This is a genomic window from Streptomyces sp. BJ20 (assembly GCF_022869105.1).
Lineage (GTDB): Bacteria > Actinomycetota > Actinomycetes > Streptomycetales > Streptomycetaceae > Streptomyces > Streptomyces griseoincarnatus.
This window is the reverse complement of sequence record NZ_CP094918.1, coordinates 5,343,911-5,401,281: the sequence shown is the minus strand read 5'-3', so window position 1 is coordinate 5,401,281 and position 57,371 is coordinate 5,343,911. Positions and strand designations below refer to the sequence as shown.

50 protein-coding genes, 1 pseudogene and 1 riboswitch (1 of these 52 cut by a window edge) are annotated in these 57,371 nt (G+C 73.1%); of the genes and pseudogenes, 25 read left to right on the top strand and 26 right to left on the bottom strand.

Translation table 11 applies throughout. The features are described from left to right. Positions 1–493: 493 nt before the first annotated feature. The 14 genes and pseudogenes from MTR79_RS24430 to MTR79_RS24365 all read left to right on the top strand — a co-directional run bounded on the left by MTR79_RS24430 (position 494) and on the right by MTR79_RS24365 (position 16,290). The gene (locus tag MTR79_RS24430; protein WP_086700872.1) at positions 494–1,183 is read left to right on the top strand and encodes a GntR family transcriptional regulator; all 690 of its coding nucleotides are present in this window, start codon (positions 494–496) and stop codon (positions 1,181–1,183) included. Continuing rightward, entirely contained in the window at positions 1,180–2,133 is a 954-nt protein-coding gene (locus MTR79_RS24425; RefSeq protein WP_189366353.1) for a dihydrodipicolinate synthase family protein, read from the top strand. The genes MTR79_RS24430 and MTR79_RS24425 overlap by 4 nt, the downstream gene beginning before the upstream one ends. Continuing rightward, positions 2,121–3,851 carry an L-arabinonate dehydratase gene (gene araD / locus MTR79_RS24420; protein WP_086700869.1) on the top strand — a complete coding sequence of 577 codons (1,731 nt, stop codon included), beginning with the start codon at positions 2,121–2,123 and terminating at the stop codon, positions 3,849–3,851. Before MTR79_RS24425 ends, araD begins: the two co-directional genes overlap by 13 nt. A gap of 131 nt (positions 3,852–3,982) precedes the next feature. Next, the gene (locus MTR79_RS24415) at positions 3,983–4,915 is read left to right on the top strand and encodes a sugar ABC transporter permease (RefSeq protein WP_048458455.1); all 933 of its coding nucleotides are present in this window, start codon (positions 3,983–3,985) and stop codon (positions 4,913–4,915) included. Then, positions 4,912–5,808: a carbohydrate ABC transporter permease gene (locus tag MTR79_RS24410; RefSeq protein WP_037638944.1), complete on the top strand. Its 897-nt coding sequence runs from the start codon at positions 4,912–4,914 to the stop codon at positions 5,806–5,808. Before MTR79_RS24415 ends, MTR79_RS24410 begins: the two co-directional genes overlap by 4 nt. Next, entirely contained in the window at positions 5,805–6,989 is a 1,185-nt protein-coding gene (locus MTR79_RS24405; RefSeq protein ID WP_244791969.1) for a Gfo/Idh/MocA family oxidoreductase, read from the top strand. Before MTR79_RS24410 ends, MTR79_RS24405 begins: the two co-directional genes overlap by 4 nt. Next, entirely contained in the window at positions 6,986–7,831 is an 846-nt protein-coding gene (locus MTR79_RS24400; protein ID WP_189366356.1) for a PmoA family protein, read from the top strand. Before MTR79_RS24405 ends, MTR79_RS24400 begins: the two co-directional genes overlap by 4 nt. Next, entirely contained in the window at positions 7,828–9,426 is a 1,599-nt protein-coding gene (locus tag MTR79_RS24395) for a glycoside hydrolase 43 family protein (RefSeq protein ID WP_244791968.1), read from the top strand. Before MTR79_RS24400 ends, MTR79_RS24395 begins: the two co-directional genes overlap by 4 nt. Next, complete coding sequence (locus MTR79_RS24390) at positions 9,423–10,784, top strand: sugar ABC transporter substrate-binding protein (RefSeq protein ID WP_244791967.1); 1,362 nt, start codon at positions 9,423–9,425, stop codon at positions 10,782–10,784. The genes MTR79_RS24395 and MTR79_RS24390 overlap by 4 nt, the downstream gene beginning before the upstream one ends. Before the next feature lie 80 nt (positions 10,785–10,864). Further along, positions 10,865–11,068 (top strand): annotated as a pseudogene (locus MTR79_RS24385) (rhamnogalacturonan acetylesterase); the annotation flags it as partial. 30 nt (positions 11,069–11,098) lie between these two features. Continuing rightward, positions 11,099–12,430, top strand: coding sequence for a polysaccharide lyase family 1 protein (locus MTR79_RS24380; RefSeq protein WP_244791966.1), 1,332 nt, complete (start codon positions 11,099–11,101; stop codon positions 12,428–12,430). Positions 12,431–12,519: 89 nt separating this feature from the next. Next, positions 12,520–13,629: a pectinesterase family protein gene (locus MTR79_RS24375; protein ID WP_244791965.1), complete on the top strand. Its 1,110-nt coding sequence runs from the start codon at positions 12,520–12,522 to the stop codon at positions 13,627–13,629. After that, a complete protein-coding gene (locus MTR79_RS24370) occupies positions 13,626–14,696 on the top strand; it encodes a dienelactone hydrolase family protein (protein WP_244791964.1) in 1,071 nt (356 codons plus the stop codon). Before MTR79_RS24375 ends, MTR79_RS24370 begins: the two co-directional genes overlap by 4 nt. Before the next feature lie 145 nt (positions 14,697–14,841). After that, a complete protein-coding gene (locus MTR79_RS24365; protein WP_086701406.1) occupies positions 14,842–16,290 on the top strand; it encodes an NCS2 family permease in 1,449 nt (482 codons plus the stop codon). A gap of 69 nt (positions 16,291–16,359) precedes the next feature. Here the strand turns inward: MTR79_RS24365 and MTR79_RS24360 are convergent, their stop codons facing one another. From MTR79_RS24360 to MTR79_RS24350, 3 genes are all read right to left on the bottom strand, one after another. Beyond that, entirely contained in the window at positions 16,360–17,817 is a 1,458-nt protein-coding gene (locus tag MTR79_RS24360) for a penicillin-binding transpeptidase domain-containing protein (RefSeq protein ID WP_086701404.1), read from the bottom strand. A 144-nt stretch (positions 17,818–17,961) separates the two neighbouring features. Next, entirely contained in the window at positions 17,962–18,435 is a 474-nt protein-coding gene (locus MTR79_RS24355; protein ID WP_048458466.1) for a GNAT family N-acetyltransferase, read from the bottom strand. A gap of 3 nt (positions 18,436–18,438) precedes the next feature. Next, entirely contained in the window at positions 18,439–19,212 is a 774-nt protein-coding gene (locus MTR79_RS24350; RefSeq protein WP_004989734.1) for an IclR family transcriptional regulator, read from the bottom strand. A 142-nt stretch (positions 19,213–19,354) separates the two neighbouring features. Here MTR79_RS24350 and MTR79_RS24345 point away from each other — a divergent pair, with 142 nt between their 5' ends. After that, the gene (locus MTR79_RS24345; RefSeq protein ID WP_189366360.1) at positions 19,355–20,884 is read left to right on the top strand and encodes an aldehyde dehydrogenase (NADP(+)); all 1,530 of its coding nucleotides are present in this window, start codon (positions 19,355–19,357) and stop codon (positions 20,882–20,884) included. A 7-nt stretch (positions 20,885–20,891) separates the two neighbouring features. Here the strand turns inward: MTR79_RS24345 and MTR79_RS24340 are convergent, their stop codons facing one another. Together MTR79_RS24340 and MTR79_RS24335 are read right to left on the bottom strand one after the other, a co-directional pair. Next, positions 20,892–21,554, bottom strand: coding sequence for a response regulator transcription factor (locus MTR79_RS24340; RefSeq protein ID WP_048458469.1), 663 nt, complete (start codon positions 21,552–21,554; stop codon positions 20,892–20,894). Between the two features lie 90 nt (positions 21,555–21,644). Then, the gene (locus tag MTR79_RS24335; protein WP_086701401.1) at positions 21,645–23,378 is read right to left on the bottom strand and encodes a histidine kinase; all 1,734 of its coding nucleotides are present in this window, start codon (positions 23,376–23,378) and stop codon (positions 21,645–21,647) included. Between the two features lie 384 nt (positions 23,379–23,762). Here MTR79_RS24335 and MTR79_RS24330 point away from each other — a divergent pair, with 384 nt between their 5' ends. The 3 genes from MTR79_RS24330 to MTR79_RS24320 all read left to right on the top strand — a co-directional run bounded on the left by MTR79_RS24330 (position 23,763) and on the right by MTR79_RS24320 (position 26,400). Then, positions 23,763–24,371, top strand: a complete 609-nt coding sequence (locus MTR79_RS24330; protein WP_048458472.1) for a DUF1349 domain-containing protein — start codon at positions 23,763–23,765, stop codon at positions 24,369–24,371. Between the two features lie 122 nt (positions 24,372–24,493). Further along, the gene (locus MTR79_RS24325; RefSeq protein ID WP_086701400.1) at positions 24,494–25,234 is read left to right on the top strand and encodes a DsbA family oxidoreductase; all 741 of its coding nucleotides are present in this window, start codon (positions 24,494–24,496) and stop codon (positions 25,232–25,234) included. 113 nt (positions 25,235–25,347) lie between these two features. Continuing rightward, positions 25,348–26,400, top strand: a complete 1,053-nt coding sequence (locus MTR79_RS24320) for an aminotransferase class V-fold PLP-dependent enzyme (protein ID WP_086701398.1) — start codon at positions 25,348–25,350, stop codon at positions 26,398–26,400. Between the two features lie 96 nt (positions 26,401–26,496). On the opposite strand, the gene thpD is transcribed toward MTR79_RS24320, so the two are convergent. From thpD to MTR79_RS24290, 6 genes are all read right to left on the bottom strand, one after another. After that, positions 26,497–27,393 carry an ectoine hydroxylase gene (gene thpD, locus MTR79_RS24315; protein ID WP_048458475.1) on the bottom strand — a complete coding sequence of 299 codons (897 nt, stop codon included), beginning with the start codon at positions 27,391–27,393 and terminating at the stop codon, positions 26,497–26,499. A gap of 6 nt (positions 27,394–27,399) precedes the next feature. Then, positions 27,400–27,798, bottom strand: coding sequence for an ectoine synthase (locus MTR79_RS24310; RefSeq protein WP_004932953.1), 399 nt, complete (start codon positions 27,796–27,798; stop codon positions 27,400–27,402). Positions 27,799–27,830: 32 nt separating this feature from the next. Beyond that, on the bottom strand, positions 27,831–29,102 hold the full coding sequence (gene ectB / locus MTR79_RS24305; protein WP_048458477.1) for a diaminobutyrate--2-oxoglutarate transaminase: 1,272 nt from the start codon (positions 29,100–29,102) through the stop codon (positions 27,831–27,833). A gap of 68 nt (positions 29,103–29,170) precedes the next feature. Next, on the bottom strand, positions 29,171–29,677 hold the full coding sequence (ectA, locus tag MTR79_RS24300; protein ID WP_086701397.1) for a diaminobutyrate acetyltransferase: 507 nt from the start codon (positions 29,675–29,677) through the stop codon (positions 29,171–29,173). 353 nt (positions 29,678–30,030) lie between these two features. Then, complete coding sequence (locus tag MTR79_RS24295; protein ID WP_346089890.1) at positions 30,031–30,243, bottom strand: DUF664 domain-containing protein; 213 nt, start codon at positions 30,241–30,243, stop codon at positions 30,031–30,033. Between the two features lie 50 nt (positions 30,244–30,293). After that, positions 30,294–31,394, bottom strand: coding sequence for an aminotransferase class V-fold PLP-dependent enzyme (locus MTR79_RS24290; RefSeq protein WP_189366364.1), 1,101 nt, complete (start codon positions 31,392–31,394; stop codon positions 30,294–30,296). A 104-nt stretch (positions 31,395–31,498) separates the two neighbouring features. Here MTR79_RS24290 and MTR79_RS24285 point away from each other — a divergent pair, with 104 nt between their 5' ends. The 5 genes from MTR79_RS24285 to MTR79_RS24265 all read left to right on the top strand — a co-directional run bounded on the left by MTR79_RS24285 (position 31,499) and on the right by MTR79_RS24265 (position 36,220). Then, complete coding sequence (locus MTR79_RS24285; protein WP_086701392.1) at positions 31,499–32,347, top strand: transporter substrate-binding domain-containing protein; 849 nt, start codon at positions 31,499–31,501, stop codon at positions 32,345–32,347. Positions 32,348–32,350: 3 nt separating this feature from the next. After that, positions 32,351–33,187 carry an amino acid ABC transporter permease gene (locus MTR79_RS24280; RefSeq protein ID WP_244791963.1) on the top strand — a complete coding sequence of 279 codons (837 nt, stop codon included), beginning with the start codon at positions 32,351–32,353 and terminating at the stop codon, positions 33,185–33,187. Further along, entirely contained in the window at positions 33,184–33,975 is a 792-nt protein-coding gene (locus MTR79_RS24275) for an amino acid ABC transporter ATP-binding protein (protein WP_244791962.1), read from the top strand. Before MTR79_RS24280 ends, MTR79_RS24275 begins: the two co-directional genes overlap by 4 nt. A 21-nt stretch (positions 33,976–33,996) precedes the next feature. Continuing rightward, positions 33,997–35,088 (top strand): amidohydrolase family protein, encoded by a 1,092-nt coding sequence (locus MTR79_RS24270; RefSeq protein ID WP_086701390.1) that lies wholly within the window; start codon positions 33,997–33,999, stop codon positions 35,086–35,088. A 178-nt stretch (positions 35,089–35,266) separates the two neighbouring features. After that, positions 35,267–36,220 carry an SCO1860 family LAETG-anchored protein gene (locus MTR79_RS24265; protein WP_244791961.1) on the top strand — a complete coding sequence of 318 codons (954 nt, stop codon included), beginning with the start codon at positions 35,267–35,269 and terminating at the stop codon, positions 36,218–36,220. An 862-nt stretch (positions 36,221–37,082) separates the two neighbouring features. On the opposite strand, the gene cobC is transcribed toward MTR79_RS24265, so the two are convergent. Genes cobC through cobM form a run of 6 tightly spaced genes read right to left on the bottom strand, consistent with a single transcriptional unit; the run spans position 37,083 to position 43,355 of the window. Continuing rightward, positions 37,083–38,144, bottom strand: a complete 1,062-nt coding sequence (gene cobC, locus MTR79_RS24260; RefSeq protein WP_189366482.1) for an Rv2231c family pyridoxal phosphate-dependent protein CobC — start codon at positions 38,142–38,144, stop codon at positions 37,083–37,085. After that, positions 38,134–39,045 (bottom strand): sirohydrochlorin chelatase, encoded by a 912-nt coding sequence (locus MTR79_RS24255; protein ID WP_086705059.1) that lies wholly within the window; start codon positions 39,043–39,045, stop codon positions 38,134–38,136. Before MTR79_RS24255 ends, cobC begins: the two co-directional genes overlap by 11 nt. Beyond that, complete coding sequence (locus MTR79_RS24250; protein WP_244791960.1) at positions 39,042–39,629, bottom strand: precorrin-8X methylmutase; 588 nt, start codon at positions 39,627–39,629, stop codon at positions 39,042–39,044. Before MTR79_RS24250 ends, MTR79_RS24255 begins: the two co-directional genes overlap by 4 nt. Further along, positions 39,626–41,308: a precorrin-3B C(17)-methyltransferase gene (cobJ, locus tag MTR79_RS24245; RefSeq protein WP_244791959.1), complete on the bottom strand. Its 1,683-nt coding sequence runs from the start codon at positions 41,306–41,308 to the stop codon at positions 39,626–39,628. Before cobJ ends, MTR79_RS24250 begins: the two co-directional genes overlap by 4 nt. Continuing rightward, positions 41,305–42,540, bottom strand: a complete 1,236-nt coding sequence (gene cbiE / locus MTR79_RS24240) for a precorrin-6y C5,15-methyltransferase (decarboxylating) subunit CbiE (protein WP_244791958.1) — start codon at positions 42,538–42,540, stop codon at positions 41,305–41,307. Before cbiE ends, cobJ begins: the two co-directional genes overlap by 4 nt. Then, the gene (gene cobM / locus MTR79_RS24235) at positions 42,537–43,355 is read right to left on the bottom strand and encodes a precorrin-4 C(11)-methyltransferase (RefSeq protein WP_048458490.1); all 819 of its coding nucleotides are present in this window, start codon (positions 43,353–43,355) and stop codon (positions 42,537–42,539) included. Before cobM ends, cbiE begins: the two co-directional genes overlap by 4 nt. A gap of 95 nt (positions 43,356–43,450) precedes the next feature. Here cobM and MTR79_RS24230 point away from each other — a divergent pair, with 95 nt between their 5' ends. Continuing rightward, positions 43,451–44,218: a permease gene (locus MTR79_RS24230; RefSeq protein WP_086705063.1), complete on the top strand. Its 768-nt coding sequence runs from the start codon at positions 43,451–43,453 to the stop codon at positions 44,216–44,218. A gap of 17 nt (positions 44,219–44,235) precedes the next feature. Here the strand turns inward: MTR79_RS24230 and cobI are convergent, their stop codons facing one another. From cobI to MTR79_RS24185, 9 genes are all read right to left on the bottom strand, one after another. Then, entirely contained in the window at positions 44,236–44,967 is a 732-nt protein-coding gene (cobI, locus tag MTR79_RS24225) for a precorrin-2 C(20)-methyltransferase (protein ID WP_086705064.1), read from the bottom strand. Further along, a complete protein-coding gene (locus MTR79_RS24220; protein WP_244791957.1) occupies positions 44,964–46,463 on the bottom strand; it encodes a cobyrinate a,c-diamide synthase in 1,500 nt (499 codons plus the stop codon). The genes cobI and MTR79_RS24220 overlap by 4 nt, the downstream gene beginning before the upstream one ends. After that, positions 46,460–47,059 carry a cob(I)yrinic acid a,c-diamide adenosyltransferase gene (gene cobO / locus MTR79_RS24215; RefSeq protein ID WP_086705440.1) on the bottom strand — a complete coding sequence of 200 codons (600 nt, stop codon included), beginning with the start codon at positions 47,057–47,059 and terminating at the stop codon, positions 46,460–46,462. Before cobO ends, MTR79_RS24220 begins: the two co-directional genes overlap by 4 nt. Continuing rightward, a complete protein-coding gene (locus MTR79_RS24210) occupies positions 47,059–49,047 on the bottom strand; it encodes a putative cobaltochelatase (protein ID WP_244791956.1) in 1,989 nt (662 codons plus the stop codon). The genes cobO and MTR79_RS24210 overlap by 1 nt, the downstream gene beginning before the upstream one ends. Next, positions 49,044–52,709: a cobaltochelatase subunit CobN gene (cobN, locus tag MTR79_RS24205; RefSeq protein ID WP_244791955.1), complete on the bottom strand. Its 3,666-nt coding sequence runs from the start codon at positions 52,707–52,709 to the stop codon at positions 49,044–49,046. Before cobN ends, MTR79_RS24210 begins: the two co-directional genes overlap by 4 nt. After that, positions 52,706–54,241: a cobyric acid synthase gene (locus tag MTR79_RS24200; RefSeq protein ID WP_189366489.1), complete on the bottom strand. Its 1,536-nt coding sequence runs from the start codon at positions 54,239–54,241 to the stop codon at positions 52,706–52,708. Before MTR79_RS24200 ends, cobN begins: the two co-directional genes overlap by 4 nt. Next, entirely contained in the window at positions 54,238–55,179 is a 942-nt protein-coding gene (locus MTR79_RS24195) for a cobalamin biosynthesis protein (protein WP_189366490.1), read from the bottom strand. Before MTR79_RS24195 ends, MTR79_RS24200 begins: the two co-directional genes overlap by 4 nt. Positions 55,180–55,319: 140 nt before the next feature. Beyond that, a riboswitch (cobalamin riboswitch) is annotated at positions 55,320–55,390 on the bottom strand. Between the two features lie 228 nt (positions 55,391–55,618). Beyond that, positions 55,619–55,840 carry a hypothetical protein gene (locus tag MTR79_RS24190; RefSeq protein ID WP_189366491.1) on the bottom strand — a complete coding sequence of 74 codons (222 nt, stop codon included), beginning with the start codon at positions 55,838–55,840 and terminating at the stop codon, positions 55,619–55,621. Between the two features lie 28 nt (positions 55,841–55,868). Then, positions 55,869–57,119, bottom strand: coding sequence for an inorganic phosphate transporter (locus MTR79_RS24185; RefSeq protein ID WP_189366492.1), 1,251 nt, complete (start codon positions 57,117–57,119; stop codon positions 55,869–55,871). 155 nt (positions 57,120–57,274) lie between these two features. Between MTR79_RS24185 and MTR79_RS24180 the strand changes: the two genes are divergently transcribed. Further along, on the top strand, positions 57,275–57,371 hold the start of the coding sequence (locus MTR79_RS24180) for a class II aldolase/adducin family protein (protein ID WP_086705165.1). The gene runs 635 nt beyond the window's last position; the window shows 97 of its 732 coding nt (coding positions 1–97); it begins with the start codon at positions 57,275–57,277; its stop codon lies beyond the right edge, outside the window.

Here is a 57,371-nt window from a genome sequence, read left to right as displayed (position 1 = left end):
GGGCCGCGCGGAGGGGGAGCGCGGCCCGGGCCCGTGAGAGCCCCGCGGCCCCGGTGACGGGCGGGACGCGGAGCGTCCCCGCGCACGCCGCGCCGCTGGGGCACGCGGTCCGGCACCGCCCGGACCCGCCGTCCTCCCGCACGACCGGTCGGGCCTCACCAGGCCGGACAGGGCTCCTCCGCCCCCGGTGGCGAGCCGCGCGGACCGCTTCCGCCCGCCCAGCCCGCTGTTCGTGCGGGTGGCCGACCACCGCCGCCGCGGTGCCTGCGGCGAACGGACCACCCCGCACGTGGGCCCCCTTCGCCCGCTTTCGGCGGCTCCGCGACCGCGCCGCGACCGCACCGGGTGAAGCGACATCACCTTCCTTTGTCAGAAGCATTGACGAAACACCGGGCCACTCCTACGGTCATCCGCGTCGTACTTCGTACGTCATATATGAGACGCGATACGCGAGATCCGATACGCGATCCGACGCGAGATCCGAGAGGCGCGCATGACCTCTGTGCCCACGCCGATCCCCTCCCGCACGCAGTACGTGCTGGAGGAGATCAAACGCCGCATCCTCACCGGCCGGCTCACCCCCGGCCAGGCCCTGGTCGAGACCGACCTCGCCGCGCAGTTCGGGGTGTCCAAGACCCCGGTGCGGGAGGCGCTCAAGACCCTGGCCGGCACCGGACTGGTGGTGATGAGCCAGTACAAGGGCGTCACGGTGCGCATGGTCGACGCGGACATGGCGCGCGAGGTCTACGACGTGCGGCTGCTGCTCGAACCGGAGGCGCTGAAGCGCGCCGTGCGCCGCGGCGCCTCCCTGGACGACGCCCGTGAGGCGCTCACCCGCGCCGACGGGGCCACCGACACCGCCGAACGCTCCCTCGCCAACCGCGAGTTCCACCGCGCCCTCTACCTGCCCTGCGGGAACCCGCTGCTCGGCCGGATGCTCGACGAGGTGCGCGACCAGGCCGCCCTGGTCTCCGCGGTCGCCTGGGCCGCCGACCCCTCGTGGGAACGCGAGGCCGACGAGCACCGTGTGATCCTCGACCTGGCGCTCGCCGGGGACGCGGACGGCGCTGCCCGCGCCCTGCACGCGCACATCGTGTCCTTCGTGCGACGCGCCTTCCCCGAGGCGGAGTTCGAGACCGAGTTCGCGGCGGCGGAGAAGTCCAGGAAGGACGGTCAGGCATGATCCCGACGTCTCCCACCCGGGCGCGCGCACCCCGGGCGGCAGGGTCCCCGTCGTTCGAGGCGCAGCGCGCGGCCCTGGCCGGCGTGGTGGCGATCCCCGTCACCCCGTTCGCCGAGGACGGCTCGGTCGACCCGGACACCTACCGGGCGCTGCTGCGCCGCCTCCTCGACGGAGGCATCACCACCCTCACCCCCAACGGCAACACCGGCGAGTTCTACGCCCTCACCCCCTCCGAGCGGCGCCTCGTCACCGAGCTGACCGTCGAGGAGACCGGCGACCGCGCCGCGATCCTCGTCGGCGTCGGACACGACGTACCCACCGCGGTCGCCTCCGCGCGGCACGCCCGTGACCACGGCGCGCAGATGGTGATGGTGCACCAGCCGGTCCACCCGTACGTCTCGCAGAGCGGCTGGGTCGACTACCACCGGGCCATCGCCGAGGCCGTCCCCGAGCTGGGCGTCGTCCCCTACCTCCGCAACGCGCAGCTCACCGGCGCCCGGCTCGCCGAACTCGCCGACGCCTGTCCCAACGTGATCGGAGTGAAGTACGCGGTGCCGGACGCCGCCCGGTTCGCCGCGTTCGCGCGGGACGCGGGACTGGAACGCTTCGTGTGGGTGGCGGGGCTAGCCGAGCCGTACGCCCCCTCCTACTTCTCCGCCGGGGCGACCGGCTTCACCTCGGGCCTGGTCAACGTCGCCCCGTCGGTGTCGCTGACCATGCTGGAGGCGCTGCGCTCCGGCGACTACCCGACCGCCATGAAGGTCTGGGAGCAGATCCGCCGCTTCGAGGAACTGCGCGCCGCCAACGGCTCCGCCAACAACGTCACCGTCGTCAAGGAGGCCCTCGCCTCCCTCGGGCTGTGCCGCCGCGAGGTCCGCCCGCCCAGCAGGCCGCTGCCCGAGAGCGAGCGTGCCGAGGTCGCCGCCATCGCCGCCGGATGGTCGATATGAAGTCACCCGAAGAGCTCCGCAGCCACCAGTGGTACGGCACGGACGGACTGCGCTCCTTCAGCCACCGCGCCCGCACCCGCCAGCTCGGCTACCTGCCCGAGGAGCACCTGGGCAAGCCGGTCGTGGCGATCCTCAACACCTGGTCCGACATCAACCCCTGCCACGTCCATCTGCGCGACCGCGCGCAGGCGGTGAAGCGGGGCGTGTGGCAGGCGGGCGGCTTCCCGCTGGAGTTCCCGGTCTCCACCCTCAGCGAGACGTTCCAGAAGCCGACCCCCATGCTCTACCGCAACCTCCTCGCCCTGGAGACCGAGGAGCTGCTGCGCTCCTACCCGGTCGACGGGGCCGTGCTGATGGGCGGCTGCGACAAGTCCACGCCCGCCCTGCTGATGGGCGCCGCGAGCGCGGGGCTGCCCGCCGTGTTCGTGCCCGCCGGGCCGATGCTGCCCGGACACTGGCGCGGCGAGACCCTCGGCTCCGGCACCGACATGTGGAAGTACTGGGACGACAAGCGGGCCGGCGTCATCGGCGACTGCGAGATGCAGGAGCTGGAGAGCGGTCTGGCCCGCTCGCCCGGCCACTGCATGACCATGGGCACCGCGTCCACGCTGACGGCCGCCGCCGAGGCGCTCGGCGTCACCGTGCCGGGCGCGTCCAGCATCCCGGCCGTCGACTCCGGACACGACCGGATGGCCGCGAAGGCCGGCATGACGATCGTCGACCTGATCCACAAGGACCGCCGGATCGGCGACATCCTCACCGCGGACGCCTTCGAGGACGCCGTGACGACCGTCCTCGGGCTCGGCGGCTCCACCAACGCCGTCATCCATCTGATCGCCATGGCCGGACGCGCGGGCGTGAAGCTCACGCTCGACGACTTCGACCGCATCGCCCGCACCGTCCCGGTGCTCGCCAACGTGCGGCCGGGCGGACAGACGTATCTGATGGAGGACTTCCACTTCGCGGGCGGGCTGCCCGGGTTCCTCTCCCGGATCCCGGACCTGCTGCACCTGGACCGTCCCACCGTCTGCCACGACACCCTGCGGGACCAGCTCGCCGGGGCGCGGGTGCACGACGACGACGTCATCCGCACCCGCGGCAACCCGGTCGCCGCCGAGGGCGGGGTGGCCGTGCTGCGCGGCAACCTCTGCCCCGACGGCGCCGTCATCAAGCACATCGCCGCCGAGCCGCACCTGCTGAAGCACACCGGTCCCGCCGTCGTCTTCGACGACTACAAGGAGATGCAGCGGACCATCAACGACCCGGCGCTGGGCATCACCGCGGACAGCGTGCTGGTGCTGCGCAACGCAGGGCCCAAGGGCGGCCCGGGCATGCCCGAGTACGGCATGCTCCCGCTGCCCGACCACCTGCTCAAGCAGGGCGTGCGGGACATGGTCCGGATCTCCGACGCCCGCATGAGCGGCACGAGTTACGGCGCCTGCGTGCTGCACGTCGCCCCCGAGTCGTACGTCGGCGGGCCGCTCGCGCTGGTGCGCACCGGCGACCCGATCACCCTCGACGTCGAGAACCGCACCCTCACCCTCGACGTGGACGACGAGGAGCTGAGCCGCCGCCGCGCGGAGTGGACGCCGCCGCCCGCGCGCTACGAGCGCGGCTACGGCGCGCTCTACAACGACCAGATCACCCAGGCCGACACCGGCTGCGACTTCGAGTTCCTCGCCCGGCCGGGCACCGTCCAGGACCCGTACGCGGGCTGACCCGCCCGCCCGGGCGGGCCCGGCCCCCGCACACCCGTGCAGAAAGCGCTTCCTGTCCGACCTGTCCCGCACCGCCGGCCCAGCGCAGGCACCCCCGCACAGCACGACGTACCGAGAAACGGAGAACAGTCATGGCCCAAGCCGCAGCCGTGGCGAAACCGCCCGCGCCACCGAGGCGGCGCCGTGCCTCCGCCACACCCCGCCGACTGCCCTACCTGCTGATCGCGCCGGCCGCCCTGCTCATGCTGGGGTTCATCGCGTACCCGGTCCTCAGCGTCTTCTACTACAGCCTCCGGGACTACAACCCCACCAAGCCCTGGCGGAACGGCTTCGCGGGACTCGACAACTTCACCCGCATCTTCACCGAGGACCCCCTGTTCCGGGACACCCTCGTCTTCAGCGCCAAGTGGGTGTTCGTCGAGGTCGGCCTGCAGTTGATGTTCGGCCTTGCCCTCGCCCTCATCGTCAACCAGACCTTCGCCGGCCGGGCGCTGGGCCGCGCGCTGGTCTTCTCGCCGTGGGCCGTCTCCGGCGTGCTCACCTCCGCGATCTGGGTGCTGCTCTACAACTCCCAGACGGGCATCACCCGTTACCTCGCGGACATGGGCATCGGCGAGTACGGCGTGAGCTGGCTGTCGGACACCTCCACGGTGTTCCCCGCCGCGATCGTCGCCGACCTGTGGCGCGGGGTGCCCTTCTTCGCGATCCTCATCCTCGCCGACCTCCAGTCCGTCTCCAAGGACCTGTACGAGGCCGCCGAGGTGGACGGCGCCAGCCGCTTCAAGCAGTTCTGGCACATCACGCTGCCGCACCTGAAGGACGCCATCATCCTCTCCACGCTGCTGCGCGCCGTGTGGGAGTTCAACAACGTCGACCTGCTCTACACGCTGACCGGCGGCGGACCCGCCGGTTCGACCACCACGCTGCCGCTGTACATCGCCAACACCTCCGTCGACGCGCACGACTTCGGCTACGCGTCGGCCCTGACCACCGTGGCGTTCGTGATCCTGCTCTTCTGCTCGATGGTCTACCTGCGGCTGAGCAAGTTCGGAGGCGAGAAGTGATCACCAAGGAGGCCACCGCGGCCGCCCCCGCCCCCGCGCCGGCCGTCCCCGAGCCGCCCCGGCCCACGACGCGGCGCCGGGCCTGGGACGAGGCGCCCCGCTGGCAGATCTACCTGCCGCTCGGCATCTACCTCGTCTTCACCCTCATCCCCTTCTACTGGATCCTGCTGTTCGCGCTGCGTCCGGCCGGCTCCACCTCGCTCGTGCCCTGGCCGATGACCACCGCCCACTTCGAGAAGGTGTGGACGGACCGCGGCTTCGGCACCTTCTTCCAGAACAGCGTCCTCGTCGGCGTCGCCACCCTGTTCATGACCACCCTGGTGGCCCTGGCCGGCGGCTACGCGCTCGCCCGGTTCGACTTCCGGATCAAGCGCGGCTTCATGCTGGCGCTGCTCTGCTCGCAGTTCGTGCCCGGCGCGCTGCTGCTGGTCCCGCTGTTCGAGATCTTCGCCGAGCTTCGGATGATCAACTCGCTGGGCAGCGTCATCATCGCCGAGACGGTGTTCCAGCTGCCGCTGTCGATGATCCTGCTCAGCAACTTCATCAAGAACGTGCCCTACTCGCTGGAGGAGGCCGCCTGGGTCGACGGCTGCGACCGGTTCCGGGCGTTCCGGGTGGTCGTCCTGCCGCTGCTGCGGCCCGGCCTGATCGCCGTCGGCTCCTTCGCCTTCGTGCACTCCTGGAACCACTTCCTGTTCGCCCTGATGTTCCTCAACAACCAGGAGAAGCAGACCGTCCCGGTCGGTCTCAACACGCTGATGAGCGCGGACAGCGTCGACCTCGGGGCGCTCGCCGCGGGCGGCATCATCGCGGCCGTCCCCGTCGTGATCGTGTTCGCCTTCATCCAGAAGTGGCTGATCACCGGCTTCAGCGCGGGGGCGGTGAAGGGATGAGCGCCCCCCGGACGATGACCGGCACCCCGCTGCCCGTTGTCCTCGCCGGCGCCCGCGGTCACGGCCGCCGGCACGTGGACAACATCCGCCGCCTCGCAGCGAAGGGCCTGGTACGGCTCGCCGGCATCTGCGAGCTCACCCCGCTCACCGAGGACGAGTTCGGCGGCGAACTCCCCGAGCAGTCCGCCGACCTCGGCGCGCTCCTCGACTCCACCGGCGCCCGTGCCGCGGTGATCTCCACCCCCATCCCCACCCACACCGCCCTCGCGCTCACCGCCGCCGAACGGGGCGTGCACCTGCTCCTCGAGAAGCCCCCGGCGCCCTCGTACGCCGCGTTCCGGCGGATGGCGGACGGGGTCGCCGCGGCCGGGGTGGCCTGCCAGATCGGCTTCCAGTCGCTCGGCTCGCACGCCGTGCCCGCGATCCGCGACCTGATCGCCGAGGGCGCCGTCGGCCGGGTCACGGGCATCGGCGGGGCCGGCGCCTGGGTGCGCCCCGAGGCGTACTTCCGCCGCGCGCCCTGGGCGGGCCGCCGGCGCCTCGACGGCGTCGACGTGGTCGACGGGGCGCTCACCAACCCCCTCGCGCACGCCGTCGCCACCGCCCTCGCGCTCGCCGGGAGCATCCGCGCCGAGGACGTCGCCGGCATCGAGACCGAGCTGCTGCGCGCCAACGACATCGAGTCCGACGACACCTCCTGCGTCCGCGTCACCACCGCCCAGGGCGGCTCGGTCACCGTCGCCGCCACCCTGTGCGCGGAGCGGGCCGACGAGCCGTACGTGGTGGTGCACGGCACCAGCGGCCGCATCACCTTCTGGTACAAGCAGGACCGCGTCCTGCTCCAGCGCGCGGACCACGGCCCCGAGGAACTGCGCTTCGACCGCACCGACCTGCTGGAGAACCTCGTCGCCCACCTCCGTGACGGCACCGAGCTGCTGGTCACCCCCGACGACACCGGCGCCTTCATGCAGGTCGTCGAGGCGATCCGCACCGCCCCCGACCCGGAGCCGCTGCCCGACGACGCCTGGCGCCGCGTCCCCGGCGAGGACCGCCGGGTGGTGCCCGGCATCGACGCCCTGGTCGCGGCAGCGGCGGACCGCCTGTGCCTCTACTCCGAGCTGGGCGCCCCCTGGGCCCGGTCCGCCCACCACCATCTGCCGGAAGAGGTGAGCACCCGATGACCGGCAACGACTCCGTGGTGCTGCGCGTCGCCGGCCGGCCCGTCGGCCGGTACGTCACCCGGCCGGAACTGCCGGCCCGGCTCTCCCCGCGGCCCTACCTGCACCCCGTCACCACCCTGGCCGGCACGGCGGTCACCGAGCTGAGCCCCGCCGACCACGCACACCACCTCGGCGTCGGTGTCGCCGTTCCCGACGTCGAGGGGTTCAACTTCTGGGGCGGACGCACCTACGTCCGCGACCGCGGTCCCACCGAGCTGGACAACCACGGCGCCCAGCGGCACACCGTCTACCACCGGCGCGAGACCGACGGCTTCACCGAGGAACTGCGCTGGACGGCCGCGCCCGGCGAACTGCTGCGCGAGCGGCGCACGGTGATCGCGACCGCCCTCACCGACGGCGCCTGGGCCCTGGACCTGACCTTCGCCCTCACCAACGTCAGCGGTCGCCCGCTGTCCGTCGGCAGCCCCGCCACCAACGGCCGCCCCGGCGCCGCCTACGGGGGCTTCTTCTGGCGGGCCCGCAAGGAGGACACGGAGCCCGAGGTGTTCACCGCGGCGGCCGACGGCACCGACGCCGTGCACGGACGGACCGCCGACTGGGTCGCCCTGGCCGGCTCCATGTGGACCCTCGTCTTCGCCGCGGCCACGGAGGCGACCCGCCGAGACCCCTGGTTCGTGCGCACCGAGGAGTACCCGGGCGTCGGCTCCTCCCTCGCGCACGACGCGCGGCTGCCCGTCCCGCCCGGGGAGACGGTGGAGCGCCGGATCGTCACCGTCGTCGCCGACGGCCGGCTCGGCCGTGAGGATGCCGGCGCCCTGGTCACGAAGGCGGTGACCGCATGAGCGCAGCCCCCGACGACTCCGTCTACCGCAACCCCGTCCTCGACGCCGACTGGTCCGACCCCGACGTGACCCGCGTCGGCGACGACTTCTACCTCACCGCGTCCAGCTTCGGCCGCGTCCCCGGACTGCCCCTGCTGCACTCCCGCGACCTGGTCAACTGGACCCTGGTCGGCCACGCCCTGCACCGCCTCGAACCCGAGGGCGAGTTCGCGGTGCCCCGGCACGACTGCGGGGTGTGGGCGCCGTCCCTGCGCCACCACGACGGCCGCTTCTGGATCTTCTGGGGCGACCCCGACCAGGGGATCTTCCAGGTCAACGCCCCCGAGATCCGAGGCCCCTGGACCCGCCCGCACCTGGTCAAGGCAGGCAAAGGGCTGATCGACCCCTGCCCGCTGTGGGACGACGAGACCGGCGAGGCGTACCTCGTGCACGCCTGGGCCAGGTCCCGCTCCGGCGTCAAGAACCGCCTCACCGGCCACCGGATGCGCCCGCACGGCACCGAACTCCTCGACGAGGGCAAGGTGATCGTCGACGGCGACCGCATCCCCGGCTGGTTCACCCTCGAAGGGCCCAAGCTCTACCGGCACGACGGCTGGTTCTGGATCCTCGCCCCCGCCGGGGGAGTGGAGACCGGCTGGCAGGGCGCCTTCCGCTCCCGCTCCTTCTTCGGCCCGTACGAGGAGAAGGTGGTCCTGGAGCAGAAGGACACCGACGTCAACGGCCCGCACCAGGGCGGCTGGGTACGCACCCCGTCCGGCGAGGACTGGTTCCTGCACTTCCAGCAGCGCGGCGCCTACGGCCGGATCGTCCACCTCCAGCCGATGCGGTGGGACGGTGGGGGAGGCTGGCCGGTGATCGGGGACCACGGCGCGCCCGTCGCCGAGCACCGCCGTCCGGACCTGCCGGCGCAGCCGTCCGCCGCACCCGCCACCGACGACGACTTCCCCGGCGGACGCCCCGGCCGCCAGTGGCAGTGGACCGCCAACCCCCGGGACGGCTGGGCCACCCACCACTCCGCCGACGGGCTGCGCCTCACCTGCGTCCGCACCCCCGACGCGCACGACCTGCGCGCCCTGCCCAACGTCCTCACCCAGCGGCTGCCCGCCACCCCGTGCACCGTCGAGGTGGACCTGCGGCTCGACGACGGCGAACCCGGGGCGCGCGCCGGACTCGCGGTCCTCGGTGACGCCTACAGCTGGATCGGACTCGAGCGCGGCCAGGACGGCGCCGTGCGGCTCGTGCACCGGTTCGCCGAGACGGCCGCCATGGGGGCGCCTCCCACGCCTTCGGGGCAGTGGGGGAGGGAACGGGACGCCGCACCCCCGCGCCCCGCCCCGGGCGGCCGGGCCCGGCTGCGCGTCGACATCGGCGCCGGCGCGCGCTGCCGCTTCTCGTACGACACGGGGGACGACGCCGGAGACGGCGCCGGGGAGGGCCTCCGCCCCTCCGGCCAGGTCTTCGCCGCGACTCCCTGGCGCTGGGTCGGTGCTCTGCTCGGCCTGGTCGCCCTGGCGCCCACCGGTCAGGGACACGCCGGTACCGCCACGTTCACGCAGTTCAGGATCCGTATCCAGGAGAAGAGAGCCGACCGATGAAGATCAGCATTCTCGGAAGAAGCACGGGCAGAGGGCGTCGCGGCAGGTCGTCGGCGGCCGTCGCGCTGGGAGCGGTCCTCGCGCTGACCGCCACCGCCTGCGGGGACGACGGCAGCGGCGGCGCGGGCGCCGAGGGCGACGGCAAGGGGAAGATCGTCTTCTGGGACAACAACGGCGGTGTCCGCACCGACATCTGGAAGGAGATCATCGCCGACTTCGAGAAGGCCAACCCGGACATCGAGGTCCAGTACGTCGGCATCGCCTCCACCGAGTACCAGTCCAAGGTGGACACCGCCATCCAGGGCGGCGGCATGCCGGACGTGGGCGGCATCAGCGCCTCGATGCTCGCGGGCTTCGCCGCCCAGGGCGCGCTCGAGCCGCTGGACGAGCGGCTGGAGGGCTCGTCGCTCAATGGCAAGCTCAACAAGGACATGATCGAGTCGCTGCGCGCGGCCGGCGGCGGGGACGACCAGCTGTACTCCGTGCCGACCTCCGCCAACAACGGCGTCCTCTACTACCGCACCGACATGTTCGAGAAGGCGGGACTGGAGGAGCCGGCCACCTGGGACCGCTTCTTCGAGGCCGCGGAGAAGCTCACCGACAAGGGCAGCAACCGCTTCGGTTACACCATCCGCGGCGGCGCCGGCTCCATAGCCCAGGCCCTCGACGCGATGTACGGGCAGTCCGGCATCACCTCGTTCTGGGACTCCACCGGCAAGAAGACCACGGTCAACGACCCGAAGAACGTGCAGGCCCTGGAGAAGTACGCGGCCCTGTTCAAGACGGTGACGCCCGCCGCCGACCTCAACAACGACTTCACCAAGATGGTCGCGCAGTGGGACTCGGGCGAGATCGGGATGCTCAACCACAACCTGGGTTCCTACCAGGACCACGTGAAGGCGCTGGGCGTGGAGAAGTTCCGGGGCATCCCGCAGCCGGTCGGCCCCGGCGGCAAGCGGGTGCAGGTCTCCAACCCGGTCGACGGCATCGGCCTGTTCAAGAGCTCCAAGAACAAGGACGCCGCCTGGAAGTTCATCGAGTTCGCCGCGTCGGCGGAGTCCAACTCGAAGTTCAACGAGTCGGCGGGACAGGTGCCGGCGCACGCGGACGCGGCGAAGGACGCGTGGATCGCGAAGGCGGAGCCCACGAAGCTGGCGGCCGACGCGCTGAGCGACGGGTCCACGACCATCGTGCAGCTGCCGTACTACCTGCCGGACTGGAACACCGTCTCGAAGGCGGACAACGAACCGAACTTCCAGAAGGTGCTGCTGGGGGACATGAGCGCGAAGGCCTTCCTGGACGGGCTCGCCGAGCAGCTGAACGAGGCGCAGGCCGAGTGGGACGAGCAGATGGGGTGATTCCGGCGTCGGGGGCGGTCAGCTGTTCTTCCGCTGCGGACCGTCCCCGGCCGGGCGCGCAGTTCCCCGTGTCCCTGAGGGGGCCCGAGGTGACGCAGGGGTACTTCAACTGGACCGACACCAAGCAGGACACCACGCATTTCTCACCGACGGGCGCGATCGCCGTGGCACGGCTGGCCGCCCGGGAGCTGCCGCGCACCCCGGTGCTCGCGCCGCACGACGTGCGGCGGCCGGCCGAGGAGATCCCGTCGTCGTGGATCACCTGGCCGGAGGCCGCCGCGTAACCCCCGGACCACGAACAGGAGAGCCGCACCATGAACGTTCACGTATGGCATGGGCATGCCATAAGAGTCGGCGTGCCGGCCGGCTGCACGGCCCTCGTGCTGGCCCTGACCGGTACCGCCGCCCAGGCCCACACCCCCGCGCACGCGCACCGCGACCCCGCCCGCCAGACCCTCCCCGCGGGCGACGGCTGGGCGTCCTACGGCTCGGGCACCACCGGAGGCGCCGCCGCCGAGGCCGCGCACGTCCGTACCGTGACCGACTGGGCCCAGCTCACCGCCGCCCTCGCGGAGGGCGGGGACGCCCCGAGGATCATCAAGGTGAAGGGCACCATCGACGCCGTCGCCGACGGCTGCGACGCGCTCGCCGTCCCCGGCTACGACTTCGACGCCTACCTGGAGACGTACGCCCCCGAGACCTGGGGCCTGGAGCGTGACCTCACCGACGAGCCCGACGACAGCCCCGAGGGGCTGCGCCGCGCCTCCGCCGCCCACCAGGACGCGGTCATCAAGGTGAACGTCCCCTCCGACACCACGATCATCGGTGTGGGACGCGACGCCGCGATCAAGGGCGCCAGCCTCCAGATCAAGGACGTCGACAACGTCATCGTCCGCAACCTCACCCTGGAGAGCCCCGTCGACTGCTTCCCGCAGTGGGACCCCACCGACGGCGACCGGGGCAACTGGAACAGCGAGTACGACACCGTCGTCGTGCACGGGGCCACCCATGTGTGGCTGGACCACAACACGTTCACCGACGGCGCGCATCCCGACAGCGCCGCCCCCACCCACTTCGGCATGCTCTACCAGCAGCACGACGGCGAGCTGGACATCGTCAAGGGCGCCAACCACGTCACCGCCTCCTGGAACGTCTTCACCGAGCACGACAAGACGATCCTCATCGGCAACAGCGACAGCGAGTCCACCGCCGTGGGCGACCGGGGCAAACTGAAGGCGACCTTCCACCACAACCTGTTCGAGGACCTCACCGAGCGCACCCCCCGCGTCCGGTTCGGGCAGGTCGACGTCTACAACAACCACTTCGTGGCCGGCTCCGGGTACGGCTACAGCTTCGGCGTCGGCAAGGAGTCCCAGCTCGTCGCCGAGCACAACGCGTTCACCCTGCCCCAGGGGATCAGCCCGGCGAAGGTCCTCAAGCGCTGGAACGACTCGCCCCTCACCGCCCGGCACAACCTGGTCAACGGCCGGCCGGTCGACCTGATCGCCGTGCACAACGCGGAGATCCCCGAGGAGACCCTGCGCTCCGGCGCCGGCTGGACGCCCGCCCTGCGCAAGGCCGTGCACCCCGCCTGGGCCGTGCCCGCCCTGGTCGGCCTCGGCGCGGGCGCGGGCCGCCTCCGCTGACCCGCACGCCGTCCGAAGCCGCCGGTGCGGTCCGCCCCCACTGCGGACCGCACCGGCTCACCCCCCAAGTCCCCCCAAGGAGCACCCGCATGCCCTCGCACCTGTCCCGGAGGAACGTCCTGCTGGCCGGCGCCGCGGCCGGCTCCGGCCTGGCCCTGTCCGCCGCACCCGCCCACGCCCACCGCCGTCCGCACCGCCCCTTCGGCCGCCACGGCTCGCCCTCCGCGCGGCTCACCGCCACCACCCTGTACGTCCACCCGCGCGGCGCGGGCGACTTCACCGGCCTCCAGGCCGCCGTCGACGCCGCCACCGGCACCGGACGCACCCTCGTCATCGCCCCCGGCGTCTACCGCGAGACCGTCTCCGTCCCCGCCGACCGCACCGGCATGACCTGGATCGGCGCTTCCGGCGACCCCCGTGACGTGGTCGTCGTGTACGACAACGCGGCCGGCACCCCCAAGCCCGGCGGCGGCAGCTACGGCACCTCGGGCTCGGCCACCACCACCCTGCGCCCCGACGGCTTCACCGCCCGCCGCATCACCTTCGCCAACGACTGGCTGCGCGCCGACCACCCCGGCGTCAGCGGCCCCCAGGCCGTCGCCGTCAAGGTCGTGGGCGACCGCAGCGCCTTCTTCGACTGCCGGTTCCTCGGTCACCAGGACACCCTCTACGCCGACTCGGCGTCCCTGGACACCGTGGCCCGCCAGTACTTCGCGCGCTGCTACGCCGAGGGCGACGTCGACTTCGTCTTCGGCCGGGCCACGGCGGTGTTCGAGGACTGCCACTTCCGCACCCTGGTCCGCCCCGACCTGACGTCCGCCCCGTCCGGCTTCGTCTTCGCGCCCTCCACCGCCGTCGCCAACCCGCACGGCTTCCTGGTGACCGGCAGCCGCGTCAGCAGCGAGGCGCCGGACGGTTACTACAAGCTGGCCCGCCCTTGGGTGCCCAGCTCCGACCCGACCGCCCGGCCCATGCTCACCGTCCGCGACACCCGCCTCGGCGCCGGCATCGACGCGGTCGCGCCTTATACGAACATGGCGAGCGGGTACCCCTGGCAGGACCAGCGGTTCGCCGAGTACCGCAACACCGGCCCCGGCGCGGTGATCGCCGTTCCCGCCAACCGTCCCCAGCTCACGTCGGCCCAGGCCGCCACGCACACCCGCCAGGCCTGGCTCGGCGACTGGCGGCCCCGGGCATGACCTCCCTGCCCGGGCCGCCCGGCCTGCTCGACGCGCTCAAGGACGACCTGACGTTCCCGCTCGCCTGGGGGACCTCACCCGTCCGCGACCCCGCACGCTGGCACCGGACGGCGCGGGCCGTGGTGGAGGACGCGCTCCTCGTCCCCGCCGAACCCGCCCTGCCCTACGACCCCGAGCACATCCCCGGACCCGACGGGGACGCCTACGCACGGGAGTTGGTGACCGTCACGCTCACCCGCCGCACCCGGGCCCGCGGCGTCCTGCTCACCCCGCACGGCACCGGCCCCTTCCCGGCCGTCCTGCTGCTCCACGACCACGGCTCCCGCTTCGACATCGGCAAGGAGAAGTGCGTCCGCCCCTGGTACGACGACACCCGGCTCGTCTCCGCCGGGGAGTGGGCCGCACGCCACTTCGACGGCCGCTTCCCCGGCGACGAACTCGCCCGCCGTGGGTACGCCGTGCTGTGTTTCGACGCGCTCGGCTGGGGCGAACGCGGCCCGCTCGTGTACGAGGAGCAGCAGGCGCTCGCGAGCACCCTCTACCAGCTGGGCTCCTCCCTCGCCGGACTGCACGCCCGCGAGGACCAGCGCGCCGCCGCCTTCCTCGCCGGCCTCGACCGGGTCGACGCCCGCCGGGTCGCCGCCGCCGGCTGGTCCATGGGCGGCTACCGCGCCTGGCAGGCCGCGGCGCTGTGCGACCACGTCACCGCCGCCGCGAGCGTCTGCTGGATGTCCGGGCTCAAGCAGCTGCTTGTGCCGGGCAACAACACACTGCGCGGCCAGTCCGCGTTCCACATGCTGCACCCCGGACTCGCCCGCCACCTCGACCTTCCCGACGTGGCGGGCATCGCCGCGCCCAAGCCGATGCTGTTCCTCCACGGCGGACGCGACCCCCACTTCCCCGCCGACGGCGTACGGGCCGCGTACGACAGGCTGCGCACGGTGTGGCGGTCCTGGGACGCCGAGGAACGGCTGCGGCTGCGGGTCAGGCCCGACCACGGTCACACCTTCGACTCCCCGATGCAGGACGAGACGTACGCGTGGCTGGACTCCGTGCTGCGCCCGTGACGCCCCGTGCGAGGGGCCCGGACGGTGTCCGGCCCGCCGGTATGCCAATCCGTCACACGAAGCACACCGGAACGACGTACGGCACGGGCACAATCCAGCCAGCGTTCAGCAGATCATCATCTCCCGCTCATCGAGGAGCAGTTGCATGTCCGAGGCACAGAAGACGGCCGAACGGCAGGACGCCGGGCCGTCCACGGTGACGGGTGTCGACCGGTTCTTCCGGATCACCGAACGAGGCTCGACGTTCGGCCGGGAGATACGCGGCGGCTTCGCCACCTTCTTCACGATGGCCTACATCCTCGTGCTCAACCCGCTCATCCTGGGCAGCGCGAAGGACAAGTTCGGTGAGCAGCTCGACCCCGTGCAGCTCACCACCGCCACCGCCCTGGTGGCCGCAGTGATGACGATCGTCATGGGCGTCGGCGGCAACCTGCCGCTCGCCCTGGCCGCCGGACTGGGCCTCAACGCGGTCGTGGCCTTCCAGCTCGCCCCGCTGATGAGCTGGGACGACGCGATGGGCCTGATCGTGCTGGAGGGCCTGCTCATCTGCGTCCTGGTGGTGACAGGGCTGCGCGAGGCCGTCATGCACGCCATCCCGCAGCAGCTCAAGCAGGCCATCAGCGTCGGCATCGGCCTGTTCATCGCCCTGATCGGCTTCGTCGACGCCGGCTTCGTCACCCGCATCCCGGACGCCGCGAACACCACCGTGCCGGTCCAGCTCGGCAGCACCGGCACCCTCGCCGGCTGGCCGATGCTGGTGTTCTGCGTCGGCGTGCTCCTCACCGTCGGCCTGCTCGCCCGCAAGGTGCGCGGCGCGATCCTCGTCAGCATCGTCACCATGACCGTCGTCGCGCTGGTCATCAACGCGGTCGCCGACGTCGAGACGTGGGGCCTCACCACGCCCGAGTGGCCCGACAGGATCGTGGACGCCCCCGACTTCGGACTGCTCGGCCAGTTCAGCCTGTTCGGCGCGTTCGGCCAGGTCGGCGTGGTCACCGTCGTGCTGCTGGTGTTCACCCTGGTCCTGTCCGACTTCTTCGACACCATGGGCACCGTCGTCGGCGTCAGCGCCGAGGCCGGTCTGCTGGACGAGGACGGCAAGGTGCCCGGCCTCGGCAAGGTGCTGCTGATCGACGGAGCCGCGGCCGTCGCGGGCGGCGCCGCCTCCGCCTCCTCGGCGACCTCCTACATCGAGTCGGCGGCCGGCGTCGGAGAGGGCGCCCGCACCGGCTTCGCCAACCTGGTCACCGGCTCGCTGTTCGGGCTCGCGCTGTTCCTCACCCCGCTGCTCACCATCGTCCCGCTCCAGGCCGCCGCCCCCGCCCTGGTCGCCGTCGGCTTCCTGATGATGACCCAGGTCAAGCACATCGAGTGGGACCGCTACGAGATCGCCGTCCCGGCGTTCCTCACCATCGCCGTGATGCCGTTCACCTACTCCATCACCAACGGCATCGGCGCCGGCTTCCTCGCCTACGTCCTCGTCAAGACGGTGCTGGGCCGCGCCAAGGAGGTCCACTGGCTGCTGTGGGGCGCCTCCGCGCTGTTCCTGGTGTACTTCGCGATCGATCCGATCGAGCAGCTGCTCGGCGTCTGACCGTCGGGCGTGGAAGCGGGCCGCCCCCTTCGAGCACCGGGGCGGCCCGCACGTGTGTGTCCCGCCAGGTCAGTCCTGGAGCGCGGCCCTCATCGTCTCCCGCGCGATCGGGGCGGCCAGCCCGTTGCCGCTGACCTCCGAGCGGGCCGCGTCCGACTGCTCCACCAGCACCGCCACGGCGACCTTCTTGCCGTTCGCGTCGGACTCGGCGTACGAGGTGAACCAGGCGTACGGCGTCTTGCTGTTGTTCTCGCCGTGCTGTGCCGTGCCGGTCTTGCCGCCCACCGTGGCGCCGGACAGCTGCGCGTTGGTGCCCGTGCCCTCGTTCACCACCGTCTGCATCGCCGACCGCAGCTGCTCGGCGGTCGAGGAGCTGACGATCCGCCGCGTCGAGGCGTCCTCGTCGTGGTCCTCCAGCACGTCGCCGCCGCTGTCGGTCACCCGGGACACCATGTGCGGCGACACCAGCTCGCCGTCGTTCGCGAGCGCCGCCGACACCATCGCGATCTGCAGCGGCGTCGCCGTCACGTCGAACTGCCCGATACCGCTCAGCGCGGTCTGGGGCCGGTCCATGTCCGAGGGGTACACGCTGGTGTAGGCGCGTACCGGGACGTCCTGCTTCTCGTCGTTGAAGCCGAACTTCTCCGCCATGTCCCGCACCTTGTCCTGCCCGAGGTCGACGGCCATCTTGCCGAAGACGTTGTTGCAGGAGTACTGCAGCGCCACCCGGATCGACGCGTTCTCGCAGGGCGCGGACGGGTTCTCGTTGGTGAGGTCCTTCGACGAGTCCGGCAGCGGGTACGGGTCGGGGCTGTCGGTCCGCTCGTCCACCGAGGAGTACAGCCCGTCCTCCAGCGCGGCGGCCGCCACCACCAGCTTGAACGTCGAGCCGGGTGGCAGCGGCTGGCGCAGCGCCCGGTTGGTCAGCGGCTTGTCCGGGTCCTCGTTCAGCCGCGTCCACGCCTCGCCGGCGGTGTTGGCGTCGGTCAGCGAGGCCGGGTCGTACGACGGGGTCGACACGGCGGCGAGGATCCGGCCGGTCTCCGGGTCGATGGCGACCGCGGCGCCCTTCTTGTCGCCGAGCGCCTCGTACGCCGCCTTCTGCACGGCCGGGTCGACGGTCGTCACCACGTCCCCCGGGGCGGACCGCCCGTTGGTGACCATGTCCGTCACCGTCCTCAGACGGGGGTCCGTGCCGTTGAGGACGTCCGCGTAGATGCCCTCGAGCTGGGTCGGCGCGTAGGCCTGCGAGGCGTAGCCGGTCACCGCCGCGTACAGCGGGCCGTTCGTGTAGGTGCGCTTGTACGCGAGGTCGCTCCCCTTCGTCCGCGCCGAGCCGGTGATGTGCTCACCGCCCACGACGATGTTCCCCAGCGGCTCCGCGTACGTCTCGATCGCGTTGCGCCGGTTGTCGTTGTCGTCCGCCAGTGCCCGGCCCTCGTAGAACTGCACCCAGGTCGCCCGCACCAGCAGGGCGAACACCAGGAGCAGCGTGAAGACGGAGGCACGCCTGATCGTCCTGTTCATCGCGTGGGGACAGACGAGCGGGAGAGGGCAGGACGTTCCCGTCCGGCCGGATTCTCATCGGTTGTTCATACGGTCGCCCGGTGGGCGTGAGACGGCTCACCCTGCCGCACGTGCGGGCCGGTGGGGGCGTGGCGCGGGGCCGGCTCAGCCCTCCAGGGCCAGCACCAGCTCGTCCGTCTCCTCACCGCGGCCCGGCGCGTACGCCGTGGCCCTGCCGGTGACCTCGAAGCCGCACGTGCGCAGCACCCGCAGCGAGCCCGCGTTGTCGGCGGCCACGCGCGCGTACAGCGGCCGGTCGGTGACCTCCGCCAGCAGGAGGCGCAGCGCGGCCGTGGCGATGCCCTTGCCCCAGTAGGCGCGGTCGATCCAGTACGTCACCTCGCGCTCGCCCGCCTCGCCGAAGACGGAGGCGGAGCCCACCACGTCGCCGTCCACGAGCACCGTGCGCGCCACGATCTCCGGGGAGCTGCGGATGTGCGCCCACTTCGCCTCGAAGCGGTCGCGGTCGGCCGGGTCCTCAGGGGTGAAGGCGGCCATCCGCACCGATTCCGGGTCGTTCGTCTGCCGGAAGAAGACGGGCAGGTCGCTGTCGTGCACCGGGCGCAGGGCGATGTCCACGGGTCAGAGCCTCCGGGTGGCCAGGGTCAGCCGGTCGCGGGCGTCGAACAGGGCGTCCTTCACCATCTGTTCGTGGGCGGGGGTGAGCCGGGCCACCGGGACCGAGCAGCTGATGGCGTCCCGGGCGGGCGTGCGGTAGGGGATCGCCACGCCGAAGCAGCGCAGCCCCAGGGTGTTCTCCTCGCGGTCCACCGCGAAGCCCTGCTCCCGCACCTGGTGCAGCTCCTCGATGAGCTTCTCCCGGTCGGTGATGGTGTTCTCGGTGAGCGCGGGCAGCGTCTCGGGCAGCATCTTGCGGACCTGCTCGTCCGTGTACGTGCTCAGCAGCGCCTTGCCCAGCGAGGTCGAGTGCGCGGGCAGCCGGCGCCCGACGCGGGTGAAGGGGCGCAGGTAGTGCTGGGACTGGCGGGTGGCCAGGTAGACGACGTTGGTGCCGTCGAGACGCGCCAGGTGGATCGTCTCGGTGGTGTCGTCGGAGAGCCGGTCCAGCGTGGGCCGGGCCGCCGCGACGACCTCGTCGCCGTCGATGTACGAGGTGCCGACCAGCAGCGCCCGCACGCCGATGCCGTAGCGGGTGCCCGTCGCGTCCGTCTCCACCCAGCCGAGGTCGACGAGCGTGCGCAGCAGCATGTACAGGCTGGACTTGGGGTAGCCGACGGCCTCCTGGACCGCCGCCAGGGAGTGCATCCCGGGGCGTCCGGCGAAGTATTCGAGCAGTTCAACGGTCCGTACCGCGGACTTGACCTGCGCCCCGCCGCCCGTCTCGCCAGCCGACATCGCCCTTGACCCCTTCGTTCGCCGGGAAATAGTCTCCTAAGCGCATTCACCCACAGAGACAGTGTTCAGTATATCGAACACCTGCTGGGGGTGACGTACATACTGCGGCATTGCATGCGGCATTCAAGTGGAGGGACCCGCGGTGGCAGCAGCACCAGTCTGGAGTGTCGACCCCCGAACCGGGAAGCAGCGTGAACAGGTTGCGGTGGAGGCCACAGCCCAGGAGGTGGACGCCGCCGTCCGGGCCGCCGACGAGGCGCGCGAGGCGCTGACCGACCGCACCGTCCGCGCCGCCTTCCTGCGCTCCGCCGCCGACGAACTGGAAGCCGCCCGCGACCGGCTCGTCGAGGCCGCCGACGCCGAGACCGCGCTCGGCCCGGTCCGCCTCACCGGCGAACTCGCCCGCACCTGCTACCAGCTGCGCGCCTTCGCCGGCATCGTCGAGGAGGGCGCCTTCCTCGACGTCGTCGTCGACCATCCCGACGACACCGCCACCCCGCCGGTCCCGGACCTGCGCCGCTACAAGATCCCGCTGGGCGTCGTCGCCGTCTACTCGGCGTCCAACTTCCCGTTCGCCTTCTCCGTGGCCGGCGGCGACACCGCGAGCGCGCTCGCGGCCGGCTGCCCCGTCGTCGTCAAGGCGCACCCCGACCACCCCGCCCTGTCGGAGCTGGTCGCCAAGGTGATCCGCAGGGCCGCGGCCCGGCAGGGTGTGCCCGACGGCGTCCTCGGCCTGGTGCACGGCTTCGACGCCGGCATCGAGCTGATCCGGCACCCGATGGTCGCGGCCGCCGGCTTCACCGGCTCGGTCCGCGGCGGCCGCGCCCTCTTCGACGAGGCCGCCGCCCGTCCCGTGCCCATCCCGTTCCACGGCGAACTGGGCTCGCTCAACCCGGTCCTGGTCACCGAGGCCGCCGCCGCCGAGCGCGGCGAGGCGATCGGCGCGGGGCTGGCCGGATCGATGACGCTGGGCGTGGGCCAGTTCTGCGTGAAGCCGGGCCTCGTCCTGGCACCGGCCTCCGCGGCAGGCGACGCCCTGCTGAAGTCCCTCACGGACGCGGTCAGCGACACCGACCCCGGTGTCCTCCTCGACCACCGCATGCGCGACAACTTCCTCGCCGGGGTCACCGAGCGCGCCCAGCTCCCCGACGTGGCGACCCCGGTGACCGCGGGCGCGGGCGGCGAGCACACCGTCAGCGCCGGCTTCCTCACCGTCCCGGCGGAGCGGCTGACCCGCGAGGGCGCCTACGACCTGCTGCTGGAGGAGTGCTTCGGGCCCGTCACCGTGGTGGCCCGCTACACGGACGAGGCGGAGGTGCGGGCGGTGCTGTCCCGGCTCCCGGGCAACCTCACCGCGACCGTGCACCTGTCCTCCGAGGAGGCGGCCGGAGAGGGCCGCGGCGCAGAACTGCTGCGGGAGCTCACGCCGCTCGCGGGACGCGTCCTGGTGAACGGCTGGCCGACCGGCGTCGCCGTCGCCCCCGCCCAGCACCACGGAGGCCCCTACCCGGCGACCACCTCCACGTCCACCTCCGTGGGCGGCACGGCGATCGAACGCTGGCTGCGGCCCGTCGTCTACCAGGGCGCCCCCGAGGCGCTGCTGCCGCCGGAGCTGAAGGACGACAACCCGCTCGGGCTGCCCCGCCGCTTCAACGGCCGCCTGGAGCGCTGACCGCAGCTCATCCGCCGGCCGGCTCCAGGCCCGCGTCGCGGGCCAGGAGCGCGGCCTGCACCCGGTTGTCGCAGTCCAGTTTGGCCAGGATCCGGCTGACGTACGTCTTCACCGTGGCCTCACTCATGTGCAGCCGGGCCCCGGCGTCCGCGTTGGACAGCCCCTCCCCGAGGAGCGCCAGCACCTGGAGCTCCCGTTCGGTGAGCCCGGACAGCCGGCGGCGCGCCTCCTCGCCGCGTGCGGTCGCGGCGGGCGAGGCCAGGGTGTCCACCACGTGCCGGGTGGCGGCCGGGGAGAGGTAGGCGTTGCCGGCCGCCGCCGCGCGGACCGCGTGGATCAGCTCCTGCGGCGCGGAGTCCTTCAGCAGGAACCCGGCGCCGCCGTGACCCAGCGCCCGCAGCACGTTCTCCCGCTCCCCGAACGTCGTCAGGATCAGCACCCGCACCCGGGGCGCGACCCGGCCGATCTCGGCCAGCGCCGTCAGCCCGTCCAGCTCCGGCATCTGGATGTCCAGCAGCGCCACGTCGACGGCGGTGGAGCGGGCGGTCTCCACGGCCTCCCGGCCGTCCCGCGCCTCGGCCACGACGTCGATGTCGTCGGCCGAGGTGAGGATCATCCTGATGCCGGCCCGGATGAGCGGCTCGTCGTCGGCGACCAGGACCCGGATCACGCGGCCTCCTGCGCGGTGCGGTGGGACGGGCGGATGGCGGAGCCATGCCATCATGCCCGATCCCGCCGCCGGCCCGGAGTCGGCGGCCCGTCAGACCACGTGCGGATAGGACTCCTTGGCCACCAGCTTCCCGTCGCGGAAGCAGAACCGGTACACGACGTCCTTCTCGTCGTCCACGAAGTGCTCGCACACCGCGTCCTCGGGCAGCGGCGGGCCCTGCTCCTCGACGCCGTCGGTGAGCAGCGAGTCGCCCTCGGGGAAGTGCTCGCGCAGGTCCGCCTCGGCGTCGCCGACGCGCGCGTCCTCGTACACGTACGCCGGTATGATCCCCTTCTGCACCTCGTCGATCATCTTGTTCACCCCCCACGCCAGCAGGGCGACGGTGCCGGCGACGAGGACGACGGAGACGAGGGCGCAGCCCAGGGCGACGTTCTTCTTGCTGCTCATGATGGCGGCGTACTCCTTCGGGTCGGAGCGTTCGATGTCCGCTCCACCGTCGCCCGCGGCGCCCGCCCCGCTCTGCCCCCGAACGTCGTGTCCCGCGACGACGGACGTCGCGTCCTCGCGGCCGACCGGCGAGGCGCCGTCGCCGTACGGCAGCACACCGGCGAGCCGGAAGCCGCCGTCGGGGGAGGGGCCGCTGTGCACCATGCCGCCGACCAGCCGGGCCCGTTCACCGAGCCCCGCCAGCCCCTGGCCGCCGCTGATGGCGGGCGGCGCCGGGGGAGTCCCGTCCGGCACCGGCGCGTTGGCCACCTCCACCACCAGGCTGTCCGGCTCGTAGCGCAGCTCCACGGTGATCGGGGCGCCCGGCGCGTGCTTGTGCGCGTTGGTGAGGCCCTCCTGGACGATGCGGTACACCGCGTGGTCCGCGGCCGGGGCGAGCGGCCGCGCATCGCCCCGGCGGCGCAGCTCCACCGGCGCGCCCGCGCCCCGCGACGACGCGACCAGCGCGTCCACCCCGGCGGCGCCCCGGGCGGGCGTCGCCCCCGCCGCCTCCGGTTCGGGGCCGGGAGCGGGCGTGGTCGGCCCCTCGGTGTCCACCCGGAGGATGCCGACGGCCTCGCGCAGCTCCCGCATCGCCGACCTGGCGGCCTCCCGCAGGATGCCCACTCCCTCCCGCTGCCGGCCGCCGAGCTCCGGGTCCACCTCGAGCGCCCCCGCGTGCACCGCGATCAGGGCGAGCTGGTGGCCGAGGCTGTCGTGCATGTCCTGGGCGATCCGCTGCCGCTCCAGCAGCCGCGCCTGCCGTGCCACCATCGCCTGTTCGCGCACCAGTTGGGCGTTGTGCCGGCGCAGTGCCTCCAGCAGGTCACGGCGTTGCGCGCGGTACCGGGAGGCGAGCCCCGGAACGACCGCCAGCACCAGGTAGGGGCCCGTGCCCAGGGCCGCCGCCATCAGCAGCGACAGCTCCAGCGCGTCCTCGGCCCCGTCCCCGAGCAGACCGCCCGCGACGTACAGCACCAGCCCGGCGGCGTACGCGCCGACCGCGCGCCAGGGGCGCTTGATGCGACTGCCCGCCGACCAGCTCGCGTACATGAGCAGCGGGCCGGCGCCGAGAACCGAGCCGGCCAGGGCGGCCGAGACGACGAGCACGGTGGCGGGCAGCGACCGCCGGACCAGCGAGAGCAGACCGACGAGCAGGGCCACCGCCCAGCCCTTCGCGGTGGATCCGCTCTCCATGGCGTACATCGGGCCCGCGATGCCCGCCAGCACCAGGAGCAGCACGGTCTCCCCGGCGATCCGGCCCCGCGACCAGGGGGAGGCGGTGGCCGGCCGGGACAGCGAGCGGCGGGCGGGGCGAGAGGTCTGCGCTGTGTCCACCCGCCCGACCCTAGGGGCCCGCACCGGGGCGCCGGCATCCTCCCTCCGTAGCGGTCCCGAGCGACGAAAGTGAACGGCGTCCGTCAACGTCCGTATCATCACCGGCCGTTGTCTACCGCGACTTCCGAGGACTGCGCCCGCACGGCCCGCCCCGCGACGACGGCGGAGCCGGCGAGGACCTCCGCCGGCGGCACACCCCACCGACACCGGGAGCACAGCAGTGGACGCGACGGGCCCCTGGGCCGGCCGGCGCTTCACCGTCACACGGAAGGCCACCCCGAGGACCGACCGGTACCTCGTCACCGGGGCCGCCCTGGACACCTTCCGGGACCGCTGACCGGGATCCGCCACGCGCGGCGGGCCCGCTCCTGGGACAATCCCCCCATGGACCTGGACATACCCGAACTCCCCTTCCCGCTGCGGACCTACGGCCCCGACGGCTCCTGGTCCTACGAGGACGGAGTCCTCACCGGATGGGCGGGGCCCCGGCAGGACCGCTTCGTGCCGCCCACCGGCGAGTCCCTGGAGTCCGCCGCCGACGCGCCGCGGCTGCTCGGCGCGCCCGAGGGCGACTTCCAGCTGATCGCCCGGGTCACGGTCGGCTTCGCCGGCTCCTTCGACGCCGGGGTGCTCTACGTCCACGTCGGCGAGCGGGCGTGGGCCAAGCTGTGCCTGGAGTACTCCCCGGACGTGCCCACCGTCTGCACGGTCGTCACCCGGGGCCACTCCGACGACGCCAACTCCTTCACCGTGGACGGCAAGACGGTCTGGCTGCGGGTGAGCCGCACCGGGCGCGCCCTCGCCTTCCACGCCTCGCGCGACGGCAAGCAGTGGATCTTCGTCCGGCTGTTCACCCTCGGCGACGAGAAGGAGACGGGAGCGGCCCTGGTCGGGTTCGCGACCCAGTCGCCGATGGGGGAGGGGTGCGTGGTGACCTTCGACCACATCGAGTACCGGCTGCACTGGCCGCCGGACCTGCGCGACGGAAGCTGAGCGAGGTCAGGGGCCCGTCGGGGAATGCCGGCGGATGCTTGAACGTTCATCCGGTCGCGGAGGACGTCTCCGCACGCGGAGGACGTCTCCGCAGCCGTGCCGACCCTGGAGAGAGCCCGCCCATGCGCGTCGAGATCTGGAGCGACATCGCCTGCCCCTGGTGCTATGTCGGAAAAGCCCGCTTCGAGAAGGCGCTGGCCTCCTTCCCGCACCGCGACGGGGTCGAGGTGGTCCACCGCTCCTTCGAGCTCGACCCGGGCCGCGCCAAGGACGACGTCGAGCCCGTGCTCACGATGCTCACCAAGAAGTACGGCATGAGCCAGGAGCAGGCCGAGGCGGGCGAGGACAACCTGGGCGCCCAGGCCGCCGCCGAGGGGCTGCCCTACCGCACCCGGGGCCGCGACCACGGCGGCACCTTCGACATGCACCGCCTGCTGCACTTCGCCCGCGAGCACGGCGGCCAGGAGCGGCTGCTCGACCTGCTCTACCGGGCCAACTTCGCCGAGGAGCGCTCCCTGTTCGGCGACGACGAGCGGCTCGTCGAACTCGCCGGCGCCGCCGGCCTCGACCCCGAGGCCGCCCGCGCGGTGCTCGCCGACCCGGAGGCGTACGCCGCCGAGGTCCGCGCCGACGAGCAGGACGCCGCCCGGCTCGGCGCGCGCGGGGTGCCGTTCTTCGTGCTCGACCGGAAGTACGGCGTCTCCGGCGCCCAGCCCGTCGACGTCTTCACCCGGGCGCTCGCCCAGGCCTGGGGCGAGAGGTCCCCGCTGACCCTCGTCGACGGGGGCACGGACGCCGAGGCCTGCGGCCCGGACGGCTGCGCGGTGCCCGAGCGGGAGAACAAGCGGGGGCAGAACGCGTAAGGGTGGAATGCGCAGGCCGGCGGGTACGTACAGCGGACGTATAAGCATTCCTTAGCGGTACCCCGCAGACATATGTGATGGACGGGGGCCCGGAGGGGTCGCAGAGTGGTCCCATGGAGACCTTCGAGAGCCTCGTCCGTGCCGAGTTCACCCCGAAGAACACCTACCTGAACACCGCGAGCAACGCCCTGCTGCCCGCCCGGGCCGTGGCCGCGCTCGACGCGGCCGTCCGGCTGCGCGCGGAAGGGCGCCCGCTCGATCCGCTGTTCGCCGACGTCGAGGCGTGCCGTGCCGCGTACGCCCGGCTGGCGGACGTGCCCGCCGAGCGGGTGGCGGCCGGGGCGACCGTCGCCCTGTTCTCCTCGCTGGTCGCCGCGTCCCTGCCGCCGGGCGCCGACGTCCTCACCGCCGACGACGACTTCACCTCCGTGCTGAACCCCTTCCACGCGCGCGGCGACCTGAAGGTGCGGTCCGCGCCGCTGGAGGGCCTGGCCGACGCCGTGCGGCCGGGCACCGCGCTGGTCGCGGTCAGCGCCGCGCAGTCCGCCGACGGCCGGATCGCCGACCTGCCCGCGCTGCGCGAGGCGGCCCGCTCCCAGGGGGCGCGCACCTACGTCGACTTCTCCCAGGCGGCGGGCTGGCTGCCGGTGGAGGCCGACGCGTACGACTACACCGTCGCCATCACCTTCAAGTGGCTGCTGGGCGTGCACGGCGCGGCCTTCCTCACCGTCCCCGAGGACTTCGGCGACCTGGTCCCGGTGCAGGCCGGCTGGACGGCGGGGGAGGACCCGTGGGGCAGCTGCTACGGCCCCGTCGCCGAACTCGCCCACAGCGCACGGCGGTTCGACTCCACCCCCGCGCTGTTCAGCTACGCGGGCCTGCGGGCGTCCCTCACGCTCCTCGAGGAGCTCGGCGTGGACGCCGTCCGCGCCCACGACCTCGCCCTCGCCGACCGCTTCCGCGCCGGACTCGCCTCGCTGGGCCATGAGCCCCTGCCCGCGCCCGGCTCGCCCATCGTGTCCGTGCCGGGGCTGGGGCGGCTTCAGCCGGAGCTGTCGCGGGCGGGCATCGAGGTGTCGAACCGGGCCGGCAACCTGCGGGCGTCGTTCCACCTCTACAACACGGCCGCCGACGTGGACCGGCTGCTCGACGCGCTGTCCGGCTGAGCGCACGGCAGCGGGCCGGTGCCTCCTTGTCCCACACGAGGAGGCCCGGCCCGCAGTCGGTGAGGCGGTGCGCACACGTCACCGCCGTACGTGTCCCTACTTCACGGGGGTGAAGTCCCGCGCGCCGATGAACTCGGGGCGGCGGATCGGAGCCGCGAACGGCTCGACCGCCGTGTTCTCGACGCTGTTGAACACGATGAACACGTTGCTGCGCGGGTACGGCGTGATGTTGTCGCCGGAGCCGTGCATGCAGTTGCAGTCGAACCAGGTCGCCGAGCCGGCCTTGCCGGTGAACAGCTTGATGCCGTACTCCGACGCCATCTTGGTCAGCGCCTCGTCGGACGGCGTCCCCGCGTCCTGCATCTGCAGGGACTTCTTGTAGTTGTCCTTCGGGGTGGCGCCCGCGCAGCCGAGGAACGTCTTGTGCGACCCCGGCATGATCATCAGACCGCCGTTGGTGTCGTAGTTCTCGGTGAGCGCGATCGAGACCGATATGGTGCGCATGTTCGGCAGGCCGTCCTCGGCGTGCCAGGTCTCGAAGTCCGAGTGCCAGTAGAAGCCGCTCGCGCCGAAGCCGGGCTTGACGTTGATCCGCGACTGGTGGACGTACACGTCCGAGCCGAGGATCTGCCGGGCGCGCCCGACGACCCGCTCGTCGCGCACCAGGTTCGCGAAGACCTCGCTGATCTTGTGCACCTCGAAGACCGAGCGGATCTCCTGGGACTTCGGCTCGACGATCGAGCGCTCGTCCGCGCGGATCGCCGGGTCGTCCACCAGCCGGTCCAGCTCGCGCTTGTAGACCTCGACCTCGTCCGGGCCGATCAGCTGGTCGACGGCCAGGAAGCCGTCGCGGTCCAGCGCCTGGAGGTCACCCGCGGAGACGGGGCCAGGGGTGTCCGGGGAACCCCAGACGACCGGGTCCTGGCGCGGGGTGACCACCTCGGTGGCGCCGCGGGTCGGGTAGAGATCGGTGACGCGCGTGGTCGTGGTCACGGTGGATCACACCTCCTCGGTGAGCAGCGGATAGACGCCGTTCTCGTCGTGGTCCTCCCGTCCGGTCACGGGCGGGTTGAAGACACAGATGCAGTGGAAGTCCTCCTTGACCTTGAGCGTGTGCCGCTCGTGGCCGTCGAGGAGGTACATGGTGCCGGGCGTGATGTGGTAGGTCTTCCCGGTCTCGCGGTCGGTCAGCTCGGCGTCGCCCTTGGTGCAGACGACGGCCTCGATGTGGTTCGCGTACCACATGTCCGTTTCCGTACCCGCGTACAGGATCGTCTCGTGCACGGAGAAGCCGACCTTCTCCTTGGCGAGGACGATGCGCTTGCTCTCCCACGTGCCGGACGCCGATTTCACGTGCCGGTCGGTGCCTTCGATCTCCTTGAACGAACGGACGATCACGGTGTTGCGATGCCTCCTCGGCTGGATGTGTTTCAGGCGGTTTCGCGGACGGCGCGGGCCAGGACCCTGAGGCCCTCGTCCAGCTCGTCCGGGGTGATGGTCAGGGCGGGGAGCAGCTTGACGACCTCGCTCTCCGGGCCGGACGTCTCGATCAGCAGACCGAGCTCGAAGGCGCGCTTGGCGACCCGGCCGGCGCGCTCCTTGTCGTGGAACTCCAGGCCCCACACGAGGCCGCGGCCGCGGTACTCCTTGACGTCGGCGAGGTTCTCCTCGGTGATGGCGATCATCGCCTGATCCACCTGCTCGCCACGCCCCCGGGTCTGCTTCTCCATCGCGGAGCCGTCCGCCCAGTACGCCTCAAGGGCGGCGGTGGCCGTCACGAACGCGGGGTTGTTGCCGCGGAACGTGCCGTTGTGCTCGCCCGGCTCCCAGACGTCCAGCTCCGGCTTGAACAGGGTCAGCGCCATGGGCAGGCCGTAGCCGCTGATCGACTTGGAGACGGTGACGATGTCCGGCGTGATGCCCGCCTCCTCGAAGGAGAAGAACGCGCCGGTGCGGCCGCAGCCCATCTGGATGTCGTCGACGATGAGCAGCATGTCCTGGCGCTCGCACAGCTCGGACAGGGCGCGCAGCCACTCGGGCCGGGCCACGTTGATGCCGCCCTCGCCCTGCACGGTCTCGACGATCACGGCGGCCGGCTTGTTGAGGCCCGAGCCCTGGTCCTCCAGGATGCGCTCGAACCACAGGAAGTCCGGGACCTGGCCGTCGAAGTAGTTGTCGAACGGCATGGGCGTGCCGTGCACCAGCGGGACACCGGCACCGGCCCGCTTGAAGGCGTTGCCGGTCACGGCGAGCGAGCCCAGTGACATGCCGTGGAAGGCGTTGGTGAACGACACGACGGACTCGCGGCCCTTCACCTTGCGCGCCAGCTTCAGCGCGGACTCCACGGCGTTGGTGCCCGTCGGGCCCGGGAACATGACCTTGTACGGCAGGTCACGCGGGCGCAGGATGTAGTTCTGGAAGGATTCCAGGAACGCGCGCTTGGCCGTCGTCGACATGTCGAGGCCGTGCGTGACGCCGTCCCGCTCCAGGTAGTCGATCAGGGCGCGTTTCAGGACGGGGTTGTTGTGGCCGTAGTTGAGTGAACCGGCTCCGGCGAAGAAGTCGAGGTACTCGTGGCCGTCCTCGTCGTACATGCGGCTGCCGTGCGCACGGTCGAAGACGGTGGGCCAGCCGCGGCAGTAGCTGCGCACCTCGGACTCGAGGGTCTCGAAGACGCTGAGGTCGGGCTGGGTGATGGTCACGACGAATCGCTCCTCGGTGGCGTGGGAAGTCGGAGGGAGTCGGAAGATCGGGGGGTCGGGCCCGCGCGTCAGAGCGCGAAGGGCCCGATGCGGTGCAGGACCTCGGGGTCGTGGGGTCCGTCGGGGAAGTCCGGGGTGTCGAAGAGCACCTCGCGCTCCAGCAGGGCGCCGTGGCGCTCCGCGAACGCGGTGAACAGGCGCTCGGAGGCGGTGTTGCCGGGTGCGACGGTGGTCTCCACGGTGTCCACGCCGTGCTCCCCGGCGGTCCGGGCGGCCAGCGCGTCGAGCATGGCGGCGGCCAGGCCGCGGCCGCGGTACGCCTCGTCGACGGCGACCTGCCAGACCAGCAGGGTGCGCGGGCTGTCCGGGCGGAGGTAGCCGGTGATGAAGCCGACCGCCTCTCCGCGCTCGTCGCGAGCGACGGCCGAGGTGGCGGCGAAGTCACGGCACCACAGCAGATAGCTGTACGACGAGTTCAGGTCGAGGACCTTCGAGTCCCTGGCTATCCGCCACAGCACGGCTCCGTCCGCCACGGTCGGGCGGTCGATTTGCAGGTCTGCTTGTGCGGCAGTCATGCGAATTGAACTTACCGAGGTAAATTCAAAATTGCATCGTCCTGCGGGGTTACGTACGAGCGCGTCATGTGTTATCGCGCGTACGGGTGTGTCCGCGCGAGACGCCGGTGAAATGTCCCGTTTCACACGGGAGGAAGTGGTACAAATGGGGCGCGCTGTGGATCCGGTCACATCTGTGTAACTCTCGTGACCACCCCTGGAAACGCCCGGTGGCCACTCCTTGGATTGGGGCGTTTAGGCTCCGGAAGACCGGGCAGAAGAAGACGGGAAGCTGTTCCGCAGAGTAATAGGGAAATAAGCCGGAGAATGTCGCGGGAGTATGTGTGCGAGGGATTTCGGTAATCCCTTTGAATTCACGCCCCGGTCACCCCTTCGATGCGCTCCCGGAGAAGGTCGGCGTGGCCGTTGTGGCGCGCATGCTCCTCGATCACATGGATCAGCACCCGGCGCGGGCTGACGTCCGTGCCGGCCGGCGGCCCGTCGGCGATGCGTCCGGTGCCGTACAGGGGGCGCCCGGCGCACAGGTGGTCCCGTCCCCGGGCCTGCGCGGCACCCCCGCCCCGCATCGGCACCGGCGCCCAAGAAGCTCGTCCAGGGCCGTGGGGCCCCGCCTCGCTCACACCCAGGCCCGCTCCGCCGCCGCCAGCCCCGCGGGCAGGTCGACCGACACCCCCGCGTCCGTCAGGGCCGTAGCCAGAGCCGCCAAGCACGCCCGGACCGTGCCACGGGTGGCCTCGGGCCCGTAGTGATTGACGCGGATCATCTCGCGGGCCAGGGCGCCGCCCCCCGCGGCGAGAGGCAGGCCGGGGTCGGCCGCCAACGCCCGCGCGACCAGATCCGACGCGGTCGTACCGTCCGGCGCCCGCAGCGTCGTGGCGACCGGCGCCGCGTCCGCCGCGTCGTGGACGTACGGCGCGATCCCCCCGCCGAGCGCCGTCGCACCCGCACGGGTCGCGGCGGCAGCCGAGGCGTGCCGCGCCATCACCGCCTCCGGTCCCTCCGCCTCGATCCGCTCCACGCACGCCTCGAGCGCGAGCATCTCGAGCTGCGCCGGAGCGTGCAGCAGCGTCTTGCGGCCACCGTCGATCCACCGCTCCTTCCAGTCCAGGAGGGAGAGGTAGGAGCGGCGCGGCGCGTTCGGGTTGGCCGCCATGCGGGCCCAGGCACGCTCGCTCACCGAGACCGCCGACACCCCGGCGGGTCCGCCCATCGCCTTCTGCGCCCCGATGACGCACAGGTCCACGCCCCACGCGTCCGGCAGCACCGGCTCCGCGCCCACCGAGGCGACCGCGTCCAGGTAGAACAGCGCCCCGTGCTCCCGCACGACCTCGCCGATCGCGGCGACCGGGTTGGTGTTGCCGGTGGCGGCCTCGGCGTGCACCAGCGACACGAAGTCGATCTCCGGGTGCTCGGCGAACGCGTCCCGCACCTGCTCGGCGGTCACCGCCGTGTGGAACGGCACGGTCAGGTCGATGACGGTGGCTCCGCAGTCCCGCAGCCAGTCGCCGAAGGTCTGCCCGTAGGGGCCGGTGATGACGTTCAGCGCGGTCGTCCCGGGCCCGGCCGCCGCACGGATCGCGCCCTCCAGCGGCAGCAGCGCCTCACCCTGGGTGATCAGCACGTCCTGCCCGGTGCCCAGCAGCCGCGCCACCCGGTCCTCGATCGAGGCGAAGCGCGCGGCGGTCAGCGGGGGCAGGTCCAGGAGGAGGTTCGTCACGGCTGTGCTCTCTTTGCTCATGCTTCACGGCAGCGCGGGTAGGTACGACGACGTCGAGGGTAAACCTTCGGCGGACGGTTCCGTTTCCCCCACAGGAGGCCTCCGTGAAGACGCATCCCGGCCGCAGGACCCGGGTCCTGGTTGCCACCACCGCGACGGCCGGGATGGTGCTCCTCGCCGCCTGCACGTCCACCGACGACGGAGGCGGAGGGTCCACGACCGCCGGCGGGGTCGAGCTCGTCAAGGCGGGGCAGCTCACCACCTGCACCCACCTGCCGTACCCGCCGTTCCAGTCGGAGATCGACGGCAAGGTGCAGGGCTTCGACGTCGCCCTGATCGACCTGGTCGCCGACGACCTCGGCGTGAAGCAGCAGATCCTCGACACGCCGTTCGAGAACTTCAAGACCGGCGCCTTCCTCAACTCCGGCGAGTGCGACCTGGCCGCGGCCGGCATGACCATCACCGACGAGCGGAAGAAGAACGTCGACTTCTCCGACCCGTACTTCAACGCCACCCAGGCCGTCCTCGTCGCCAAGGACAGCGGCGTCGGCTCCCTCGCCGACGTGAAGTCGGAGAACGTCGAGCTGGGCGCCCAGGCACAGACCACCGGCGAGGACTACGTCAAGGGCGAGGGCTTCGACCCGGTCTCCTTCGAGTCCTCCGACGCCGTCCTCAACGGCCTGCGCACCGGCCAGGTCAAGGCCGTCGTCATCGACTACCCCGTCGTCCAGGGCTGGCTGAAGGACGAGGCCAACGCGGACGCCTTCACCGTCGCCGAGCAGATCGACACCGGCGAGCAGTACGGCTTCACCGTGAAGAAGGGCAACAAGGCCCTCCAGGAGGCCGTGAACAAGGCGCTCGCCGACGCCAAGGCCGACGGCACGTACGAGAAGCTGTACGAGCAGTGGATCGGCCCGTACGACGAGTCCGCCGCCTCCCCGGCCGCCTCCTGACCCATGGCCGACACGGACGAGACGCCGCTCCGGCCCAGGCGGAAGGGCCTGACCCGGCGGCAGAAGCGCAGCGTGTCGCGCGGCATCCAGTACGCCGTGTTCGTCGCGGCCGTGATCGCCTTCGGCGTCACCGCGGACTGGGGACGGCTGCAGAACCAGTTCGCGCAGGTCGAGATCGCCGAGCGGATGTTCCCCGAGGTCATCACGCTCGCGCTGAAGAACACCATCCTCTACACGGTGACCGGCTTCGGCGTCGGGCTCGCGCTCGGCATGCTGATCGCGCTGATGCGGCTGTCGTCCGTCGGGCCCTACCGCTGGCTGGCCGGCATCTACATCGAGATCTTCCGTGGCCTGCCCGCCCTGCTGATCTTCATCTTCATCGGCGTCGCCGTCCCGCTCGCCTTCCCCGGCACGGAGATCATCGGCGGGACGTACGGCAAGGTCGCCCTCGCGCTCGGCCTGGTGGCCGCCGCCTACATGGCGGAGACCATCCGCGCCGGCATCCAGGCCGTGCCCAAGGGGCAGATGGAGGCGGCCCGCTCGCTGGGCTTCTCACCCGGCCGCGCCATGGTGTCGATCATCATCCCGCAGGCGTTCCGGATCATCCTCCCGCCGCTCACCAACGAGCTGGTCCTGCTGTTCAAGGACTCCTCGCTGGTGCTGTTCCTCGGTGTCACCCTGGAGGAGCGCGAGCTGTCCAAGTACGGCCGTGACCTGGCCAGCCAGACCGCCAACTCGACGCCCATCCTGGTGGCCGGCCTGTGCTACCTGCTGATCACCATCCCGCTCGGCTTCGTCGTGCGCCGCATGGAGGCCAAGGCCCAGGAGGCCGTCAGATGAGCCGCCCCGAGATCCGCGTCAGCGGACTGCACAAGTCGTTCGGCGACAACCACGTGCTGCGCGGCATCGACCTGGAGATCGGCCAGGGCGAGGTCGTCTGCGTCATCGGCCCGTCCGGCTCCGGCAAGTCCACGCTTCTGCGCTGCGTGAACCTCCTGGAGGAACCCGGCAAGGGCCAGGTCTTCGTCGGCGGCACCGAGATGACCGACCCGGACGTCGACATCGACGCCGTACGCCGCCGTATCGGCATGGTCTTCCAGCAGTTCAACCTGTTCCCGCACCTGACCGTGACGGAGAACCTCACCCTGCCGCAGCGCCGCGTGCTCCGGCGCGGCAAGGCGGAGGCCGCGAAGGTCGCCGCGCGGAACCTGGAACGGGTCGGCCTCGCCGAGAAGGCGGACGCCTACCCGTCCTCCCTCTCCGGCGGCCAGCAGCAGCGCGTCGCCATCGCCCGCGCGCTCGCCATGGGCCCCGAGGTGATGCTGTTCGACGAGCCCACCTCGGCGCTCGACCCCGAACTGGTCGGCGACGTCCTCGCGGTGATGCGGATGCTCGCCGACGAGGGCATGACGATGATGGTCGTCACGCACGAGATGACCTTCGCCCGCGAGGTGGCCGACCGGGTCGTCTTCATGGACGGCGGCGTGGTCGTCGAGGACGGCACCCCCGAGCGGGTCATCGGCGCGCCACGGCACGAGCGCACCCGTCACTTCCTCTCCCGGCTCCTCGACCCGGCCATGGCGCAGGTCGAGGAGGAGACGTCGGACCAGGTGGGGAAGTCCGGCTGACGCGCAACTAGGGTGCGGTGCATGAGCGAACGCGCGGTGCTGCACGTGAAGGGGCGGATCCTCGTCGGCCCGGACGAGGTCCGCGACGAGCTGTGGGTGATCGACGGCCGCATCTCCTACGACCGTCCCGCCGGCGCCCGTGACGTCCGGACCGTCGACGGCTGGGTGCTGCCCGGTCTGGTCGACGCCCACTGCCACGTGGGTCTCGACCGGCACGGGGCCGTCCCCGAGGACGTCGCGGAGAAGCAGGCGCTCACCGACCGGGACGCCGGCGCACTGCTGCTGCGCGACGCGGGATCGCCCTCGGACACCCGGTGGACCGACGACCGCGAGGACCTCCCGAAGATCATCAGGGCCGGGCGGCACATCGCGCGCACCCGTCGCTACATCCGCAACTACGCCTGGGAGGTCGAGCCCGACGACCTCGTCGCGTACGTCGCCCAGGAGGCTCGGCGCGGCGACGGCTGGGTGAAGCTGGTCGGCGACTGGATCGACCGCGACCTGGGCGACCTGTCGGCCTGCTGGCCGCGCGGCGCGGTGGAGGCGGCCATCGCGGAGGCGCACCGACTGGGCGCCCGCGTCACCGCCCACTGCTTCGCCGAGGACTCCCTGCGCGACCTCGTCGAAGCCGGCATCGACTGTGTCGAGCACGCCACCGGGCTCACCGACGAGACCGTCCCGCTGTTCGCCGAGCGGGGCGTCGCGATCGTGCCCACCCTGGTCAACATCGCCACCTTCCCCGCGCTCGCCGACGGCGGCGAAGCCAGGTTCCCGCGCTGGTCCGCCCATATGCGCCGGCTCCACGAGCGCCGCTACGACACCGTGCGGTCCGCCTACGACGCCGGCATCCCCGTCTTCGTCGGCACCGACGCCGGCGGCACCCTCCCGCACGGGCTCGCCGCCGAGGAGGTGGCGGAACTGGCCAAGGCCGGCCTGCCGCCCGTCGAGGCGCTGGCCGCCGGCACCTGGAAGGCCAGGGCCTGGCTCGGCCGCCCCGGCCTGGAGGAGGGCGCCCCGGCGGACCTGGTGGTCTACGACGCCGACCCGCGCGCGGACCTCCGGGTGCTCACCGCTCCGCGCCGGGTGGTGCTCGACGGGCGCGTCGTCGCGTAGGACACGCTCGCCGGTGGGGCACGGGAGGGTGAAGGCCGCGAACATCCGTGCCCCGGAAATCGAAAACGTTCTCCGACCTTCCCCGAAGGGGTGAAGAGTCATCGGATCGCTGACGAGGCGGCGGGGGCGCGGACATTCTGTCCGGGTCCCAGCAGAGTCTCATGGGGGTCCCACCACCTTGTACACCATCAACTTCCGTACGCCTGCCCGCCGTTGGTCCGTCGCAGCCGTGGCCTGCGCGTTCACCGCGGTACCCGTCGCCCTCGCCGGCGCGGCGCCGGCGTACGCCACCGAGGGCCACGGCCACGCGAGCGCCTCCGTGCTGCGCACCGACCTCGACGTGTCCCTGCTCAACAAGTCGGTGCAGGTCCCGCTCACCGTCTCCCTCAACGAGGTCGAGGCACCGAACAGCGCGCGGAAGACGGCCCTGACCGCCACCCTGGACGGCGTCGACCGGGGCAGGCCGTTCAGCGTGCTGCGCGCGGAGGTGGCCGACGCGGTCGCGACCGTCGAGGGGAACAGGGCGGAGGCGTCCACCACCCTCGCCGACGCCCGCCTGCAGGTCCCCGGACTGCCGCTGCTGTCGCTCGTCGAACTCGAGGCGGTCGGCTCCAAGGCGGTCTGCGAGTCCGGCAGGACCCCGCACGCCTCCGTCACCCTGCCCGCCGCCGTCACCGTCCTCGGCAAGCGGGTCTCCCTGAGCGCGGGCGGCCCGACGCACGTCGACGTGCCGGGGGTGGGGTCGGTCCGCCTCGACCTGTCCACGACCGGGACGACGTCGTCCACGGCCGCGGCCACCGCCCTGAAGCTGGAGGTGTCGGTCAACCCGGCGAAGCTGAACGTGGCCGAGGTGGAGGGGCGGGTCACGCTGGCGGAGTCGCGGTGCGAGACGCCGGCGGCAGCCGCGGAGGAGCCGGAGGCCGCTGCCCCCGAGGCCCCCGAGGCCCCTGAGAAGGCGGAGCCCGCCGTCGAGCCCCAGGGCGCCCGCGCGGGACAGGCCGCTCCGGCGGAGACCAACCTCGCGGAGACGGGCGGGGATTCGGCCACGCCGTACGTGGCGGCGGGGGCGGTGGCGCTGCTGGCGGCTGGTGGGGGAGCGGTGCTGTTGTCACGGCGGGGGCGCCGGAACTGACCTGAGCGGCCGGGGGCACGGGGGACGCCCCGTGCCCCCGACGGTGCCGCGCGGCTGCCGTTGCGCTCACCCTTCCATACTCTCGGTTCGCCCGAGCGGGAGTACCCCCATCGCCCCAGGCGGCGCGACTGCCCGCGGGCGGCCGGGCCGGAAACGCCCCTTCAGGGGCGCGGGGAACTGCGCGACCAGCCCGCGACGGGCCGCAGGCGGCGGACAACAGTCTTGGCAGACGGGTTGCCGTCAGGGGCGCGGGTCCAATCGAGGCGGGCTGCAGAGGTGCCGCCTGCGCCCACCCCCCCACTCTCGACTCCGCTCGAGTGGGGGACCCCCATCGCCCCAGCGGCACGACTGCCCGCAGGCTGGGTGGGCCGCGCCGACTCGGGGCCGCTCGGGCGCCCCGGCCGCAGGCGACTGGGCCGGGGCGCTCCTTCAGGGGTGCGGGGCACTGCGCGACCAGCCCGCGACGGTCTGCAGTCGGCGGCGGGGGTCTCGGCGGACGGGTCGCCGTCGCGGGCGCGGCTCCAAGCGGGCGCGCTGCGACAGGGGCCGCCCGCGCCCGCCCGTGCCGCCCCAAGCGGCACGACTGTCCGCGGCCGGCCGGGGCGGGGTGCCCCTTCAGGGGCGCGGGGAACTGCGCGACCAGCCCGCGACGGTCTGCAGTCGGCGGCGGGGGTCTCGGCGGACGGGTCGCCGTCGCGGGCGCGGCTCTAAGCGGGCGCGCTGCGACAGGGGCCGCCCGCGCCCGCCCGTGCCGCCCCAAGCGGCACGACTGCCCGCGGCCGGCCGGGGCGGGGTGCCCCTTCAGGGGCGCGGGGAACTGCGCGACCAGCCACGGACCACCCGCACCCGACGCGTTGGGCGGTCAGGCGCCCAGCGCCCGCCCCAGCGCCCGCAGGAACCCCTCCGTCGTCTCCCTGTCCCGCACCGCCAGGCGGAGCCACTCCTCGTCGAGGCCCGGGAACGTGTCGCCCCGGCGGGTCGCGTAGCCGAGGGCGCGCAACCGCTCCCGCACGTCCGCCGCCGCCGGGATGCGGACCAGGACGAAGGGGGCCTCGGCCGGGCCCGTCACCCGAAGGCCGTGGGACGCGAAGTCCCGCAAGCCCGCGGTCAAGTACGCGCGGTCGGCCGCGATGCCGCGCGCCGCCTCCTCCGCCTCGGCGAGCGCCGCGGGCGACACGCATGCCTCCGCCGCCGCCAGTGCCGGCGTCGACACCGGCCACAGCGGCTGCGCCCGCTCCAGCCGGGCGACGGTCTCCGGGGCCGCCAGCACGTATCCGATGCGCAGGCCGGCCAGGCCCCACGTCTTGGTCAGGCTGCGCAGCACGACGAGGCCCGGGACGTCCGTCCGGCCGGCCAGGGCCTCCCGTTCGCCCGGGACCGCGTCCATGAACGCCTCGTCGACCACCAGCGTCCGCCCGTGACGGCTCAGCCGGGTCAGTGTCTCCGCCGGGTGCAGCACCGACGTCGGGTTGGTCGGATTGCCGACCACCACCAGGTCCGCTTCCTCCGGGACCGCCGCCGGATCGAGGCGGAAGCCGTCGGACTCCCGGAGCAGCACCCGGTCCACCGTGTGCCCCGCGTCCCGCAGCGCCGCCTCCGGCTCCGTGAACTGCGGGTGCACCACCACCGGCCGTGACACTTTCAGCGCCCGCGCCAGCAGCACGAACGCCTCCGCCGCACCCGCCGTCAGCAGCACCCGCTCCACGGGCAGCCCGTGCCGCGCCGCCACCGCGGCCCGCGCGGCCCGCCCGTCCGGGTACGCGGCGAGCCCGGCCAGCGACGCCGCCATGCGGTCCCGCAGCCACGCGGGAGGCGTGTCCGCGCGGACGTTGACCGCGAGGTCGACGAGCGTGCCGCCGCCGTCGCGGACCTCCGCGTCGCCGTGATGACGCAGGTCGTGGCCGGACGCCGGCTCAGTGGGCATGACTGTGGGAGTGCGAGTGACCGTGACCGTGATGATGGTGCCCGTCGTCGTCCGGATGGAAATGCGGCTGCTGCGGCAGTCCCACCTTGTCCTCGAAGCCGGGCAGCGCGATCCGGTAGACGCAGGAGTCGCAGTTCATCCGCAGATCGCCCTTCACGGCCTCCTCGTACCGCTCGAGGACGAGGTCCAGCAGTTCCGGCTCCGGGCCGATGACGTCCGCCGACCGCACCTCGGCCTCCGGGTGGGCCGCCGCCCACTCCTCCGTCTGCGTCCGTACCCGGTCCGGCAGGATCCCCGTGAACAGGAAGTACGGCAGGACGACGATCCGCCGCGCCCCCAGCCGGGCGCACCGGTCCAGCCCGCCCGGCACGTCCGGCTTCGCCAGCGACACGAACGCCGTCTCCACGCCCGCGTATCCGCGCCCCTCCCACAGCAGCCGGGCCGCCTTGAACACCTCGGCGTTGGCGTCCGGGTCCGTCGACCCGCGCCCCACCAGCAGCACCGTGACCTCGGCGGGGTCCCAGGACGGGTCCACCGCCTCCGCGAGCCGCCGCTCCAGCACCCGCAGCAGTCCCGGATGCGGGCCCAGCGGACGGCCGTACGTGTACGAGACACCGGGGTGGCGTTCCTTCTCGCGGGCCAGCGCCGCCGGGATGTCGCCCTTGGCGTGCCCGGCGGACACCAGCATCAGCGGCACGGCCGCGAACCGCCGCACCCCCCGCTCCACCAGCTCGGCGACGGCCTCGCCCAGCGGCGGCGGGGACAGTTCGATGAAGCCGCCCGCGACGGGCAGGCCGGGCCGGCGGCGGCCCAGTTCCCGCACGAACGCGCGGAACGCCTCCGCTCCGGCGTCGTCCCGGGTGCCGTGGCCGGCGATGAGCAGGGCGGGCGGGGTGGTCACAAGATCTCCTCGGTCGAAGCGGGGTGGTACAGCAGGGCGTTGAGCGCGGCGGCGGCGACCGCCGACCCGCCCTTCTCGGACACGTTGCTCACGGCGGGCAGTCCGCTCTCCCGCAGCGCCGCCTTGGACTCGGCGGCGCCGACGAACCCGACGGGCAGGCCGATCACCAGCGCGGGGGATGCGTCCAGGGTCAGCAGCTCCTCCAGGGCGGTGGGCGCGCACCCGATCACCCACACGGCGCCGGGTCCGACCTCCTCGTACGCGAGCCGCACGGCGTGCGCGGACCGGGTGAGCCCTGGCCCGGACCGCGCCTCGCGCAGCCGGCACACGGTCTCGCGGCGGGTGATCCCGGCCGCGACCATCTCCACGTCCGCGACGACGGGCGCGTCCGCGTGCAGCGCGGTGTGCGCATGCTCCAGCTCGGCCTCGTCCATGACGAGGTCCGTGGCGTACTCCAGGTCGGCGGAGGAATGCACGACCCGCTCCACGACCGCCCGGGTCAGCGGCGGGAGGCCGGAGGTGTCGAGGCGGGCGCGCAACCGCCGGAACGACTCCTGCTCGATGGGGTGGATCACGCGATTCACCGGGTCTCCTCCTGCCAGCGGTAGCCGCGCGGGGTGACCATGCGCCCCGCGATCTGCCGGGTCGCCGTGTTGCCCACGGTCACGACCGTCATCATGTCGACCGTCGCCGGGTCCAGCGCGGCCAGCGTCGTCAGCCGCACCGACTCGTCCGCGCGGGACGCGTTCCGCACGATTCCGACGGGTGTGGCGGGCGCGCGGTGTCCGGCGAGCACGGCGAGCGCCTTCGGCAGCTGCCAGTCACGGCCCCGGCTGCGCGGGTTGTAGAACGTCACCACCAGGTCCGCCTCGGCCGCCGCCCGCACCCGCCGCTCGATGACCTCCCACGGCGTGTGCAGGTCGGACAGGCTGATCGACACATGGTCGTGGCCCAGCGGCGCCCCGAGCAGCGCGCCCGCCGCGAGCGCCGCCGTCACCCCCGGCACGCCGATCACGTCGATGTCGTCGGACGCCTCCGCGAGCGCCGGGGACGCCATCGCGTACACGCCCGCGTCGCCGCTGCCGATCAGCGCGACCGCCTGCCCGCGCCGGGCCTCCTCGACGGCCGTACGCGCCCGCTCCTCCTCCGCGCCGAGCCCGGACTCCAGCACGCGGGTGCCGGGCCGCAGCAGGTCGCGGATCTGGTCGACGTACTGGTCCAACCCCACCAGCACCGACGCGCGCCGCAGTTCGTCCCGCGCACGCGGGGTGAGCAGGTCCCGCGCGCCGGGCCCCAGCCCGACCACCGCGAGCCGCCCCCGCCCCGGACGCCGTACGACCGCGCAGGTCGCCATGGCGGGGGAGCCCGCCGACTTCCGCTTGGGCACGAGGAGTTCACCTCCTCCGACGAGCGCGGCGGCCTCCGCGACGGACGGGGTGCCGACGGCGGCGAGTGGCGCGTCCGACGGGTTCGGTACCGCGACCCGCGCCAGCGCCTCCGCGGGATGCGTCACCAGAGGGACGCCGAGCCGCCGGGCGGCCTCCACGAGCCCCGGTTCCCCGGCCTTGGCGTCCACGGTGGCCAGTTCGGCCACGGACGCCGCCGACAGCCCCGCCTCCCGCAGCGCGCCCTCGACGAGCCCCAGGACCTCCTCGACGGGGGCGCCCTTCGACGCACCCACCCCGACGACGAGCGTCGGAGGCCGCAACACCGCCTCCCCGCCGGCCGGTTCGACGATCCGGTCCGTCACCCGGACCGTGTACGCGCCCTCGGCGGAGACCGGCAGCGGCGGCAGCGGCCAGGCCACCTCGGCGCGCAGCGCCACCGGCTCCCCGTCCAGCAGCGCCCGCGACACGGCCGCCACATCGCCCTCCACCGGAAGGCCCAGCGTGTCCAGACCCGGCAGCCCCACCGCGTCCGTCGCGGTCGTCACCACGGGCTCGGCGCCCAGCACCTCGCCCACCTCGCGGGCGAGCTCGTTCGCGCCGCCCCCGTGCCCGCCGAGCAGCGACACCGCGTACCGCCCGGCCTCGTCCACGCACACCACGCCCGGGTCGTCCGTCTTGCCGTGCAGCAGCGGCGCCACCAGCCGCACCACGGCCCCGGTGGCGAGGAAACACACCAGCCGGTCGCACTCGGCGAACGCGGCCCGTACCGCGTCCGCCACCGGACCGCCGTACACGCGCGTGCGGTCCGGCCAGGCGGCGGCCAGCCGGTCCCGCGCCGCCGCTCCCGCCGCCGTGGCGGAGATGAGGCCGATCACTCGCTGACTCCTTCACTGTGTGCCGGGGGCCGGACGCCCCACAGCAGGAAAACCGGATTGGTGGCCGCCAGCCGGGTCACGTCCCCCGGCAACGGCGCCAGCCGCGACGACTGCAGCAGCACGCCGTCGCAGGTCAGGCCGGCGTCGGTCAGTGCCGTCCGCGCGGCCGGCACCCGGTCCAGCGCGGCCATCGCCACCACGACCGTCCGCCGCGCCCGGCGCGCGCACGCGCCGACGACCGCGGGCAGCTCCCGGCCTCCGCCACCGACGAACACGGCGTCCGGATCGTCGCCCAGCCCGTCCAGCGCCCCCGGCGCCCGGCCGTGCACCACCCGTACGCCGACACCGTGCGCCGCGGCGTTGGCGCGCACCCGCTCCACACCGTCCGCGTCACGCTCCACGGCCACGGCGGCCGCGCCGAGCCGCGCGCACTCCACGGCCACCGACCCGGACCCCGCGCCGACGTCCCACACCAGGTCGCCGGGGCGCGGACCCAGCCGGGCCAGCGCCAGCGCCCGCACCTCGAACTTCGTGATCATCGAGTCCCGGTGCGCGAACTCCGCCTCCGGCAGCGCCCATCCGGCCGGACGCGCCCCGAGCCCCGCGACCGTACGCACCGGTCCCAGCGCCCGCTCCTCGTCCAGGCACAGCACCACGCTCACCGTGGAACCCCAGTCCCGGCCGGCCGCCTCCTCGGGCGTCACCCGCTCCACCGACTCCCCGGCCGCCCCGAGCCCCGACGCGACGACCAGCACCCGCCGCTCACCGCGCAGCGCCGCGCCCAGCTCGGCAGGACCGGCGCCCGGCCCGGTCAGCACGGCGACCTTCGGATGCGCCCGGCACACGTTCACCGCCGTCCGCGGATCCCGCCCGTGCGCGCTGACCACCACGGCGTCGTCCCACGGCAGCCCGGCCCGCGCGAACGCGACGGCGACGGACGACACCCCCGGCCGTACGTCCAGCCGCTGAGGACCGAACCGCTCGGCCAGCGCCCGCACGATCCCGAAGAACCCGGGATCGCCCGACGCCAGCACCACCACCGGCCGCTCCTGCGCCACATACGTCGCGACGGTGTCGAGCGCGGGCGCCAGCGGCCCCAGCACGACCCGCTCGGCCCCCTCCGGCACGTCCACGGCGTCGAGATGCCGCCGCCCGCCGACGACGAGCGCGGCCTTCCCGACCTCCTGCAGGCCGGCCGGAGCGCCCGTCCCCGTCCCCACCACGGTGATCACGTGCTCGCCCCCCGCTCCCGCAGCTCCCTGCGGGCCCGCGGGTCGGCCTTGCGGAAGCCGTGGAAGTGCCCCGGGTGGTACAGGTGCGAGCGGGTGCCGTGCGCGTCGAGGGCGGGACCGACCAGGAACAGCGTGTGCTTCCACAGCTTGTGCTCCTTGACGGTCTCCTCGAGCGTGCCGATCGTGCACCGCACCACCAGCTCCTCCGGCCAGGTCGCCTGGTACGCCACCACGACCGGCGTCGACGTCGGATAGCCGCCCTCCAGCAGCTCCCGCACCAGCTGCCCGCTGCGCGCCGCCGACAGGAACACCGCCATCGTGGTGCCGTGCCGCGCGAACTCCCGGACCTCCTCACCGGGCGGCATGGGCGTCTTCCCGCCGCCCAGCCTGGTCAGGATCACCGACTGCGCCACCTCAGGGATCGTCAGCTCCCGCCCCGCGAGCGCCGCCACCGCCGAGAAGGACGACACGCCCGGCACGATCTCCGTGGCGATGCCCAGCTCCACGCACCGGTCGACCTGCTCCTGGGTGCCGCCCCACAGCGCGGGGTCACCCGAGTGGATCCGCGCGACCTTCAGTCCCGCGTCACGGGCCCGCGCGTAGACGGCCACCACGTCCTCCAGCGACATCGCGGCCGAGTCGAGGATCTCCGCGTCCTGTCGCGCGTGCTCCAGGACCTCCGCCTGGACCAGGCTGGCGGCCCAGATCACCACGTCCGCCTCGGCGATGGCCCGCGCGCCGCGGAACGTCAGCAGATCGGCGGCGCCGGGACCGGCCCCGACGAAGGTCACCTTGCCGGTGGGGGCGTCGGCCATGGAAACAGGTCCTTTTCTGGATGTGATCGGAAGTCGAAGGGGGCGGGCGGCTGTCACGCGTGCGCGAGCGACCGCTGATCGGATACGAAGAGCACATGGCGGTCCTCGTCGCGCTGGGCGCGTTCCTGATGACGCTGGCCGGCGGCTGGTCGGCACACCGTGTGACCGACCGCCGCCACCTGGTGCTGGGCCTGGCCGGCGGACTGATGCTCGGCGTGGTCGGCCTGGAACTCCTTCCGGAGTCCCTGGAGGCCGCCGGCACCGAGCTGTACGGCGTACCGGTGGCGCTGCTCCTCTTCGTCGCCGGCTTCCTGCTGGCGCACCTGGTGGAACGACTCCTCGCCCACCGCCCCCGGCATCTCGACCCCGCTCGAGCCGGGGGGACCCCCATGACCGCGCACGGTGCGGCGGAGAACCACGGCCGCACACCCGAGGTGGGCCTCACCGCCGCGGCGGCGATGGTCGGGCACAGCGCGATGGACGGCGTGGCGATCGGCGCCGCCTTCCAGGTCGGCGGCGGCATGGGCGCCACCGTCGCGGTCGCCGTGATCGCCCACGACTTCGCGGACGGCTTCAACACGTACACCCTCGCCCACGCCTACGGCAACGCCCGCCGCCGCGCCCTCGCGATGCTGTGGGCGGACGCCGCGGCACCGGTCGTGGGCGCCGCCTCCACCCTGTTCCTCACGATCCCTGAGCCGCTGCTCGGCGGCTACCTCGGCCTGTTCGGCGGCGCGCTGCTCTACCTCGCGGCGGCCGAGATCCTGCCCGAGGCGCACCACGCCCACCCGGCCCGCTCCACGCTGGTGTGCACGGTCGCCGGGGTGCTGTTCATCTGGCTGGTCGTGAGCGCCGCCCACTGACCGCCCGTCGGTCCGCCTCACAGCTTCCCGCCCCGTCCGCCCGCACGCCGGGGCGGCGCGATCAGCGTCGACAGATACGGCAACGGCGTCCCGTCCATCTCCGCCGCGGACCGCACGGACTCGTCCGCCAGCCCCAGCGCGGACCCCCACACGGCGTCGTCGAGCCGCCCGGTCTCCCGCAACGCCGCGGCGACCTCACCGGCCTGCCGCCCGAACTTGTAGGCGACGACGGTGCCGGGCCCGGCAAGGGCCTCCTTCAGCACGGCGCTCCCGGCGGTGACCGGCACCAGCGTCAACGGCTCGGTCCCCTCGGTCAGCACGGCCCCGGACCGGGCGGCGAGATCCTGCATGGCGGTGATTCCGGGCACGGTCTCGACCGTCACCCCCGGCACGAGCTCCCCGACGGTCTGCGCGAGATAGGTGAAGGTCGAATAGACGTTGGGATCCCCGATGGTCGCGAACGCCACGGAACCGCGCTCCCGCAGCAGCCCGGCGACCCGCTCACCGGCGGCGTCCCAGGCGGCCTCCCGCCGCTTCCTGTCCGTCCGCTCGTTCAACGCGAACACGACCCGGACGACCTTCTCCGCGGGCACGTAGTGCAGCACGGTCGCCTCGGCCCGCCCCCGCTCACCCGTGTCCATCACGGGTACGACGACGACCTCGGCGGCCCGCAGCGCGTTGACCCCCTTGACGGTCACCAGTTCCGGGTCGCCGGGCCCGACGCCCACCCCGGTCAGCCTGCTGCTCATGACGTCCGGCACCTCTCCACGAACCGACGGGCGACACCGGGCGCCGACGCCCAGTGGGTGTGCAGATAACTGGCGTGCACGCCGCCTTCGACGAACCCTTCGACCCGCCGCTCGGGCACACGCACCCCCCAGGCGGGAGAGGCCCCGGCCCCCGGCTCGACGACCGTCCGATGGAACTCGTGCCCTCGCATCCGCGTCCCCGAGGCGGCCAGCACGCTGTCACTCACGGCCACGGCGTCCCGGTACCCGAGCGTCAACCGCTCCGACATCCGCGCGGAGGCGTCCAGCACGCCACACATGGGCATCCCGTCCAGCTCCCGGCACAGATACAGCAGCCCGGCACACTCGGCGGCAACGGGCGCCCCACTCGCGGCAACCCCGGAGATCCGCTTGCGCAGCGCCTCGTTGGCGGACAGTTCGGAGGCGTACACCTCGGGGAACCCCCCACCGATGACGACCCCTGAGGTCCCTTCCGGCAACTCCTCGTCGCGGAGGGGGTCGAAGGTGACGACCTCCGCCCCGGCGGCGGTCAACAACTCGGCCTGCTCGGCGTAGGAAAAGGAGAACGCGGCCCCACCGGCGAGGGCGACGACCGGGCTGCCCGCCTTCTTGACGGGCGTGGCAGCCACTGCCGGCCCGTCCGGCGCTTGAGGACGAGGCCCGCCAGGGCCGACAGGGGGCTCCGGGGGCGCAGCCCCCGGGGAAGGGGAGGGAAGGGGCGGCGGGGGCGAAGAAACAAGCGCCTCACCCGCATCCCAAGCCGCACCCGCCAGGGACCCCGCACTGCACGCGAGGGCGACAAGCCCTTCGAGGTCACACCCCTGCGCGACCTGCGCCCCCATCGCCTCCACGGCGGCAACGGCGGCAGCCGCCCGCTCGGCCACGGGCACCAGCCCCAGATGCCGAGACGGAGTCTCGACCGGCGCGGCCCGCCGCAACACCCCCAGCACGGGAATCCCGGTCGCCTCCAACGCCTCCCGCAGCACGACCTCGTGCCGATCCGAACCGACCTTGTTGAGGATCACGCCCCCGACCCGAACCTCCGGGTCGAAGCTCACGAACCCATGCACCAGCGCCGCCACCGACCGAGCCTGCGCCGACGCGTCGACCACCAGCACCACCGGCGCCCGCAGCACCTTCGCCACCTGCGCGGTGGACGCCAGCTCCCCCTCCCCGGAGGCCCCGTCGAACAGCCCCATCACGCCCTCGACGACGGCGATGTCGCACCCCCGCGCGCCGTGCGCGAACAGGGGCGCCATCAGCTCGGCCCCGCACAGGTACGCGTCGAGGTTCCGCCCCACCCGCCCCGTGGCGAGCGCGTGATACCCGGGATCGATGTAGTCGGGCCCCACCTTGTGCGGCGACACGGCCAACCCGCGCGCGGACAACGCGGCCATCAGCCCCGTGGCCACGGTGGTCTTCCCGCTCCCGGAGGCGGGCGCGGCGATGACCAGCCGGGGAACGGAGCGGACGGACCCGACGGCCGCCCCCGTCACCACTCGATCCCCCTCTGTCCCTTCTGTCCGACGTCCATCGGATGCTTCACCTTGGACATGTCGGTCACCAGATCGGCGAGGTCCACCAGCTCCGCCGGCGCGTTACGTCCGGTGATCACCACATGCTGCGTCCCCGGCCGCTCCCGCAGCACGGACACGACCTCGGCGGTGTCGACCCACCCCCAGTGCATCGGGTAGGCGAACTCGTCCAGCACGTACAGCCGGTACGTCTCGGCGGCCAGGTCCCGCTTGACCTGCTCCCAGCCCTCGCGGGCCTTCTCCTCGTTGTCCATCTGCGCGTCGCGCTGCACCCAGGACCAGCCCTCGCCCATCTTGTGCCAGGCGACGGACCCGCCCTCACCGGAGTCCCCGAGCACCCGCAGCGCACGCTCCTCGCCGACCTTCCACTTCGCCGACTTGACGAACTGGAACACCCCGATCGGCCACCCTTGGTTCCAGGCGCGCAACGCCAGCCCGAACGCGGCGGTCGACTTCCCCTTGCCCACGCCCGTGTGGACGACGACGAGCGGCCGGTTCCGCCGCTGGCGCGTCGTCAGACCGTCCTCCGGCACGACACTCGGCTGCCCCTTCGGCACTACGCGGCCCTCCTCTGTACGTCCTTCACCAAGCCGGCGATCGAGTCGGCCCGCAGCTCGTCCAGCGTCACGGCGGTCCCGCCCAGCTCACCGGCGAGCCGCCCGGCCAGCCCGAGCCGCACCGGCCCCGACTCGCAGTCCACGACCACGGAGGCGACGCTCTCCGCCGCGAACAGCCGCGCCGCACGCGACGCCAGCGCGACAGGCTCCGGACCACCCGTCGCCCGCCCGTCCGTCACCACGACGACCAGCGCCCGCCGCGCGGGGTCCCGCAACCGCTCCACCCGCAGCACGTCGTGCGCCTTGAGCAGGCCCGCCGCCAGCGGGGTGCGTCCGCCGGTCGGCAGCGACTCCAGCCGGGCCGCCGCCGCGTCCACCGACGAGGTGGGCGGCAGCGCGACATCCGCCGCCGACCCGCGGAAGGTCACCAGGCCGACCTTGTCCCGCCGCTGGTAGGCGTCGAGCAGCAGCGACAGCACGGCACCCTTCACGGCGCCCATCCGCTGCCGCGCGGCCATCGACCCGGAGGCGTCCACGACGAACAGCACGAGGTTCCCCTCGCGGCCCTCCCTGGTCGCCTGACGCAGATCGTCCCGGCGCACGACGAGACCGCGTCCCGACCGCCCCCGCGCCCGCTGGTGCGGAGCCGCCGCCCGGACGGTCGCCGCGAGGTGCAGTTTGGTCAGGGTGCCCTGAGGACGGCGCGCGCCCGTCGTCCGCCCGTGCTCGGTCCGGGCCCGCGACCGCCGTCCGGCGGCCCCCTCGCCGATTCCGGGGACGCTCAGCACCTTGGTGCGGAAGGGCTCCGCCGCCGGCGCGGGGGACTGCTCCCCGGCGCCGGCGGGCGCGGGCTCACCCTCACCACCCTCGGGCTGGGCGCCGGCGCCGTCCCCCGCAGGACCTTCGTCCGGCCCGGGCTGTCCACCACCCCCGCCGGGACCACCGCCGTCCCCGTCCGGGTCGGGGCCGTCGTCCCCGGAGGACTCCTCCAGCGTCTCGTCGAGCTTGTCCTCGTCCAGCCCCGGCGCGTCGAACGGGTTGCGCCGCCGACGGTGGGGGAGGGCCAGCAGCGCGGCCTGCCGCACGTCCTCCGCCAGCACCTCCGTCCGTCCGGCCCACGCGGCCAGCGCGGTCGCCGTGCGCGCCATCACGATGTCGGCCCGCATGCCGTCCACCTCGAACGCGGCACACGTCGCCGCGATCTGCCGCAGCGCACCGTCCCCCAGCCGCACCGACGGCAGCAACTCCCGCGCCGCGACGATCCGCTGCCGTACGGCTGCCTCCTCGTCGGCCCACCGTGCGGCGAACCCGGCGGGGTCGTCGTCGTACGCCAGCCGTCGCCGGACGACCTCGACCCGCTGGTCCGGCTCCCGGGAGGCGGAGACCTCGACGGTCAGCCCGAACCGGTCGAGCAACTGCGGGCGCAGTTCGCCCTCTTCCGGATTCATCGTCCCGACGAGCAGGAACCGCGCCGCGTGCCGCACGGACACGCCCTCGCGCTCCACGTACGAGGCGCCCATCGCCGCCGCGTCCAGCAGCAGATCGACCAGATGGTCGTGGAGGAGATTCACCTCGTCCACGTACAGGATGCCCCGGTGCGCGGCGGCCAGCAGTCCCGGTTCGAACGCCTTCACGCCCTCCGCCAGCGCCCGCTCGATGTCGAGCGCGCCGACCAGCCGGTCCTCGGAGGCGCCGACGGGCAGCTCCACCATCCGCGCGGGACGGGACGCACCGCCGCCTGCGCCCTCGTGCGGTCCGTCCGGACATCCCGGGTCGGGCGAGGCCGGGTCGCAGGAGAACCGGCAGCCGGGCACCACCGAGACCTCCGGCAGCAGCGTGGTCAGCGCACGCACGGCGGTGCTCTTCGCGGTGCCCTTCTCGCCCCGCACCAGCACACCGCCGACGGACGGCGACACCGCGTTCAGCAGCAGCGCGAGCCGCAGGTCGTCCTGGCCCACGACGGCCGTGAAAGGAAAGGGGGTGGTCACTGGTCGTCGCCCTCCGAGTCGCCTTCGAGGTCGCCCTCGAGTTCCAGGTAGGTGGCGCGCAGCCGCTCCAGCGTGTCGGCGTCCGGCTCCGCCCACAGTCCGCGGTCCGCCGCCTCCAGGAGCCGTTCCGTGATGCCGCGCAGCGCCCAGGGGTTGGACTTCTTCATGAAGTCGCGGTTCTCCGGCGAGAACACGTACTCCGCGCTGAGCTTCTCGTACATCCAGTCGTCCACGACCCCGGCCGTGGCGTCGTACCCGAACAGGTAGTCCACGGTGGCCGCCATCTCGAAGGCGCCCTTGTAGCCGTGCCGACGCATGGCTGCCATCCAGCGCGGATTCACCACCCGCGCCCGGAACACCCGGTGCGTCTCCTCGCCCAGCGTGCGCGTCTTCACCTGGTCCGGGGTCGCCGAGTCGCCGACGTACGCCTCCGGGCTCGCGCCCGTGAGGTGCCGGACCATGGCGACCATGCCGCCGTGGTACTGGAAGTAGTCGTCCGCGTCGACGAGGTCGTGCTCCCGCGTGTCCACGTTCTTCGCCGCGACCGTGATCCGGCGGAACGCCGTCTCCATGTCGCCGCGCGCCGCGCGCCCGTCGAGCCCGCGCCCGTAGGCGTAGCCGCCCCAGACCGCGTACACCTCGGCGAGGTCGGCGTCGGAGCGCCAGTTCCGGGCGTCGATCAGCGGCAGCAGCCCCGCCCCGTACGCCCCCGGCTTGGAGCCGAAGATGCGCGCGGTGGCCCGCCGCCGGTCACCGTGTTCCGCCGCGTCCTCCTCGACGTGCGCCCGTACGTAGTTGGAGTCGGCGGGCTCGTCCAGCTCGGCCACCGCCCGCACCGCGTCGTCGATCAGTCCCACGACGTGCGGGAAGGCGTCACGGAAGAACCCGGAGATGCGGACCGTGACGTCGATGCGGGGCCGGCCCAGCTCCTCCAGCGGGACCACCTCGAAGCCGGTCACGCGCCGCGACGCGTCGTCCCACACCGGCCGGCACCCGAGCAGCGCCAGGATCTCCGCGATGTCGTCGCCCTGCGTGCGCATCGCGGACGTGCCCCACACCGTCAGGCCGACGGACTTCGGGTAGGCGCCCGTGTCCTCCAGGTACCGTCGGACCAGCGAGTCCGCGAGCGACTGACCGACCTCCCAACTCAGCCGCGAGGGGATCGCCTTGGGGTCGACCGAGTAGAAGTTCCGGCCGGTCGGCAGCACGTTGACCAGTCCGCGCGTCGGCGATCCCGAGGGACCCGCGGGCACGTACCCGCCGTCCAGCGCCCGCAGGATGTGCCCGATCTCGTCCGACGTCCGCTCCAGCCGGGGCACGACCTCCTCGCACGCGAACCGCAACACGGCGACCGCGTCGGGAAGTTCGGTGTCCAGCACCTCACGCACCAGGCCCGGCACCGTGTCCGCCGCCCAGCCGCGCCGCTCCATGCCCTCCGCGAGCCGTCGGCACAGCTGCTCAAGCAGGTCGATCGCGTCGGCGGCCGTACGGGACGGGCCGTCGGCCAGGTCCGTCAGCTCCACCGGCGCCTTCACCGGCGCGCCCGGCTCGGCCAGCAGCTCCTTCTCCACCAGCCCGAAGTGCGCCGCGAGACAGGCCCGCAGACCCGGCAGCGCGTTCGCCCGTCCGCCCCACACCTGCGAGGCGCGCAGCACCGCCAGCACCAGGTTCACGCGCGGCTCGCCGACCGGCCCGCCGCCGAGGATGTGCAGGCCGTCGCGGATCTGCACGTCCTTGATCTCGCACAGGTAGCCGTCGATGTGCATGACGAACTCGTCGAACGCGTCGTCGTCCGGCTGGTCGTCGACACGCAGGTCGTGGTGCAGCTCGGCGGCCTTCACCAGCGTCCAGATCTGCGCCCGCACGGCCGGCGCCTTCGCCGGGTCGAGGTCGCTGACCAGCGCGTACTCGTCGAGCAGCTGCTCCAGCTTCGCCAGGTCGCCGTAGGTGTCGGCGCGGGCCATCGGCGGCACCAGGTGGTCGACGACCGTGGCGTGCCCGCGCCGCTTGGCCTGGGTGCCCTCCCCGGGGTCGTTGACGATGAACGGGTAGACCAGCGGCAGGTCGCCCAGCACCGCGTCCGGCGCGCACCCCGCGCTCAGCCCGAGGCCCTTGCCGGGCAGCCACTCCATCGTGCCGTGCTTGCCCATGTGGACGACCGCGTCGGCGCCGAAGCTGTTCTCCAGCCAGCGGTAGGCGGCCAGGTAGTGGTGGGACGGCGGCATGTCGGGGTCGTGGTAGATCGCGATGGGGTTCTCCCCGAAGCCGCGCGGCGGCTGGATCATCACCACGACGTTCCCGAACCGCAGGGACGCCAGCACGATGTCGTCCCCGTCGACGTAGAGGGAGCCCGGGGGCTCGCCCCACGCCTCGGTCATCGCGTCCCTCAACTCCGGGTCCAGCGTTGCGAACCAGGCCCGGTAGTCGGCCAGCGGCACCCGCGCGGGCGCCGCGGCCAGCTGGTCCTCGGTCAGCCACTCGACGTCGTGGCCGCCCGCCTCGATCAGCCGGTGGATCAGCTCGTCACCCTCGGACGGGTGCCCCTCGACGACGTACCCGGCGTCCCGCAGCGCGTCCAGCACGCGCACGGCCGACGCGGGCGTGTCCAGGCCCACCGCGTTCCCGACGCGCGAGTGCTTCGTCGGGTACGCGGTGAAGACCAGCGCCAGCTTCTTGTCCGCGTTCGGCTTGTGCCGCAGCGCCGCGTGCCGCACGGCGATCCCGGCGACCCGCGCGGCCCGCTCGGGGTCGGCGACGTACACCGGGACGTCGTCCGGGCCCTGTTCCTTGAAGGAGAACGGCACGGTGATCAGCCGGCCGTCGAACTCGGGGATGGCGACCTGCATGGCCGCGTCCATGGGGGAGAGGGCCGCGTCGGACTCCTCCCAGGCCGCGCGGGAGGTCGTGAGGCACAGCCCTTGCAGCACCGGCACGTCCAGCTCGGCGAGCGCGCCGACGTCCCAGGCCTCCTCCTCGCCGCCCGCCGACGCCTGCGAGGCGTGGCTGCCGCCGGCCGCGAGGACCGTGGCGACCAGCGCGTCCGCCCGGCCCAGCAGCTCGTACAGCGCGGGGTCCGCGCCCCGCAGTGAACCGCAGTACACGGGCAGGGCGTTCGCGCCGCGCGCCTCGATCGCGTCGCACAGGGTGTCCACGAAGGCGGTGTTGCCGCTGAGTTCGTGGGCGCGGTAGAAGAGCACGCCGACGGTCGGGCGTCCCGGACGCGTGACCCGGGAACCGTGCACCCCGAACTCCGGCATCCTGCGCGGCTCCTCGAAGCCCTCGCCGGTCAGCAGCACGGTGTCCGACAGGAAGCGCGCCAGTTCGGCGAGGTTCTCCGGGCCGCCCTCGACGAGGTAGCGCAGCGCCTCGGCCACCACGCCCGCCGGGACGCTCGACTCGGCCATCAGCTCCGCGTCGGGCACGCTCTCCCCGCCGAGCAGCACCGTGGGGACGCCGGCCGCCTTCAGCGCGGCCAGTCCGTCCTCCCAGGCGCGCTTGCCGCCCAGCAGCCGCACCAGCGCCACGTCGGCGCCGTCGAGCAGCACGGGCAGTTCCTCCGTGACGTCGACGCGGGTGGGGTTGCCGATGCGGTAACCGGCGCCGGAGGCCCGGGCCGCCAGCAGGTCCGTGTCGGCGGTCGACAACAACAACACAGTGCTCATACGGGCGCTCCCGGTGGAATGAAGGGCAGTCCTCGTGGCACGCCGGACTCGATGAGCCGCCACAGCGCGTCCGTGTCCGCGTGCTGTTCGATCAGGTCGCCGAGCCGGTCGAGCTGTTCCTCGCGCAGCGCGGCGAACGAGGTGTCGGGGGCCGGCACGAAACGGCGTCCCGCGCGCTCGGCGACCGCGCGCAGGAACGCCCGACGGAAACCGTCCGACTCCAGCGCACCGTGCCAGTGGGTACCCCAGGTGCCGCCGACCCGGCAGCCGTCCAGGCTGTGTCCGTGGTCGTCGGAGACGAACGGGTCGCCGCCCAGCACCTCGGCGACCCCGTGATGGATCTCGTAGCCCTCGACGTGCTCCCCGAGGGCCTCGCCGACGGGGCGGGCCAGGGTCTTCTCGCGGGCGAACCGCACCCGTACGGGCAGCACGCCGAGCCCGTCCACATGGCCCGCGCGGCTCTCCACGTCGTCCTCGATGTGCTCGCCGAGCAACTGGAAGCCGCCGCAGATGCCGAGCAGCGGCCGGCCCTCGGCGGCCCGCCGCACCAGCGCGTCCGCCAGCCCGCGCTCGCGCAGCCAGCGCAGCGCCTTCACGGTGCCGCGGGTGCCGGGCACGACCACGAGGTCGGCGTCGGCGAGTTCGTCCGGCCGGTCCACGAACCGCACCACGACGCCCGGTTCGGCGGCCAGGGCGTCCACGTCGGTGAAGTTGGACATCAGCGGCACCGCGCACACCGCGACCCGCAGCACCTCCTCGCCGGCCGGCGCGGCCACCGCGGACTCGCGCACGGCGCCCCGGAGTGACACGCGGAGGCCGTCCTCCTCGTCGATGCCGAGGCCGTGCCGGAACGGCAGCACGCCGTACGAGCGCCGCCCGGTCAGGCGGTGCAGCATGTCCAGGCCCGGCTCCAGCAGGGAGACGTCCCCGCGGAACTTGTTCACCAGGAACCCGGCGACCAGCTCCTGGTCCTCGGGGGAGAGCAGGGCGACCGTGCCGAAGAACGACGCGAAGACGCCGCCCCGGTCGATGTCCCCGACGACCAGCACGGGCAGGCGCGCGCCCCGCGCGATCCCCATGTTCACGATGTCGGTGCGGCGCAGGTTGATCTCCGCGGGGCTTCCGGCGCCCTCGCAGATCACCGCGTCGTACGCGTCCCGCAGCCGGTCCAGGCAGTCCAGGACCGTGCCGAGGAGCTTCTCCTGGCGGCCGCCGTGGTAGCCGCGGGCGCTCATCTCGCCGACCGGGCGGCCCATCAGCACCACCTGGCTGGACCGGTCGCCGCCCGGCTTCAGCAGCACCGGGTTCATCAGCGCCGTCGGCTCCACCCGGCACGCCTGTGCCTGCATGGCCTGGGCGCGGCCGATCTCGGCGCCCTCGCGCGTGACGAACGAGTTCAGCGACATGTTCTGCGCCTTGAACGGCGCGACCTTCACCCCCTGGCGCGCCAGCCACCGGCAGATCCCGGCGGTGACCACGCTCTTGCCGGCGTCCGAGGTGGTCCCGGCGACCAGCAGTCCGCCACCGCTCACGTGGCACGTCCCTTCAGCACACGCCGCGCGGCCACCCCGGCCGCCAGCGCCAGCCAGCCGACGCGCCGCGACAGGCGCACCGCCCGGTCGATGTCGGTGACGGCGACGGGGCGTCCGCCGCCGTTGAGGACGGGCCGGTGCTCGACCCGCCCGCCGTAGGAGAGGGTGCCGCCGAGCCGCACGCCGAGCGCGCCCGCGAAGGACGCCTCCACCGGACCGGCGTTGGGGCTGGGGTGCCTGCCCGCGTCCGCGCGCCAGGCCCGTACCGCTCCGCGCGGGTCAGGACCCAAGAGCGCGGCGAGGACGGCCGTCAGGCGCGCGCCCGGCCAGCCGGCGACGTCGTCGAGGCGGGCGGACGCCCAGCCGTAACGGCGGTACCGGGGCGACTTGTGACCCACCATCGCGTCCAGGGTGTTGACGGCCCGGAAGCCCGCCAGGCCCGGCACCCCCGCGACCGCGCCCCACACGAGGGCGCCCACCACGGCGTCGGAGGTGTTCTCGGCGACGGACTCCACCACGGCGCGGGCGATCCCGTCGGCGTCCAGGGCCTGCGGGTCACGGCCGCACAGGTGCGGCAGCCGCTCCCGGGCGGCCTCGACGTCACCGGCCTGAAGCGCCCGCCCGATGGCCCGCGCCTCCCGCGCCAGAGAGGTGCCGCCGACGACGGCCCAGGTGGCGACGCCGGTCAGGGCGACGGAAGCGGCAGGACTACGGCGTACGGCACGGGCGGCCAGGCTTGCGAGCGTGACGGCGCCGCCGACGCACACGGCCGTGTGCACGGCCCCGCGGCCCCGGTCGTCCCGCCACAGCTCCCGCTCCACGGCAGCCGCGGCCCGCCCGAAAGCGGCGACCGGATGGCCACGGCGGGGATCGCCGAGCAGCAGGTCGCCGAGAAGGCCGGCGGCGGCGCCGTACGCGAACACGCGATCGGCACCCATGGTTCAGCCGGTGACGGATCCGGAGGTTACGGCCCCGGAGGGGGGTGGGGTGTCGCTGATCGACCTCGACAGGCTGCCGCGCATGGCGATATGTCCTCACTCAGGGTGTCCGCGCCCTGGTTCGACGAGACCGGCGGCGAGAGTTCCTGGCTCCCGGGGCTCACCCCGGTGACAGTGGCGGGACCGCGCCGGATTCGCACCGGCTTCCTCTCCTGCCGCCGTATTGGCGGAGGCAGTCCACCATGCCCCCGGAAGGGCCGTCAACTTGCCGTTGACCTGCGGGGCTGAAGTGTGCCGAGGCCCACAGAGGGGCCCACGTGGGTGAACGGCGGGAACGGCGCATGGACGCGCGGACGCGGCGCACGGCGCGCGGACACGGCGGCGGGCGGGACGGGAGCCGCTGCTCCCGTCCCGCCCGCTCATGCGTGCGGCCCTGTGGTCAGGCCATGATCAGGTAGATGCCGTAGCCCACGGCCGCCGCGCACGCGGCGAAGCAGGCGTAGGCGCCGGTGACCGCGAGGGCCGCGGACCGGCCCTCGGCGGTGGCCCGCTCGCGGCGGGACAGACCGGTGATGCCGAGGGTGAACAGAGCCACCAGGGCCACGGTGACCACGAGGCTGACGCCGAACACGGAGCCGAGGGCCGCCCAGTCGATCTTCATGCTGCTTCCTTCTTCGTGCCGGACGCGGTCAGACGGTCGAGGCGGCCGACGGGGCCTGCGGGTCGTTGGCGGGCGGGGCCGGGATGGTGGCCGAGAGATCCTCGGAGGGACCGGCCGGGGGCGGGGTCACGGCGGCGATCGCCTGGGTGACCACACCGGCGGGCTCCTCGGCGGGGGTGTCGTGGTCGTTGACGTTGGTGTGGTCGACGACCTCGCGCCGGGAGATCTTCCAGATGGCCGCGCTGGACGCGACCAGGAAGACGGCCACGACGGCGGTGCCCCAGCTCCCGAAGCCGCACACCCACTCGGCGATCGCCGCGACCAGGGCGGCGGCCGGCAGGGTCAGGCCCCAGGCGACGAACATCCGGGTGGCCGTGGACCAGCGGACCACGCCGCCCTTGCGGCCGAGGCCGGCGCCCATGACGGCACCGGAGACGGAGTGCGTCGTGGAGAGGGAGAAGCCCAGGTGCGAGGAGGCCAGGATGACCGTCGCGGCGCTGGTCTGGGCGGCGAAGCCCTGCTGCGGCTGGAGGTCGGTCAGGCCCTTGCCCATGGTGCGGATGATGCGCCAGCCGCCCAGGTAGGTGCCGAGGGCGATGGCGATGCCCGCGGAGAGGATGACCCACATCGGCGGGTCGGAGTCGGGGGCGACGGCGCCGCCGGCCACCAGGGCGAGGGTGATGATGCCCATCGTCTTCTGGGCGTCGTTGGTGCCGTGGGCCAGGGAGACCAGGCCGGCCGAGGCGATCTGCCCGGCGCGGTAGCCCTTCTCGGAAGCCTTGGCCTCGGCGTTGCGGCCCATGCGGTAGGTGAGCCGCGTGGCGAACATCGCGGCGAGGCCGGCCACCAGCGGGGCGGCGATCGCGGGGATGAGGACCTTGGTGACCAGCACGTCGCCGTGGACCGCGCCGAAGCCGGCGGAGGCGACCGTGGCGCCGATCAGACCGCCCATGAGGGCGTGCGACGAGCTGGACGGCAGGCCGACCAGCCAGGTGAGGAGATTCCAGAGGATCGCGCCGACCAACGCGGCGAAGATGACCTCGGGACGGATGCCGGCCTCGTCGACGAGGCCCTTGGAGATCGTGTTGGCGACCTCCACCGAGAGAAAAGCACCCACAAGGTTGAGGACGGCGGACATGGCCACTGCCGCCTTGGGCCTCATCGCACCGGTCGAAATGGTCGTTGCCATCGCGTTCGCGGTGTCGTGGAAACCGTTCGTGAAATCGAACGCGAGTGCGGTTACCACCACAATCGCGAGGATCAGCGAGAAGCTTTCCATTTACCCAGGCAATCGTTCGAGGTCATTGGCTCGTCGAACGTAGGTAACCAGGGTGAACGGAAGATGAACTGGAACGGGCATCGCGGTGACCGTAAGAGGGGGTGCGCGCTCCGCCGTCCAGCCCAGGCTGCCTGGGCTCCTGGCAGGATCTCCACATGGCCGAACAGGGCGGGACCGGACAGGAAGCGGAGGGCGCTGTGCGCGGCGTCCCGGGTACGCGCGGTGAGGGCTTCACGGCGCCGGGCGAGGAGG

Excerpts from the sequence above, each read along its gene's own strand:
- MTR79_RS24390 (WP_244791967.1), top strand. The coding sequence starts at position 9,423 with ATGAAGATCAGCATTCTCGGAAGAAGCACGGGCAGAGGGCGTCGCGGC.
- MTR79_RS24360 (WP_086701404.1), bottom strand. The coding sequence starts at position 17,817 with ATGAACAGGACGATCAGGCGTGCCTCCGTCTTCACGCTGCTCCTGGTG.
- cobI (WP_086705064.1), bottom strand. The coding sequence starts at position 44,967 with ATGAGCAGCAGGCTGACCGGGGTGGGCGTCGGGCCCGGCGACCCGGAA.
- MTR79_RS24190 (WP_189366491.1), bottom strand. The coding sequence starts at position 55,840 with ATGAAGATCGACTGGGCGGCCCTCGGCTCCGTGTTCGGCGTCAGCCTC.
- MTR79_RS24375 (WP_244791965.1), top strand. The coding sequence starts at position 12,520 with ATGCCCTCGCACCTGTCCCGGAGGAACGTCCTGCTGGCCGGCGCCGCG.
- MTR79_RS24195 (WP_189366490.1), bottom strand. The coding sequence starts at position 55,179 with ATGGGTGCCGATCGCGTGTTCGCGTACGGCGCCGCCGCCGGCCTTCTC.
- MTR79_RS24365 (WP_086701406.1), top strand. The coding sequence starts at position 14,842 with ATGTCCGAGGCACAGAAGACGGCCGAACGGCAGGACGCCGGGCCGTCC.
- MTR79_RS24350 (WP_004989734.1), bottom strand. The coding sequence starts at position 19,212 with ATGTCGGCTGGCGAGACGGGCGGCGGGGCGCAGGTCAAGTCCGCGGTA.
- cobM (WP_048458490.1), bottom strand. The coding sequence starts at position 43,355 with ATGGCCGACGCCCCCACCGGCAAGGTGACCTTCGTCGGGGCCGGTCCC.
- MTR79_RS24400 (WP_189366356.1), top strand. The coding sequence starts at position 6,986 with ATGACCGGCAACGACTCCGTGGTGCTGCGCGTCGCCGGCCGGCCCGTC.
- MTR79_RS24230 (WP_086705063.1), top strand. The coding sequence starts at position 43,451 with ATGGCGGTCCTCGTCGCGCTGGGCGCGTTCCTGATGACGCTGGCCGGC.
- cobC (WP_189366482.1), bottom strand. The coding sequence starts at position 38,144 with ATGCCCACTGAGCCGGCGTCCGGCCACGACCTGCGTCATCACGGCGAC.
- MTR79_RS24370 (WP_244791964.1), top strand. The coding sequence starts at position 13,626 with ATGACCTCCCTGCCCGGGCCGCCCGGCCTGCTCGACGCGCTCAAGGAC.
- MTR79_RS24330 (WP_048458472.1), top strand. The coding sequence starts at position 23,763 with ATGGACCTGGACATACCCGAACTCCCCTTCCCGCTGCGGACCTACGGC.
- MTR79_RS24185 (WP_189366492.1), bottom strand. The coding sequence starts at position 57,119 with ATGGAAAGCTTCTCGCTGATCCTCGCGATTGTGGTGGTAACCGCACTC.
- MTR79_RS24325 (WP_086701400.1), top strand. The coding sequence starts at position 24,494 with ATGCGCGTCGAGATCTGGAGCGACATCGCCTGCCCCTGGTGCTATGTC.
- MTR79_RS24280 (WP_244791963.1), top strand. The coding sequence starts at position 32,351 with ATGGCCGACACGGACGAGACGCCGCTCCGGCCCAGGCGGAAGGGCCTG.
- MTR79_RS24270 (WP_086701390.1), top strand. The coding sequence starts at position 33,997 with ATGAGCGAACGCGCGGTGCTGCACGTGAAGGGGCGGATCCTCGTCGGC.
- MTR79_RS24395 (WP_244791968.1), top strand. The coding sequence starts at position 7,828 with ATGAGCGCAGCCCCCGACGACTCCGTCTACCGCAACCCCGTCCTCGAC.
- MTR79_RS24430 (WP_086700872.1), top strand. The coding sequence starts at position 494 with ATGACCTCTGTGCCCACGCCGATCCCCTCCCGCACGCAGTACGTGCTG.
- cobN (WP_244791955.1), bottom strand. The coding sequence starts at position 52,709 with ATGAGCACTGTGTTGTTGTTGTCGACCGCCGACACGGACCTGCTGGCG.
- MTR79_RS24380 (WP_244791966.1), top strand. The coding sequence starts at position 11,099 with ATGAACGTTCACGTATGGCATGGGCATGCCATAAGAGTCGGCGTGCCG.
- MTR79_RS24295 (WP_346089890.1), bottom strand. The coding sequence starts at position 30,243 with ATGCGGGGCGGGGGTGCCGCGCAGGCCCGGGGACGGGACCACCTGTGC.
- araD (WP_086700869.1), top strand. The coding sequence starts at position 2,121 with ATGGTCGATATGAAGTCACCCGAAGAGCTCCGCAGCCACCAGTGGTAC.
- MTR79_RS24415 (WP_048458455.1), top strand. The coding sequence starts at position 3,983 with ATGGCCCAAGCCGCAGCCGTGGCGAAACCGCCCGCGCCACCGAGGCGG.
- MTR79_RS24405 (WP_244791969.1), top strand. The coding sequence starts at position 5,805 with ATGAGCGCCCCCCGGACGATGACCGGCACCCCGCTGCCCGTTGTCCTC.
- MTR79_RS24275 (WP_244791962.1), top strand. The coding sequence starts at position 33,184 with ATGAGCCGCCCCGAGATCCGCGTCAGCGGACTGCACAAGTCGTTCGGC.
- ectA (WP_086701397.1), bottom strand. The coding sequence starts at position 29,677 with ATGACTGCCGCACAAGCAGACCTGCAAATCGACCGCCCGACCGTGGCG.
- MTR79_RS24425 (WP_189366353.1), top strand. The coding sequence starts at position 1,180 with ATGATCCCGACGTCTCCCACCCGGGCGCGCGCACCCCGGGCGGCAGGG.
- MTR79_RS24320 (WP_086701398.1), top strand. The coding sequence starts at position 25,348 with ATGGAGACCTTCGAGAGCCTCGTCCGTGCCGAGTTCACCCCGAAGAAC.